The following is a 57,671-nucleotide window of genomic DNA, read 5'->3' as shown; positions in this document are numbered from 1 at the left end:
GGCGGTACGGGACCTGCTGACCGACCGCTGTGACCCGGCCGCGGTGATCGCGCGCACCGAGTCGGACGCCCCGCACGACATCGCGCTGTGGAAGGCGCTCACCGACGGAATGGGCCTGGCCGGCCTGCTGGTTCCGGAAGAGCTGGACGGCCAGGGCGCCACGCACCGTGAAGCCGCCGTCGTCCTCGAGGAACTCGGGCGGGCGGTCGCGCCCGTGCCGTATTTGACGAGTGCCGTCGTCGCCACGGAGGCGCTGCTGGAGTGCGGTGCCGACGACCTGCTCGCGCAGCTGGCGTCCGCCACGTCGATCGGTGCGCTGGCCGTCGGGCTGCACACCGCTCCGGGCGCCGCCTTCACGACCGTACGACTCGAAAACGGCGCCCTGCACGGCAAGTTGACCGGCATCGCCGATGCGGCCGCCGCCGACCTGCTGCTCGTGCCCGCCGACGACGGCGGACTGTACGCGGTGGACGCGGAAGCCGTCACCGTCACTCCGCAGGTGTCCCTGGACCTGACCCGGCCGGTCGCCACCGTGACCCTCGACGGGGCGCCGGCGCGTCGGCTGGGTGACGCCGAACCCGCCGTACGACGGGCCCTGCGCGCCGGTGCCGGACTGCTCGCCTCCGAGCAGCTCGGTGTCGCCGAATGGACGTTGACGGAGACGGTCCGCTACCTCAAGGAGCGCAAGCAGTTCAACCGGCCTGTCGGCGGGTTCCAGGCGCTCAAGCACCGGCTCGCGCAGCTGTGGCTGGAGGTCGTCGGCCTCCGCGCCGCCGCCCGGAACGCCGCGGACGCGCTCGCGACCGGCCCGGACGCCGACGTGGCGGTCGCCGTCGCCCAGGCGTATGCGGCGTCCGTCGCCGTCCACGCCGCCGAGGAGGCGCTGCAACTGCACGCCGGTATCGGCATGACCTGGGAGCACCCGATCCACCTATACCTGAAGCGGGCCAAGGCCGACTCGATCGCGTACGGCACCGCCGGCGCCCACCGCGCGGCGCTGGCCGAACTGGTCGACCTCCAGGCCCCCTGAGATACACCCGGAGAAGTCCCGGAGAAATCCCCGGAAAGCCCGCCCCACCTGGGGCGGGCTTTTTCGTGTGCGCTGCTCCGGCGAAGTGAACGGAGGACGGCAGTACAGCCAACTCCCTTTCTGGACATGCCAATGGGGCGGCGGGCGAACGCATACTCGCTTCGGTCCCGTACGGCCCATCCAGGGAGGCAGAGCATGGCCCTCACCACCCGTCGCAGAGCCCTCACCACCCTCGGCGCCGCCCTCGCGGGCTCGGTCGCCCTGCCCGCCGCGCGCGCCGTCGCCGGTGAGCGCAAGCACGGCCCGCGCCCGCTGTGGCACGCCCACGCCCACAACGACTACGAGCACTCCCGCCCCCTCCTCGACGCCCTCGGCCACCGCTTCGGCAGCGTCGAGGCCGACATCTACCTCGTGGGCGACCAGCTCCTCGTCGCCCACGACCCGGAGGACCTCGACCCGTCCCGCACCCTCGAATCCCTCTACCTCGACCCGCTTGCAGCCCGCGTCCGGGCCAACCAGGGCGCCGTGTACCGCGGATACCGCACGCCCCTGCAACTCCTCATCGACATCAAGACGGAGGGCTCGTCGACGTACCTCGAACTCGACCGCCATCTCCAGTGCTACCCACACCTGTTCACGACGTACGCCCACGGCCGCGTCCACTCCGGTCCCGTCACCGCCGTCATCTCCGGTGACCGCGCGGCCCGTACGCCCATGGAGGCGCAGACCGTGCGCCGGGCCTTCTACGACGGCCGGCTCACCGACCTCGGCAGCTCCGCGCCCGCCTCCTTCGTCTCGCTGATCAGCGACAACTGGACGCTCAACTTCAGCTGGCTCGGTGCCGGCGCCTTCCCCGAAGCCGAGCGGCAGAAGCTGACGGGCATCGTCCGGGCAGCGCACGCGCGCGGCCAGAAGGTGCGGTTCTGGGCCACCCCGGACACGGCCGGACCCGCCCGCGACGCCCTGTGGACCGAACTGCTCGCCGCCGGGGTCGACTACCTCAACACCGACGATCTGGCGGGGCTCGAAGCGTTCCTGGACGCATACCGCCCGGCGTAAGACCACACGTTCGGGGGACACGTCAGCCGCCCGAACGAACCCTCCGCTACGCCACACTTACGGCCGAACGCCGCGAAGTGGACGTGGCGGAGGAGGTTGACGATGGCCATTTCCATCTCTGTGGTGCTGCTGCTCCTGATCCTGGCAGTGATCTTCCTGCGCAACGGCGGGCTGAAGATCTCCCATGCGCTGGTCTGCGCGCTGTTCGGCTTCTCCCTGGCCAGCACGAGCATCGCGCCCACCATCGCGGGCGGGATCACGGCGACGGCGGCCGTCGTGAGCAGCCTGAAGCCGTGATCCCGCGGTCGGGGTCATTTGATCGTGAAGACTCCGATCCCGTTGGCCACGGCGCGTTCCGCACCGTCCGAAGGGTGGTTGCGCACGGAGACCTTGGTCGCGCCCGGCGCCCGGGCCACCAGGGTCGACGACCCGCCGCCGTCCAGGCTGAAGCCGTCGACCGCCCCCAGGTCCCGCAGGGCGTCCGCCACTTCGGCGATCGTCAGCCCGCTGCGGTACGCGGGCGCGCCGTCCAGCGCGAGCAGGACCATGCGCCGCCCGCCGTCCGAGATGCCCACGGCGGTGCGTACGGCCGAGACCGAGTCGTCGAGGCCTGCCAGCGGCGTTCCCTTGCGCAGGACCGGATAGCCGCCCAGGGCGAAGCGGTACGGGATGCGGCTCCCGGAGGCCACCAGCTTGTGCGTCACCGTCACCGCCTCGCCCTTGAAGAACTTGCGCAGTTGCTGCGCGCCCGCCTCACGGCCGACGAGGACGATGGTGCCCGGGGCGATGGCGCCACTGCCGGGGGTGTCGGCGAGCGACACGACCTTGCCGTTCCTGACCGCCACCTCGTAGGTGTCCGTGCTGCACGCCGCGGCCCGGTCGGTGTCCGTCCCGCAGGTGGCCCGCACCCGGGAGACGCTGCCCCAGTCCGAGGTGAAGGCGCCGACGGAACCCACCGGCAGCGCGTACTGGTTGAGCCCGCCGAGCGGGAGCGTTTCCGTGGGCGTGCGGATGGATCCGTCGAGGGTCAGCCGGTCGAGCCGGGCCCGCCAGTCGGAACCGACGCCCAGCACCTCCCTGGTGTTCGTGCCCGGCGGCAGCCCGGGGCCGAACCGCTGCCCGTCCGGCACCGCCCCCTTGAGTATCCGGCCGGCCGCGATCGCCGGTCCCACGCTCGCGCCGGTCGCCTGCACGCCCGGGTGCTGGGTCTCGGTGATGTTGAAGAAGTCCCCGTTGACGCCCGCGACGGCACCCTGGGCGTTGGCCAGCCCTGAGATCGTGCCCCGCGCCGCCACCGCCCCGGGGTACAGCAGGCCGAGGCGTACGCGCTTGCGCAGGTCGATGCTCAACACATGGGCGTGCGTCACCCCCTTGGCCCCCTGGATGTCGAACTGCCGGTACGCCACGCCCGGTGCGACCGCGACGCTCTGCGCGGCGTCGGCCGGTGCGGCCCCCACCAGAGCGGCACCGGCCAACGCACTGAACGCCGTGAGAACCGTCAGTACCGATCTGCCTGCCTCGCACCATGTCTGACGTCGTGTCACATGGCCCCCCTGAAGTCGCGGCAACTCTCCCAGCTCTCAGGGGAAGTTCACCAGAGGGTGTCTCACGCCGCGGTGTCGGAGGGCCGACTGCACGAGAACGAGTGAGGGAACGGCCGCCTTCGGGTGATTCCGGCGTGGTTCCGGCTTATTTCGTGCGTTCCCGTACCGCGCCGGGGAGTGCGGCTGGAGTCATACCTGAGACGTAGTCGGCGGATGTACGCGGGATCGGCCGGCGGAAGGATGCCGGCGGACGCAGGCGTTCACGACAATGAGGCGGTGACGAGCATGCCGGTGGGCCCTGCACGCGGGGATCCAGGCCCGCCTGCGGCCGGGCGCCGAAGCCCTCCACATCGACGTACCACCCCTGATCCCCCTGGAGAACCTGTGAACCCCTCGCTGCGCGTCGTGGTCGCCGACGACCAGGCCCTGGTGCGCACCGGTTTCGGGCTGATCCTCGGCGCCGACGGCATCGAGGTGACCGCCGAGGCCAAGGACGGTGCCGAGGCCGTGGAGGCGGTCCGGCGCACTCGGCCCGACGTCGTGCTGATGGACATCCGGATGCCCGAGATGGACGGCCTGGAGGCGACCCGGCGCATTCTCGGCAGCGGCGCACAGGACACCCCTCGCGTGGTCATGCTGACCACCTTCGACCTCGACCACTACGTCTACGCGGCGCTGTCCGCGGGAGCAAGCGGCTTCCTCCTCAAGGACGTCACGCCCGAGCACCTGGTCGCCGCCATCCGCACGGTCCGCGCGGGCGACGCGCTCCTCGCCCCCGCCATCACCCGCCGCCTCGTCGAACGCTTCGCCCGCACCGGCGCCGAGACGGCCGCTCTCCACCGCGACCTGGCCGGCCTGACACCCCGCGAGCTCGACGTGCTGCGCCTGCTCGCCGAGGGGCTGAGCAACGCCGAACTCGCCGCCCGCCTCCACCTGTCCGAGGCGACCGTCAAGACCCACGTATCCCGCATCCTCACCAAGCTGTCGTTGCGCGACCGCGCCCAGGCCGTGGTGGTGGCCTACGAGACGGGGCTGGTCAGCCCGAGCGCGGCCCCGGGGAGCAGCCCGGTGTGACCGGCGGTCATTGCGCGTACGGCGTGAAGCGGGCGGGCAGATGGTCGATCGGCAGACCGGGCCGCCAAGCCGTGAGGGCCTGGGCGCTGCACACGAACAGGGCCGGTGGCAGGTGTTCCAGGTCGTACCAGCGCCAGTCGCCGACGCGCTCGTCCGGCTGGTCGGCGGGTTCGCCGCGCCAGGCGGTGACGACGGACGCCACCGTCATCCGCACGACGCCGCCCACGTGGTCGACGAGGGTGCCCAGCAGCCGCACGTCGGACGGGGCCGTCACGAGCCCGGTCTCTTCCGCGAGTTCACGGACGACCGCCTCCTGGAGCGACTCCCCGGGCTCCACCGTCCCGCCGGGCAGCTCCCACGTGCCCCGGCGGTGCCGGCCCAGCAGCAGACCGTGCGGCCCGTACAGGATCGCGCCGACGCCGAGTGCCGCGTGCGCGACCGGCGGCAGGCCGGTGCGGGGGCGGGAGGAGACGCGCGCCGGCCGTCGGGCCCGGAAGATGCGGTAGGAGGCCTGGTTGCCGGGCTCCGGCGGGTCGAGGACGTCGACGCCCTCGACCCGCAGTCCGTGCTCGGCGAGCAGCTCTTCCCACACCTGCGGGGCGAGCACCCACATCCGTACCGTGTGCTCGCCACCGCCGGCGAACCGCAGGGGCTCGGGCCGCGACTCCAGGACCGAAGAGGGCCCGTCACCGAGCGAGTTGGTGTGCAGCGCCGAGAAGCACAGCGTTCCACCGGGCGCGAGCGCGGTGGCGAGGGCGGGCAACAGCCGGCGGGGATCCAGGTACGGGACGGCGTTGACCGAGTAGACGACGTCGTACGGACCTGCCGTGCGCAGGTGCTCGACCGCGTCGGCCCTGACGAGACGCAGCCCGGGCAGCGAGCCGTAGCGGGCCCGGGCCCGCTCGTACTGGGTCGCTGACGCCTCGACCGCGTCCACCACCGCTCCGTGCGCCCGTACGAGGTGCGCGGCGTGCCGTGCCGTACCGCAGCCGAGATCCAGGACCCGCCGGCCGGCCAGCTCGCCGAGAATCTCGGCCCCGGGTCCCACTCCCGGCAGTCCCCAGTCGAGTCGCTCAGCCTCCTCCAGGACGGTGCCGCGCCGGAGGTGATGAGCTCCGTAGGCCTGCCAGACGCCGGCGTTGACGGACTCCGGGTCAGAGGAACCGGTGTGGGGATGCGGCATCGACGTACCTCCGGGACAGGGTGATTCGCTTCGTCGCCCCATGATCGGCGGACGTCGAGGCGTCGGGGAAGCGGCGTCACGCCGCTCTCAGCGAATGCTGAGAGCCAGGCAGAAGTCCACCCGGTCGCGCAGCGTCGTCAGGCTGTGGCCGGTGAGCTGTTCGATTCGATGGAGGCGGTAGCGCAGGGTGTTGACGTGGACGTGGAGCTGATCGGCGCAGCGGTTCCAGGATCCGGAGGCGTCCAGGAACGTGGTGAGGGTGCCGATCAGGTCGCTCCTGTGCTGCTTGTCGTACCGCTCCAGTACGCCGATGAGCCGGTCGCGATAGAGCTGCCGTACCTCGTCGGGCACGGAGGCAAGCAGCAGCAGGTAGGAGGAGAGCGCGGCGTCGTCGGCGGTGCGGTAGGTGCCGCTGCCCAGCCTGGCGATGCGCAGCAGGTGGCCCGCCTCCTCCAGCGACCTGCGCAGCCCGGCCGCTCCGGTGCCGGGCTTGCCCGTGCCCACGGCGGCCCAGCCGTGTACGAGGAGCGGGCCGAGCCCACGGATCGCCTCCTCGACCTGCGCGGCGGGCGTACGGATCTCCTCGCCGGCCCCGGTGGCCGGTACGAGCATCAGGCAGGCGTCGGTGTCCGCTTCGGCGATGGCGGCCGAGCAGCCGGGGATCCGTGCGGCCACGTCGTCGAGGACGACGGCGGCCAGTTCGCCACCGTACGGGCCCCCGGACGTGCCGACGTACACGGCACGCATCGGCGAGCCGGGGTCGAGGCCGAGGCCGCGCAGCCGGCTCTCGGCCCCGTCCGCCTCGCCTTCCCGCAGGAGGTCGACCGCTTCACGCAGCAGTCGCTCTTCGATCCGACGGCTCTCCTGCCGCGCGACCCGGTCCATGGCGAGCAGCGTGCACACCTCTGCGGCGGCGTCCGCGACGCCCGGCGCCCAGTCGCGGAAGTCGCCGGCCGCGGCGAGGTAGGCGGCGGGCGGCCGGCGCGCGACGGGGGACTGGACCGGAAAGAAGGTGAGGCTTCCGCCCTTGCCCGGGACGGGTTGTACGCAGGGGAAGGAACCGCTCGCGAGAGCCTCCCGGTGCGCCCGGCCGAGGTGGTCGTTCCCGTCCGCTGCTCCGGCCGTTCCGCCGCGGGTGAGGGGCCGGCCGGTCGCGGAGAGCACCGCACACCCGATGCCGGTGGCACGCGTGAAGACCTCCGCGAGCCCTTCGGGCCCGGCGCCGGAGGCCATGCTCGCGATCAGTTCTCGGTGCAGACCGGCGTGCGGCGGACGGCGGGCGAGGGCGGCCAGGACGGTCTCGGTCAGGGTCGCGAAGGACACGTCGTCGTCGACCGTGAAGAGCGCGAGTCCGTGCCGTTCGCAGGACCGGGGCAGCGCGTTGGGGAGTTCGCCGAGCATCGCGGTGCCCGCGACCAGCCCGGCGGCGCCCGCCGAGGCGAGGGCCGCGACGAAGACGTCGGCGTCGTGTGCCCTCCGATACCAGGTGCTGCTGGTGAGGACCAGCTCGCCGCCTTCGAGATAGCGGCCCGGGTCGGGCAGGTCGGTGGTATAGACGCCGCGTATCCGCAGGTCGGCGGCGGCCGGGGCGACCACGGGGACGAGGCCCAGGTGGGGCAGGTCGAGCAGATCGGACAGCAGCACCGGTCGTCCTCCTTCTCGCCGGACGGACGGCGCGTGTTACGGACATGCGCACCGGCGCGCACGGGGACTGGAGCATAGTACGAGGCCGAAGCGCCGATCAGGCCCGTGGTCTGTACGAGTGCGCAGTCCCGGCGAGGACGCGCCGCGGGTTCACTGATGTCCACCCGCCCGAGCCGCACGCCCCACCATCCCTCCCTTCTGCGAGCCTGCGAGGAGACCGCCATGCGTGCTGACTCATCCCCTGCCGCTCCACCACCGTTCGAGAAGGCCCTCGACGTCGAACTGGCCGGTGTCGAACCGGTGCCCGCCGATCGGCGCCACGGCCGCCCCTGGTCCCTGTTCACCCTGTGGTTCGGCGCGAACGTGCAGTTCGCGACGCTCAGCGTGGGTGCCCTGTCCACCTCGGTGTTCGGCCTGGACCTCCTGCCGGCTGCCCTCGCCGTCACCCTCGGCACGCTGCTGAGTTCGGCCCTGGTCGGCCTGTTCTCCACCCGGGGCCCGCTCACCGGCGCTCTGCAACTCATCCAGTCGCGTGGCCCGTTCGGGCGCCTCGGCAATCTGCCCTCGGCGGCCTTCACTGTGGTCAACGGCGTCGGCTGGTGCGTGGTGGACACCCTGCTCGGCGTCTTCATCCTGCGAGACCTGACCGGCATGGGTCTCGCACCCGCGCTGCTGCTCATGGCGGCCGGCCAGCTGCTGATCGCCGTCATCGGCTACCGGCTGATCCATTACATGGAGCGCGGACTCGCCGTCCTCCTCGTGATCGTCTTCGCGGTGGTCTCGGTGTACGGCTTCAAAGAGGCCGGGGCCGAGGCGCCGGGCGAGCCGGCCGCCGGTCCGACGGCCGCGTTCCTGCTGGTCGTCGCGGTCTCCGCGGCCCGGGTGATCGGCTGGTCGGCGTACGCCTCCGACTACAGCCGCTATCTGCCCGCCACCGCACGCCCCGGTCGGGTTTTCCTGGCCGCGGGCGGCGGCAGCGCGGTGGCCGGGGTGTGGATCGGCGTCCTGGGCGCGGCGCTCGGGACGGCCGGTGCGGTCGCCGACCCCAGCTCGACGGTGAGCCGTCTGCTGCCCGACATGCTGGGCACCGTCGTCCTGCTGTCCCTGCTGCTGTCCACGCTCGCCTCGACCGTCATCGACCTGTACTCGGGCGCGATGGCCGCGCTCGTCGCCGGCTTCACCATCCCGCGCTGGGTGTCGGTGCTGGTGGTCGGCGGACTCGGCACGGCCCTGTCCTGGTACGCCGCCCACGGTGACTTCGCCCGGCATCTCCAGGACTTCCTGCTGATGACCGGGTACTGGCTGGCGCCCTGGGCCGCGGTGATCGTCACGGCCTGCTGGTGGCGCGAGCGCGGTCGCCCCGCCATGTCCAAGCTGTACGACCCTGGTCACCGCTTCGGCTGGGGACTGCCCGCGGTGCTGCTCGCCGTGACCGTCGAAATCCCCTTCATGAACCAGTCCCTGTACACCGGCCCGATAGCCACGGCCCACCCGGCCGTCGGATCCCTGGGGCTGCTTGTCGGCTTCGCCGTCGCGGCTCTGTCGTACGCCGCCCTGACGGCCTGGAAGCCGACGCCCGCCACCGTGCCGGCGGGCGCGGCGGCAGTCGCCGCCGAGTAGCCCGTGCCGAATGATCCATCACTTCACTCAAGGAGAGCCCATGCCGGAGACCCTCACGGCCGAGGACGAGAAGTTCCTCCTGACCGCGATCGAACTCGCCGCCCGCGCACGCCAGGACGGCAACCATCCCTTCGGCTCCCTGCTGGTGCTCGGCGGTGCGGCGGTGCTCGAGGCCGGCAACACGGTGGTGACCGGACGGGACGCCACCGGGCACGCCGAGACCAATCTCGTACGGCTCGCCTCCCGGGCGTACAGCCGCGCGGAACTGGCCCGGGCCACGCTCTACACCAGCACCGAGCCCTGCGCGATGTGCGCGGGAGCCGTGTACTGGAGCGGTATCGGGCGGGTCGTGTACGCGCTCGGGGAGGACGAACTCCTCGCGCTCACCGGCGCGAACGCGGAGAACCCGACGATGGCACTGCCCTGCCGGGAGGTGTTCGCCGCCGGGCAGCGGCTGGTCGACGTCCTCGGCCCGTGCCTGCACGAGCAGGCGGCCGCCGTGCACGCCGACTTCTGGAACTGACCCCCACCGCACAAGGAGCTGCGCCATGACCCGCACCCTGATCCGCAACGGCATCGTCATCCCCTGTGAGGGCGGCAAGGCGGTGTACGACCCGGGTTCGGTCCTGATCGAGGACGGCAGGATCGTCGCCGTGGGAACGGTCGAGGACCTCGACGCGGCCGCCGCCGACGCCGAGGTGGTCGACGCGACCGGGCGAGCGGTGATCCCCGGACTGCACAACACCCACCTGCACTCGGGCCTCCTGCGCGGCACGGCGGAGTCCAAGTCCCTGTGGGACTGGCTACGGGACTATGTCGACCCCGCCCACAAGGCGCTCACCCCGGAGATCGCCGAGGCCGCCTCACTGCTCTGCTACACCGAGTCGCTGCGGGCGGGCACCACCTCCGTGATGGACATGTGGCGCCATATGGAGGGCTCCGCGCACGCGGCCGAGCGGACCGGAATCCGCGCCACCCTTGTCCCGTACGTCGCGGACCTGCCCGGATACGACTACTTCGAGACCCTGGAGAGCAACCGGCGGCTCCTGGAGAAGTACCGGACCTACGCGGACGACCGGGTGCGTTCGTGGGTGGGCCTGGAGCACCTGTTCTACTGCAGCGTCGAGGCATTCAGGGCGGCGGCCGCGCTCGCCGACGAATTCGACACCGGGCTGCACACGCACTCCTCCGAGACGATCTGGGAAGTCGAGGAGTGCCTGCGGCGGTTCGGGCGCCGCCCGATCGAGGAGTTTTACAACAGGGGCATTCTCGGCCCCCGTACGGTGGTCGCGCACTGTGTCTGGCTCGACGACCGCGAGATCGAACTCCTCGCCCGGACCGGCACGAGCGTGGCCCACTGTCCCTGCTCCAACATGAAGCTGTCCTCCGGTCCGGCCCGCGTCATCGACATGCGCCGCAAGGGCATCGCGGTCGGCCTCGGCAGCGACGGCGAGAAGGAGAACAACAACCTGGACCTGCTGGAGGAGATGAAGTTCGCCTCGCTCCTCCAGAAGGTGTCCACCCTCGACCCCACCACTGGCGACCCCTGGGACATCCTCGCCATGGCCACGCTGGACGGCGCCCGCGCCCTGGGCCTGGACGCGGTGACCGGATCCCTGGAGCCGGGCAAGAAGGCGGACGTCGTCACCGTCGACCTCCGCGCCCTGCACACCACCCCCCTGCTGCACGGCGCCGACTTCAACGCCGTCGCCCACCTGGTCTTCTCCGCCGGCGCCGCCGACGTCGACCGGGTCTGGGTCGACGGCAGACTCCTCGTCGACGGCGGCCGGGTACTCACCGTCGACACCGAACAGGTCCGGCTGCATGCCCAGACCGCCGCCGAGGAACTCTTCCGCCGCCGTGCGGCACTGACCGGCTGACCGGCTGACCGCGGTCCGCTGCGCCTGCGACAGGACGGCACCGCATGACTAATCTGACTGTCGCACGAAGATGATCAAGGTGTCGCATGGGGCATGGAGTGGGGAAGGGTGGGCGGATGACGGACATGTGCGGCGTCGAGGGAGGCCGAGCTGTCGGAGTCCGGGCCGGGCTGCTGGAGTTCCGTACGTCCTGCACGCGACGGAACGAGGCGCGCCGTTGACCCTCGAACCTGCCGCCGCCCCCGCTGAGGTGTCCCTGCTGACGCTGCTCGGCCTGGGCCCGGACGAGGACACGGTCTACCGGCTGCTGGTGGACCGGCCCAACAGCGAACCGGCCGACCTGGCCGGTCTGTTGGGCGAGGCCGTGGTGAACCGTGCGTTGGACGCTCTGGTCGAGCAGGGACTCGCCCACTGCCGCCAGGCCGACGACGGTGGCGCTCCCCGGTACCGCGCCGCGTCTCCGGTCCTCGCGCTGGGACCCCTGCTCGAGTCGCACCGATCCGCCCTGCACCGGGTGGAGTTCCTGGTCGCGGATCTCGCCGAGCGCCATCGCGCCGCGCAAGGGCGTGCGGCGGGCGCACCGGTCGAGGTGCTCTCGGGCGGTGTGGCGATACGGCGCCGGCTGATCGCCATGCAGCGCCAGGCCGAGCACGAGGCGTGCTCCCTGGTCCCGGTGACACAACCGGTCGCCATCACCATCGCGGACAACGCCGACGAGGCGGAGCGCGAGTCGATGCGCCGTGGTGTGGTACTGCGCTCGGTGGTGGAGCGGGACCTGCTCGAGCACCCGGACTCGGCGGCCATGCTCGGGCAGCTCGCCGCCGAGGGACAGCAGATCGCCGTCGTGCGGCAGCTGCCGATCAAAATGCTCATCGTGGACCGGCGGGTGGCGTTGCTGCCCCTCGACCCGGAACGCGACGAGACCGAACCGGTCGCGCTGGTCGTGCACCGCAGCGGGCTGCTGACCGCCCTGACGGCGCTGTTCGAGCAGTACTTCAGCCAGGGAAGGCGGCTCGGCGGCGCAGGGGAGACATCGAGCCCGGCCCGTCCGGACTCCTCGGTCGAGCCGCTCGACCGGCAGATCCTCGGGCTGCTGCGCATCGGCCTCACCGACGCGGCGATCGCCCGCCAGTTGGGCATCGGGCGCCGCACCGTGCAGCGCCGACTGCACAACCTGATGGAACGAGCGGACGCGTCGACCCGCTTCCAACTGGGATGGCACGCGGCACAGTCCGGATGGGCGGACTGAACGGACCTGAGCGGGGCGCGCCGCACGGCGCATTGTCGCCACGGCGCTTTTGCGCCACCGGGATTGCTTGTACTGCGCAGGGACCGTGCCGAAACATCAAGGCACTTCACGCGCTGGGGTCGTCGAGGCCCACGCGCTTCCATGCGATGGAAAGAGTGCTGTGAGAACGAGACGTATATGGCGCACCGTCACAGCGACGGTTGTCACGGCGGTCACTGGTTCCGCGCTCCTGACCGGACCCGCCTGGGCGCAGGACACCCCGGTCACCGGCGCGACGGCCGAGGCGACGTCACCCGTGCCGGTCGCCCCGTCGATGACGCAGGACCTGGGCGACGCACCGATCGAGGGCACCCCCGCAGAGGCGGCGCGCGCACACCTGAAGAAGCATCAGGACATCTATCAGGTACCCGTCTCGGACCTGAAGACCTTGAAGACCACCAAGGACGGCAAGCAGTCCTCGGTCCGGTTCCAGCAGCTCCACGACGGTGTCCCCGTGTTCGGCGCCGAGTACGCCGTACAGACCGAGTCGGCTGGTGAGGCGCAACAGGTCACCTCCGCCACCGGCACGCTCTACACCGACCTGACGGTCTCCACCACCCCGAAGGTCGACGAGTCCACCGCCGAGAAGCGCCTGTTCAGCCTCGACAGCCACCTCGCCGGAATCGAGGGCGCCAAGACCACCAGTCACGGTCTGACCGTGCTGCCCAACGCCCAGGGCGGACGGCTCGCCTGGCACTTCACCGTCACCGGGGCCGAACGCGACGGCAGCCTGGTCCGCCAGGAGGCCTACGTCGACGCCCGTGTCGGCGGTCTGGCGCTGTCGTACAACAACATCGACGCCGCAGACGCCACACCCGTCGTGGCGACCGGTGTCCGCGTCGACGGCACCGAGGTCGAGCTGAACGCGGACAGTCAAGCGGACGGTTCGTACGCGCTGGTCGACTCCACGCGCACCATGTACGCGACGACCGGCGGTCAGATCCGCACCTACGACGCGCAGCGCCAGAACTACGCGGACGTGGCGGGCGGCGCCGTCGGCGACGACGTGCCGCTGGTCACCTCGGCGACCAGCCGCTTCGACGGCGCGAACACCACGTCGGGGGCGGTGGACGCCCACGTCAACGCCGCGAAGGTCTACGAGTTCTACAAGAACGAGATCGGCCGTGACGGCATCGACGGCAAGGGCGGCAGCGTCTACTCGGTCGTGAACGTCTCCAGCAACGGCAAGGACTACGCCAACGCCTTCTGGGACGGCTCCAAGATGGTCTACGGCCACATGGACGGCGTACCGCTCTCGGTCGGCCTCGACGTGGTCGGCCACGAGATGACGCACGGCGTCACCGAGCACAGCGCGGGTCTCGTCTACCTCAACCAGTCCGGTGCCCTGAACGAGGCGATATCCGACTACTTCGGCAACGCCATGGAGACCGCCGACAAGGGCATCGCCATGGACGACCCGACGTCGGGGCTGATCGGCGAGTACCTGTGCAACGGCACCAAGCCGCTCGCGGACTGCGCACTGCGCGACCTCAACGACGGCCGGAACGCGCAGCAGGACTACGAGCCGATCACGCTCGACATCGACAACGGCGGTGTGCACTACAACTCCACCATCGTCGGCGGCGCCCTGTGGGACATGCGCAAGCACCTCGACACCAAGCTCGCGGACCAGATCGTCTACCGGGCCGCGCAGAACTACCTCACCCCGCTGTCCGGCTTCACGGACATGCGTAACGCCGTCACCCTCGCGGCCAAGTCGCTGAAGGTCTCCGCGGCCGACCAGGCCGCCATCGCCCAGGCCTTCGACGACCACGGCATCGAGGAGGGCTGGGAGCAGAAGGGCGGCACCCACGACGGCACCACCATCGGCGCCGACATCCTGCCCGCGTACGAGGTGTACGGCGGCATCGACGAGCAGGCCGCGCAGATCTCCGGTGACGTCTACGCCATCGGCCACGGCGACGCCGTCGCCTGGGGCGAGGGCTCCGCAGCCTTCGGCATCACCGTCGGCCGCTTCAGCAAGCAGCACGGCGTGTCCGACCACGAACTCGCCGAGGACGACGCCTACCTGATCGACCCCTCGATCGACGACGACCGAATCGTCTTCACGCGCGTCGCGGCCGACGGTGTCGGTATCTACGAGGCCGGTGACAAGGGCCAGGGCGCGATCAAGAAGCTTGTCGACACCCCGGAGGCCGACGAGACCGAACCTGTCACGGAAGACGGTGCCCTCGCCTACATCAGCACCACGTCCGACGGCGAGCAGGACGTCATGCTGCGCAAGGCGGACGGCACGACCGTGAACCTGACACCCGAGGCCGGCACCAGGGCGGCGCGACTCGCCATGAAGAACGGCACGGTCGCATGGGCGGGCGGCACGGACGGCACATACCTGTACGTGTACGACCTCGCCACCGGCACCACTCAGAGCAAGCGGATCTCCGGGTGGCTGTTCAACGAGCTCTCCGACATCCAGCTCACCTCGGACCGTGTCTTCTACCGCGTCAGCGGCGGCTTCCTGATCCCGAGCACGTCCATCGGCTCCGCACCGGTCTCCGACCTGACGCAGATGAAGAACCTCAAGTTCCCGACGAGCCTGTACGTCGCACAGTTCTCGGTCACCGACGACTACCTCGCGTACTCGACGTACGACCTCTGGGGAGCACTCGGTTCCTGGACCGGCCCCACCCGGGTGAAGGTCGCCGGGACCGCCGACCTGGTCGCCGGGCAGGGTCAGTTCACCCGGGTGTCGTGCTCGTCCGGCGCGCAGCTCGCCCCGTCCCTCGGTGACGGACAGCGCATCGCCTGGCTGGACACGACATCGGCGGCGACGGACGTGGTGACCCGGGCGACGTTCGCCGGGACCTGCGAGTAGCAGCAGACACCGACAAGAAACCATCCAGGGCGCCTGACGGGTACTTCCCTCGTCAGGCGCCCTTCTGTTGCGGAGTCACGACGGACGGTGCGGAGCGGTGACGGACTGTGCGCGCCTTGCCTGCGCCAGGGAACCGGGCGCACGCTGGTCGTATGGCTGCTCAGGACGGTCCGACGCTCATCACGTCCGTGCAGCGGGCTTTCCGCCTGCTGGAGGCGGCGAGCGCGCACGAGAACGGCGCGCCGGCGAAGCAGCTGGCGCGTGAGGCGGGCCTGCCCCTGGCCACCGCCTACCACCTGCTGCGGACGCTGGTGCACGACGGATACGTGCGGAAGCTGGACGACGGCGGGTTCATCCTCGGCGACAAGCTGCAGACACTGCGCACCACGGGCCGCGGGCAGGCGATGCTGAGCCGGGTCCGTCCCACGCTCGCCGCGCTGCGGGACGAGTTCGCGATCGCCACCTACCTCACCTTCTACGAGGGGGGCGAGATCCGGATCGCCGAGATCGTCGACGGCCCCCGGGCGCCCCGGGCGGACCTCTGGGTGGGATTCGAGGACGCCGGGCACGCCACCGCTCTGGGCAAGTGCGTGCTGCGCGAACTGGACGACGACTCGCGCAAGGACTACCTCTCCCGGCACTCCCTCGCCGACCTCACGCCACGCACCATCACCAGCCCTCCGGAACTGCTCAGGCGGCTCGACTCCTCACCCGTGGCCCCGGCCGTCACGGACCTGGAGGAGTACGCCCTCGGCACCGTCTGCGTCGCCGTGCCCGTCTACAGCGGGGACACCCTCGGCTCGCTCGGCGTCTCACTGCCGGCGGACCGGGTTTCCCGGCTCGAGGAGATCCTGGCGCGGCTGATCCCGACCGCGAACCGCGTGACCAGGAGCCTGTCGCTCACTATCTGAAATCCCAGTCCTTGTGGCGCCTGAGTCGAACACCGTTTCCTGGATGAAACGGACATTCCGGGAGTGCATCCCCCACACAGGTGAGGACTGCGGACGAAACATGACTCAGGCCCGAGACCACGGTGGCGCCCACTGGCCGATGCGGCCGTTCCGGAACCCGGTGCGCTGTCTCGGAGCATTCGCCCGGACACGCCCCGCCGCACAGTTGGCCGCCGGCACGCCCGTACTGCCCGTACTGCCCGTGCTGATCGTCTCCGTCGTCGTGCTCGTCGATGCCTTCGGCGGAGCAGGGATGATCTGGCTGCCACTGCTCGCGGCCGGGCCCGCGCTGGCCGCCACCACCAACGGCCCGTGCGGGGTCCTCTGTGTCGGTCTGCTCGCCGCGGTCCTGGGCGCGACGCTCGGAGCCCAGGATGGTGTTCCGGCTTCCGAGCTGGCGGCCGTACTGTCCGCCCTGGTGGCCGTCACTCTGGCGAGTGGCCTGGCCAGCGCGTTGCGCGGACGTCGTGAACGGGTGCTCGCGGCCGTTCGCTCGGTCGCGGAGGCCGCTCAGCACGCGCTGCTCAAGCCGGTACCCGAGACCGTCGGCCCGTTCCGGGTGGCCGTCCGCTACAGCGCCGCGGCGGCGGAGGCTCGTATCGGCGGGGACCTCTACGCGCTGATACCCACCCCGTACGGGGTCAGGATGATCGTCGGCGATGTGCGTGGCAAAGGGCTGACGGCCGTGGGGACCGCCGCGCTCGTGCTCGGCATCTTCCGTGAGGCCGCCTACGACGAGCCCGATCTCCTCGCCGTCGTCGGCAGGATCGAGCGGAGCCTGGCGCGCAATCTGGCCAGTGACGACGACTTCGTGACCGCTGTGGTCGCCGGATACCCGCGGGAAGGGCATCTGGAGGTTGTCAACTGCGGACACGCGCCTCCGCTGCTGGTACGCGCGTCCGGAAGCGTCGTGGCGGTGGATCCCACCCATCCGGCCCCGCCCCTGGGGCTGCGCGCCCTGTCGGGCGAGGTTCCCAGCCTCCAGGTGCTGCCCTTCGCCGACGGAGATCAACTGCTGCTCTACACCGACGGGGTCACCGAGGCCCGCGACCACGGCCGTGAGTTCTACCCGCTGGCCGAAGGGCTGGAGCGCCATGTGTGCGACGAGCCGGCCCGCACCCTCACCGCGCTCCATGACGAGTTGCTGGGGCACGTGGGAGGCCGACTGCACGATGACGCGGCGCTGCTCCTGCTTCGCAAACCGGCCAGGTCCGAAGCAGTCGGCGCCGTCAGCCGCTACCCGGCTGCTCGGAGCAGCGCCCTGATGTGAGGGCGGCGTGGGGACACCTGGAGCCGCCGCTCATGCTGCCCTGATGTCAAGGCGTCGTGGGGGCACCCGGAGCCGGGCCGCCGCTCATGCTCACGCCGCGACGAGATCGGCCCACCGGGTCACCCCGCCGGAGTGGATGCGTATGCCGTGCCGAGTCGCCAGCGCGTGGACGATCTGCTCGCCCCGGCCGTGCTCGTCGGGGTCGATCCCGTCGGGCGACTGCCCCGCACGCGCGGGTCCCGCGTCGGTGACCTCGACCCGCAGGGTGCCGGGCCCGTCGCCCCGCACCCAGGACAGCCGCAGCTCCGCCGGGGGCAGGGCGTGGACGACCGCGTTGGTGAGCAGCTCCGACACGACCAGGAGCGAGTCCTCGACGATCTCCGGGGACACGTTCCAGGCGGCGAGGACCGCCCCCACCCGCCGGCGTACGGCCGAGACGGCCCCGGGGACGGGTGGCAGCGGGCAGACATGTTCGACTGCGTGCCGAAGCACCGCATTCAGCTGTGCCGCCATCTGCTCTCCTCCGGGTGATCGCTGCCTGGACACCGGGCCTCAGCGCCGGTTGCCGGGCCTCAGAGCAAAGTAGGGAGCGCGGCGAGGCCGGTCAATGAATGGCGGTCGGCATTACCGAACGAGCCACCTCAACCAGGGGCGAACCGTCCACCTGCACGTAAAGCGGACCCTCCAGGGCGGTAATACGCTCGCACTATGGCCGGCCCAGTCCAGTCGATCGAACGGGCGGCGGCGATCCTGCGTCTGCTCGCCGGTGGGCCCCGCCGCCTCGGGCTCGGCGAGGTGGCGGCCTCGCTAGGGCTGGCGAAGGGCACCGCCCACGGCATTCTGCGCACGCTCCAGCATGTCGATTTCGTGGAACAGGACGCGGCGACCGGGAAGTACCAGCTCGGGGCCGCCCTGCTGCACCTCGGCACCAGTTACCTGGACGTCAACGAGCTGCGGTCGCGCTCCATCAACTGGGCTGACGCCCTGGCCGCCCGCAGTGGGGAATCGGTCCGCCTGGGCACTCCCCTGGAGGGCAAGGTCCTCGTCGTCCACCACGTGTTCCGGCCGGACGACACGCTCCAGACCCTGGACGTGGGCTCGCTGCTGCCGCTGCACGCCTCCTCGCTCGGCAAGGTTCTGCTGGCCTTCGGGGCCGCGTCCCTCGAGCCGGCGCTGGAATCCGGGCTGGAGGCGTACACCCGGCACACCCTGGTCTCCCGGGAGCAGCTCACCCGGGCGCTCGCCGAGGTACGGGAGCTGGACTGGGCCGCCGAGGTCCAGGAAATGAGCATGGGCGAAGCCGGCGTCGCCTCGCCGATCCGAGGGCACGGCGGCCTCGTGGTCGGCGCGATCGGACTGTCGGGCCCGGTCGAGAGGATCTGTGACGGCCAAGGCCGTCCCCGGCCGAGTCTGATCACCCTGCTCCGCGAGGCGGCACGGGCGATCTCCAGAGACCTGGGGGCAGCTCGCTGGTGATCCCCCGCCTCCTCGACACATCGGAAGGCAGACCCGATCATGGTTGAACGGTATGTGATGTCCATTGATCAGGGCACCAACTCCACCCGATGCATTCTGTTCGACCACCACGGGCGGCTCGTGGCGGTCGCCCAGCGGGAGCACCAGCAGCACTTTCCCAGGCCCGGATGGGTCGAGCACGACGCCGTCGAGATCTGGCGCAATCTGCTGCGCATCGTGCCCGAAGCCTTGTCCGGAGCCGGTGTCGGCGCGGCAGAGGTCGCCGCCATCGGCATCGCCAACCAGCGGGAGACGACGGTGCTCTGGGACCGGCGGACGGGTGCCCCGTTGGGCCGGGCGGTCGTCTGGCAGGACACCCGTACGGCACCGCTCGTCGAGGACCTCAGACACGAACCCGGAGACGAGTTCTTCCTCGAGCGGTGCGGCCTGCCTCCCTCGACCTACTTCTCGGCGCTGCGGATCCGCTGGCTGTTCGACCATGTCAATGGGCTGGAACAGCGCGCCAAGGACGGCGAGGTGCTGTTCGGCACGATGGAGAGCTGGCTGATCTGGAACCTCACCGGGGGCGCGGACGGCGGCCTGCACATCACGGACGCCACCAACGCCAGCCGCACCATGCTGATGAACATCCGCTCGCTCACCTGGGACGAGGAGCTTCTGGCGTTCTTCGGGGTGCCCCGCCCCATGCTGCCCGAGATCCGTTCGTCCGCCGAGATCTACGGCGATGCCCGCTCGGTCCTCCCGGGGGTCCGTATCACGGCTGCCCTCGGTGACCAGCAGGCCGCCCTGTTCGGACAGACCTGCTTCTCCCCGGGCGAGGCGAAGTGCACGTACGGAACGGGCAGCTTCCTGCTGCTCAACACCGGTACCGATGTCGTGCGGTCCCGGCACGGACTCCTCACGACCGTCGCCTACAAGATCGACGACCAGCCCACCGTCTACGCCCTGGAAGGTTCGATAGCCGTCACCGGTTCGCTGGTCCAGTGGTTCCGCGACCGTCTGGGACTGATCAGCAGCGCGCCGGAGATCGAGACCCTCGCGCGGACCGTCGAGGACAATGGCGGTTGCTACATCGTCCCCGCCTTCTCCGGTCTGTTCGCACCCCGCTGGCGCAGCGACGCGCGCGGTGTCGTCGTCGGCCTCACCTCGTACATCACCAAGGGACACCTGGCCCGAGCCGTCCTGGAGGCCACCGGCTGGCAGACGCGGGAGGTCGTCGACGCCATGAACGCCGACTCCTCGGTCGCCCTGAAGGAGCTCAAGGTGGACGGCGGCATGACAGCGGACAACCTGCTCATGCAGTTCGTGGCCGACGTACTCGACGTGCCCGTCGTGCGGCCCATGGTCGCCGAGACGGTCTCCCTCGGTGCCGCCTACGCCGCCGGGCTCGCCGCCGGCTACTGGACGGACCTGCAAGTCCTGCGTCGCAACTGGCACCGGGCCGCTCAATGGCTGCCGGACATGGCCCCCGAGCGGCGGGAGTCGGAATACGACAACTGGCAGCGAGCCGTCGAGCGGTCGCTGGGGTGGATCAAACCGCCGAGGTCCCCTTGATGCCGGCGCCGAACAGCAGAAGGCGCCTGCCGGCCGCAGCCCGGGTCAGGCGCCCTCTCCGCTGCGTCTGCCCGCTGAGTCCCGAAGAAGCCCAGCTTCTTCGGGCTCGGCCGCCCTTGCCGGTGCGCCGTGTCAGACGATCATGTTCCTCAGCTCGCCGACGCCCTTGACCGTGGCGACCAGTTCCTGTCCGGTCTCGAGGGTCACCCTGGGGCCCCGGCCGGTGCCTGTCGGCCCCGGTATTCCCGTGGCGATCAGGTCACCGGGCTGGAGCGTGACGGCGGAGCTCACGTGGGCGATGATCGTGGCGACGTCGAACAGCAGGTCCGAGGTGTTGCCCTTCCGCCTGACCCATCCATCGACGAGACAGCTGACCGCCAGGCCGCGGCCGGCCATGGGTGTGTCGTCGGTGGTGACCATGGTGGGTCCCACAGCGATCCCGACGTCGGGGCGATCGTTGACTCCGCTCGTAAGGGTTCGGTCCCGGCCGTCGCGGACGGCGACAGCGTTGATCACGGTGTAGCCGGCCACATGGCCGAGGGCTTTCTCGGCCGCCACTGCGTGGGCGCGACGTCCGACGACCACGCCCAGTTGCGCACCCCAGTCCATGTCGTCGCCGGTGGCCGGCAGGCGGATGTCGTCGTGGGCGCCGACGGGACGGCAACTGTGGAGGACGGAGAATCCGGGGACGGCGGGGCTCGGCCCACCGGTCTCCCGCAGGCGGGCGGCGTAGTTGGGTTCGACGCGAACGACGTTTGCCGGTCGCGGGATCAGGGAGGTGTGGGAGATCTCCGTCAGTCGACAGCGTTCCCCCGTGTCGGCGGCGGCCCGTTCCTGCCAGTCGGTGCCCGAGGAGATCAGGGCGCCGACATCGCTGTAGGGCAGGAGTACGCAGTGCTGCTTCTGCAGCCGGGCAGCAGCCGTGTGGCCGCGGCCCAGTCTCACGGTGCCGAGCTTCACCTGAGGCCTCCTAGGAAGTGGAATGTGTCGGACAGGGGCGCAGGTGCGGCGAGGGGGAGTGGTGGCTCCTCCTGTCCCGCGGCAACGGCAACTGCCTTGCACGGAAGGAGGAGTCGGAACGTACACCCCTGCTGGAGCCGGGTGTCGAGTTCCAGGCGCCCCTCGTGTGTGGCGGCGATGGCCGAGGCGATGGCCAGTCCCAGACCCGTGCCGGGTTCGGATCCGGAGCTGCGCGTCGATTCGGCCCGGTAGAAGCGTTCGAACACCCTCTGCGCGTCCGGTGCTGCGAGCCCGGCGCCGTTGTCGGCGACCTCGATGACGCAGACTTCGGTCCCCGGGCGCAGCGGCAGGCCGGCACTCGTCCGGCCGGGACGGTCCGTGCCCGCGCCGCCGGGGCGGACACGCAGGGTGCCGACACGCACTTGGATCCGACTCCCGGAAGGGGTGTGGACGCAGGCGTTGACGAGCAGATTGGTGATGATCTGACCCAGTTGATGAGGGTCGCCGTACGTTTCGACGGCGTCGAGCTCCGACGTGGCGGGACCGCCGTCCTGAGTGGCGAGCGCGCCGAGTCCGATGTGCTGGTCGGGGTGGCGCAGGGCGACGGCCGTGATGCTGTCGGCGGCCAGGGAGAGCAGGTCCATGTGTTCCCGTCGTACGACCGGCTCGTCACTGAGCTTGGCCAGCTGGAACAGGTCGTCGACCAGACGGCTCATGCGCTCGGCGTTCTGCACCATCAGTTGGTGCGCTTCGTGTCGCCGAGCCGGGCTCATCTCCGGTTCCCCCACCAGGAGTTGGGCGAAACCCTGGAGGGAGGTGAGCGGGGTGCGCAGTTCATGGCCGGCGTCCGCCAGGAAGCGGCGCAGCCGCTGTTCGGACGCCTCGGAACGGCGCAGTGCCGTCCGCAGCCGCTCCAGCATGGTGTCCAAGGCGCGGCCGAGATGCCCCACTTCCGTGACGGTCGGGCCGTCGGAGACGCTCAGCTCCAACTCGCCGTCGGCGATGCGCCGTGCCGTGCGCTCGACCCGGACCAGTGGGCGTAGCCCCACACGGACGGCGACATTGCCGAATACGACGAAACCCGCCGCCACGGCCAGCCCGACGATCAGGCTGAACCACAGCATGGTCGACGTTGCGTCGTCCACCGCTTTCAGGGGCAGAGCCACCACTACCCGGGCCCCCTCGGGACCCGCCCTCGCGATCACCCGCCAGTGGCTGCTCCCGTCGCTCGAAGCACCCGTCGCAGGGCGGCCGTCGGCCAGATTCAGCGATGTCTCGGACTGCGGCAGGAGTGGTCCGGAACTGTCTTCGTCGCCGCCCAACGACGCTGCGAGCCTGTTGCCGCTGCTGTCGTAGAAGTAGACCCGATAGTCCGAGGGAAGCGGGCTTCGGGCAGTCTCACCGCGCGTCGATGCCGCGTCGATCGCGTACTGGTAGAACTGCGGAACGACCTGGAACCGGGTGAGCCGAGCGTCGACCTGGGCCGTCAGCCGACTGTGCAGCATGGCGAGCCCCGCGGCCTGGCAGAGCAGAACCGCCGCGGTGGCCAGCAAGGTTGTACCGAGGACCAGTCGAACGCGCAGCGAGCGCGGTTTGCCGATCCGTAGCGGCCACCGTGTCACAGCGCCACCGCTCCCGGCTCGCCTTCGGCGGCTCGCAGACAGTAGCCCACACCCCGCACCGTCTGGATCAAGTACGGCGGAACACGGTCGATCTTGCGCCGCAGATTGCGTACGTAGGTGTCGACGATGCGGGCGTCGCCGGCGAAGTCGTAGTGCCAGACCCGCGACAGGATCTCCTTCTTGTCCAGCACGCGTTCCGGCTGTGCCAACAGGCAGGCCAGCAGCCGGAACTCGGTGGGTGACAGCCGGATGGGCAGGCCTGCCCGGCGCACCTCGTGCGTCTGCTCGTCGAGTACCAGGTCCGCGTACCGCAGTGGGGCCCGTCTGTTCTCGGCGGGGTGCATTTCGGTGCGCCGGAGGACGGCGCGGATCCGCAGCAGGACTTCCTGCACGTGGAAGGGCTTGGTGACGTAGTCGTCCCCACCGGAGCTGAGCCCGATGATGCGGTCTTCGACGTCGGTGCGGGCCGTGAGGAAGAGTACGGGTGTGTAGACGCCCTCGGCTCGGAGATGACGGGTCACGGCGAAGCCGTCGGTGTCGGGCAGGCCCACGTCCAGCACGATCAGGTCGGGTTGGCTGCTGCCCACCTCGAACATGGCCGCCTGACCGGTCTCGGCGGTGACCACCCCGTAGCCGGCGGCCTGAAGAGCGGAGGTGAGCAGGGCGCGGATGCTGGGATCGTCCTCGACGACGAGCACGGTGTGTCCGGCAGGCGCGTGAGTGGACGGGGCGGCAGGCATGGGTACCTCCTTCGCTGGGGGCGGGTTGCAGGGGCGCCGATGCCCGGACACGGCTCCTCCGAAGAATGCGGGGAACGCGTGTCCGGGCGTGGCAGGTCAGCCGGTCACCTCTTTGTCCTTCGCCAGCGCCTCGGTGCGTTCCGCGACGGTCTTTTCGAGCTTGGACACCGCGGTGTCCAGAGCCTTGGAGTCGGCGCCCGCTGAGCGCGCCTGCTCCGCGACGTCCTTCAGGTCCTTCGCCGCCGCGCCCGAGCCGTAGAACTTCTGGTAGAGCTCGCGGTACGCCTTCTTGTAGATGCCGTCGAAGGCGTCGGACTCGAGGAACTTGGTCTTCAGGACGTGCTCCATGGAGAACCCTTGGCCCCCCTTTGTGTCCGCACCACCTTCTTGACCGGGCATTGCCTGGCCGGCACCGCCGTCCTGGCCGCCGCCGGCCGCTCCGCCAGGCACACCTTCCGGCATCCCTGAAGGCATCCCTGAAGGCATCCCCTCGGGCATGCCCCCAGCGGCTGCGTCGCCGCCCTGGGTGCCGCCAGCGGCTGCGCCGCCGCCCGGCATGCCGCCGCCCATGCTGATCGAGTCGTCAGGGCCGGCCGTCGCGTCCCCGCTGAAGGTCAGGTTGTAGTCCCAGCCCAGTACGGAGAACTTCTTGGTGTCCAGGTCGTACCACAGCAGGTAGTTCTTGCCGGGGCCCGCCATGTCGTCGAAGTTCAGCAGCAGGTTCTGCGCGGCAAGGTAGGTGGCGAGCGAGTCGACGTCGACGTACTTGTCGAGGTCGCGGGCGAACTCCTCGTCGGAGGCGCTGTTGGCCCACTTGATGAGCTTCATCACCGGTTCGAGGTCCTGGCTGCCCTTCTTGTTGAGCTGCTTGAAGGAACTCTCGTAGTCGGTGGGGTCGTCACCGCGGTACTCGAAGCTGCCGCTCGCCTTCGCCTTGTAGAGCACCCCGTTGCCGTCGGCGACGTCGTTGGCGTAGTCCGTGTCGGGTGCCTCGACCATGAGGCGGGTGGCGGTGGGCCGGTTGTTCACCTTCACCTTGGTGAAGGCGTACCGCTCGGCCTTCTGCCCGCTCTCCGTGGTCAGCTTCAGCGACAGCGCCTCGTTGACCGGGACCTGGCTGTTGCTGCCGGGGCGCAGCGAGATCTCCCGCTCACCCTGGTAGGCGCGGCCCTCGACGTACTCGTCGATCTTGACGAGCCAGGGCAGTTCCTCGGGCTTCTTCGCGGAGAGGTTGAACTGCACTATGCCGCCCATGCCGCCCATGCCGCCGGCGGCGGCCGCGGCGCCGTCCGCCTTCTGACCTTGGCCGCCGGTGGCGCCGGCCGGAGCGCCCTGCGCGCCACCGGCGCCACCAGGGAAACCGCCGGATTTGCCGCGCAGGGACGACAGGGTGGAGTTGCCCTTGAGGCGGATCCCGACGTCATTGAGGTAGACCCCGTCGATGGTGAGGTCGGCCTCGATGTAGTCCTTGGTGCCGTCGTCCTTGAACTCCTTCATCATCTTGTTGAAGTCGGTCTGCTGATAGGTGAGTTGGATCGTGTGCGACACCGAGGTGTCGTACAGGTCCACCGTCCCCTGGACGTTGTCGGTGATGGCGTCCGCCTCGGCGCGCGAGGACGATGTGACGTACGGGGATATCCGCGCGTCGCCGAGGAAGGCGACCATCGCGGCGAGCCCGACGCCCAGCGCCGCGGCCGGCTTCCAGTGGTGACGCAGCCGTACGGGCAGCCGGTCCCGCAGCCGCCGCCTGCGCCGCGCGGGGGTCTCGCCGCTCATCACAGGTCCGTCGTGTCGTAACCGGTCAGGACGGTGACCCGCTGGCCGGACGTGCGCTCCTGCAGGGCACTGACCAGGTCGCCGGGCTCGGCGCCCTTCTTCAGGCGCACGGTGTAGAAGACCTCGCTGAGCGCGCCGCCGCGTATGGTCTCGGTGCTCACCAGTTCGAACTCGCTCGTGTACTTGATCAGCACGTCACGGATCTGCGGGGTGTAGTCGTCCCCGGCCGGGACCTGGACCTTGACGACCTGACGCGCCACATTGAGCGCGAACCAGTTGAACTTGAACATGATCAGGATGACGACGCAGATCACGACGGCGCTGACCGCGGCCAGCGTGTAGAAGCGGGCACCACAGGCCATACCGATCGCCATGGCCAGGAAGATGAAGCCGACGTCCCTGGTCTCCTTGACCGCGTTGCGGAAACGGACCACGGACAACGCGCCGACCAGGGAGAACGCGCGGGCCAGGTTGGACCCGACGATCAGCATGATCAGGGCGACGATCATGCCGACGATGATCAGCGTCTGCACGTAGGACTGGCTGTAGGAGACGTTGCGGTGCGTGTACCGGTACGTGTAGCCGATCAGCGTCGTCAGGATGAACGACAACGCCATCGCCGCCACGACATCGGCCACGCTGAACGTGCCGCTGAGTTCCTGTAGATCGAAGTTCACTGTGCTCCTGCCTTCAACGGCGCATCAAGCTGCGCCGACCGCTGCTCCAGCGGTTGCTTTTCAATGGGGGTGGGCGGGGGATAGTCCGCCTCATTGATGTGGAAGATCGAACGCGGTGCGAGTCCGAACGCCTCGATGGACTGCACGTACTTCGAGACCCGGATCAGGCTGAGATTGCGCCGCGCGGCCAGGTCGGTGATCCAGTACGGGGTGCGCTCGTTGACCTTGATCTCCATCACCGACAGGTGCGGCGGGATGGTGAACCGGTTCTCCGCCGTCTCGACGCCGAAGTGGAAGTCCCGGTCACGGCCGCGGATCCGCCGGTCGAAGGTGACCCGCAGGCCGGTGTCCTCGGCCCGGCCGACGAGTGCCTCACGCTGGTAGCCGGTGATGGCGGCAGGCCGCAGGTTGGTCCGTACGACGAGATCGAGCACCTCGTGGATGAAGGCGCGCTCCTTCGGCGAGTGGTCCACCATCTCGCGGTCGTCGCACAACTGCCGCGCCACGCCGTAGGGGAGCATGATGCGCCGCTTCTGCGTGACCCGGTTGACGCGCTGCTTGATCTCCACACAGACCATCGAGTCGTCGGTGACCCCGTCGAGGTTCCCGTAGTGCCGGATGCGCAGCTTGCGACGGAACTTCAGCCCCTCGATCTTCTCCCAGTAGAACTGGAGTTGAGGGCTGTCGTAGTACAGGCTCCACACGCCGTACCCGCCGACCGGACTGTGGTCGTCGGCGTCCATCCGCTCGGCCAGCTCGTCGCGGATCTCAGCCGCTTGATCGACCGGAACCAGGTACTTCAGCTCGAACCGATTGAACGAGTGCAGCCGACTGGCCACGTGCAGCGGCTCCTCTTCCGCTGGGGCCTGAGCTCCCTCCGCTGGATCCTCCTGGCTCTGGGACTTCCGCCATGTGGTCAACGGCAGTACCACCATGCGCCTCCTTCGTCGTACGGCCCGGTCGGGCGACACGGCACACGAAACAGATGGCATGTGAGAGGTCGCTGAGAATTGTGAGGTAATTCCCGGGGAACCTGAGGTGGCCAAAAGGTGAACTCGATGCTTCGGGGGGAGGGAACGCGCACACGGCACCGCCGAGATGACCTGTTGAGTGCCCTGCATGTGGCGGAGGAAAGGAGCCACGGGCGGAACCCTGCCGGGGCCGATCCGGCTGTCGCCCACCGGCTGAGCCCCCGCCCGCGGTTGTGCCTTCTGCCCCCTGCGTCAGGTGTCGGCCCGCTGGCCCGGAAGGACCAGGCGTACCGTGCACCCCTTGCCCGGTGCGGTGTCGAGTTCCAGGCGGCCGCCGTGGCCCTCGGCGATCGCGGCGGCGATGGAGAGGCCCAGCCCGCTTCCCCCGTGTGCGCGGGAGCGGGAGGGGTCGGCGCGGTAGAAGCGTTCGAAGACGTGCTGGGCGTCTTGAGCCGTGAGGCCCGGCCCCTCGTCGGCCACTTCCACGACGCCGACCGGCGTGCCGAGCGGCAGGGGAGGTGATGCGCTGGTGCGGCCCGGGCGGTCGGTTCCACAGGTGGCGGCGCTCACCCGGGTCGCGCCCACCCGTACGTGGACACGGGTACCGGCCGGAGTGTGGACGCGGGCGTTGGCGAGGAGGTTCTCGAGGATCTGTCCCAGCCGGTGGGCATCGCCCGTGGCTTCGACCACCTCCAGCTCGCTGCCCCCTGTCGGATCCGACAAAGGGCCGAGATCGACGGGATGGCTCGCCCCATGCAGGGCGGCGGTCCGTACGGCGTCCGCCGCCAGGGAGAGCAGGTCCACCGGTTCCCTGCGGTACGAGGGTTCCCGGTCCAGCCGGGCGAGGAGCTGAAGGTCGTCGACGAGCAGGCTCATGCGTGCCGCGTTCTGCGCGATCAGGTGGTTGGCCTTGTGCTGTTCCTCGGCTGGGCGGTGCTCGGGGCGCAGGGCCAGCTCCGCATAGCCCTGGATGGCGGTGAGTGGCGTGCGCAGCTCGTGGCCGGCGTCCGCGACGAACCTGCGCATGCGCGCCTCGGAGGCCTCGCGCTCCCCGAGCGCCTTGTGCAGCCGCTCGAGCATGCTGTTCAGGACCCGGCCGAGCCGGCCGATCTCGGTCCGTGGGTCGGTGTCGGACAGCCGGAGGTCGAGTTGCCCCGCGCTGATGCGCTCGGCGGTGTGCTCCATGCGGGTCAGCGGGAGAAGGCCGAGCCGGACGACCCAGCGGCCGAGTGCGAGCAGGGCGGCGACGGTGATGACGAGCAGGGTGACGTTGAGCCAGAGGAGCTTGGAGGTGGCGCCGTCGACCGTGTCCAGGGGCAGGGCCACGACGGAGTTCATGTCGTCCGGGCCGGAGCTCAACAGCACTCTCCAGCGGCCGTCGCCGCCGACGGCGTCCACCGTCTCGGGATGGCCGTCTCGCAGGCCGAGCTGTGACACCGAGTCCGCGAGCCGGGGACCTGGCTTGGTGCCGGAACCGAGCGAGTTGTCCATGCGGCGCCCCGAGGCGTCGTAGAAGTACACGCGGAAGTCCGAGGGCAGGGCACCGGGGGGCTTGTCGGTAGTGATCTTCTTCAGCGCGTCGAAATACGCGGGGTCCGGCGGGTGGAATTCGGTGAGCTGCTGGTCGACGCGGTCCATCAGCCAGGAGCGCAGGACCGTGTAACCGATGAACTGGGAGACCAGGACAGCGACCGTGGCCAGCACGGTCACGCCCAGGACGAGCCGTCGCCGCAGCGATCCCGGTGAACGCGGCAGCAGACGTTTCGGGTGGCGGAGCCGCTTCACTGCTCTCCCGCCCCGCCGGCCTCTCGGGGGAGCCGCAGGCAGTAGCCGACACCGCGCACGGTATGGATCAGCGGCGGGTCGAAACTGTCGATCTTCTTGCGCAGATATCTGACGTACGTATCGATGATGCGGGCGTCCCCGGAGAAGTCGTAGCTCCACACGTGGTCGAGGATCTGCGCCTTGCTCAGCACCTGGCCCGGGTTGGCCAGCAGATAGGCCAGCAGCTTGAACTCGGTCGGCGACAGCGAGACGTAGTGCCCGGCGCGGTGCACTTCGTGCGCGCTCTCGTCGAGTTCGAGATCGGCGTAACGCAGCACGGACTCCGGAACGAGCGACTCGATCCCGGGGGCCGTGCGGCGCAGGATGGCCTCGATGCGCAGCAGCACCTCCTCTATGCTGAACGGCTTCGTCACGTAGTCGTCACCACCGGACTTCAGTCCCTTGAGGCGGTCGTCGAGGTCGGTGCGGGCGGTCAGGAACAGGACGGGTACGTCGTTCCCGGCCGCCCGCAGCCGCTGGGTGACCTCGAAGCCGTCCAGGTCGGGGAGCATCACGTCGAGCAGGACCAGGTGCGGTGCCGAGCGTTCGATCTCCACGAGCGCGGACTGGCCGTTCTCCGCGCTGCTCACCTCGTATCCGGTCAGCCGGAGGGCGGATTCGAGCAGGGTGCGGATGCTGGGTTCGTCCTCGACCACGAGGAGCCTGTGCTGCGGCTTGTCCGCGGGCTGCTCGGTCATCGTGCTGTGTGGTCCGTTCTGTCGCTGTTCAGCGGGCGGCGCAGTCGTAGAGCACCGTGCCACCTCCGATAGGCATCGCAGTGCCATTGTCCTGCTGGGACGACGTGCTGCCGCCATACGTCGACGCGGGGACCTTGGCGCAGTTCTCGGAGATCCACTTGGAGCGTTTCTCGGCCGCGCTGCCCGTCGTGCCCGGCGCTCCCATGCCTGCGCCGCGGGAATCGTCCGAGCCGAGGATGTACCGCAGCTCCCCGTTCTTGGTCCACTTCTCCAGCTGGGCGATCGACGGCGTGTCGTCCATATTGGTGAAGCCGCCCGAGCCCTGCTGACCGCCGGGGATCTCAGGCATGCCGGGCGGCTGCTCGTCGTCGGACAGCCCGGTCGTACCCGGCGCCCTCTGGCCGCCGGAGCCCGTGCGCGACATGCCGCCGCCGAAGCCGCCGAAGCCCGAGGGCCCGGCCGTCGGATTCGACCCGCCATCGCGTTCGACGACCCGGTCGGCACGCTCACCGCCCACACCCCGGGCGCCAGCAGCAGTGATACGACCGCGGCGCTGGCCCCGGCCCTGAGGAGCCGCGCGTTGCGGCGGGAGAGCAGCAGGGCGAGCGCGGCGCAGCAAGACTGCGCCCGCACCGACCGCCGGCGCCCAGCTCAGCCCGGCCCGTTGCGCCCGGATCAGCGCGGCGAGCATGCCACCGACCAGGCTGGGGACCGCCGGAGCCGGCAGGGTGGTGTAGTACGGGTGGAAGATGCCCTCCTGGGTCGAGAACACGGCCGCGCACACGATCAGCCACGTCCCCCACAGCAGCCACCCGGAAGTCGGCAGCACCGCGTCGGACGCCAGCCGGCGGTCCGGCCGGAGACGTCGATGGTGAGAGCCGTACGGTGGGGGTGGGCGACATGGCTTCCTTCAGTCGGGAAGGGGCAGGGGTTGTGGCACCCGGGCCCTGATCTCGAACAGGTCACGACTGTCACGCACCGGACTGGGAGAGCTGAGAGAGAAATGCGAGAACTGACAGAGAGTCAGATGTTTATGCGCTGCGCACAGCGCTGCGGCCGTCGACCGCGACACGGCTCTTGCTTTGCTTGTTGGGCGCAATGTCATTCCACTGAGTAGATTGCTCGTCCAGGTCAGGCCTGTATGCCGTTGCCGCGAGCCGGTCCAACGGCTGCTGGAGTCCGCCCAACGCCGACTATCAGGCCGTCCGCGCCGTACAGATGGCGGGAATCCCCTCGGTCGCGGGCCGTCCAGCTCGACCGCCCCGCCATCCTCACGAACATCCGTGACAAGGTGACCGGCCTCGTGGCGCACTTCGGCCTGTCCGACGAGGCCCTCCTGGACGCCCTGACCGGCAGGGCCCACCTCGAGGGTCGACTCCCCTTCGACCTGCCCGCCACACCAGCGTCGGTGGTCGCGGAGAAGCCCGACCTGTCGAACGATGGCTCCGGTTGCGTCCTGGCCGTGTGCGCCGCAGGCTGCCGCTATGGACCGCCCCCAGGGAGCCAGTACGCTGCCCGTCCTGGTGACCGGCGCCGCGGGCAGTGTCGGCGCCGTCGGACGTTCCGTCGTCGAGGGCCTTCGGCGACGCGGCCTGCCCGTCCGAGCCGCCGTACGTCGTGAGGACGATCGCGCACAGGCGCTGCGGGCGACCGGCGCCGAGGTCGTGGTCGCAGACCTGACGCGTGCAGGCGAGGTCGCCGGCGCCCTGGACGGCTGCGGGCGGATGTACTTCGGCATGGGCGTGTCGGCGCAGTACCTGGAGGCGGCCCTGACGGCGGCGGCCGTCGCGCGCGCGTACGGACGCCTGGAGGTGTTCGTGAACATGTCGCAGCTGACCGTCGCCGAGATGGACTTCACCCACACCTCCGAGTCGGGCCAGCAGCGGCAGCAGTGGCTGGTCGAGCAGGTCCTCGACTGGTCGGGCCTGCCCGTTGTCCAGATCAGGCCCACCGTGTTCCTGGAGAACCCGCTCTTCCGCGTCGGCTTCTCCTCGATCGCGAAGACGGGCACCATCAGGCTGCCCTTCGGTGAGGCGAAGACCTCCCCGGTGCAGGCCGGCGACGTCGCTGCGGTCGTGGAGGAGGTCCTGGCCGACCCGGCTCCGCATATCGGGCGGATCTATGAGCTGACCGGTCCCCGTTCGGAGGGCATCACCGCCATGGCGGCGCAGGTCTCGGCAGTCCTGGGCCGACCGGTCGGCTACCGTGACGTCCCCCTGCAGGAGTGGATCGACCACGATCTCAGGCCGCTGGGGCTGCCGGAGCACGTCTTCCAGCACATCTCCACCATGGCCCGCCTTCATGCGGAGAACCGGTACGACCGCAGGGCGGACGGTGTGGAGCGGGTCACCGGGCGGCCCCCCTCGGAATTGGCGGACTACGTCCGGACGCACGCCGACCTGTTCACCGGCCCATGAGCGGCGAACTCCTCGACCTGGCCGTCGCCACGACTGGCCGTCGAGAACTGTGGAGCACTCTTGGCGGAAAGCACCTGCTGCTGCAGGACCCCGGGCTGACGCCCCGGCCAAGCCCCCCACACCAGCGCGCAGGAGCAGAATCATGAACCGTCGTGTCGTCCACACCCGTGGCGGGTTGCCCGCCGACGTCCTGACCGTCATCGAGGAGCCGGAGCCGGCAGCGCCCGAGCGCGGCCAGGTCCTCATCCGCACCACGGCCTTCACGGTGCACCCTGGTGATCTCCAGGCCATCGAGGCCTACCCGGGGAAGGCTGCACAGCCGGTTCCGGCCGGCGTGGAAGCCACCGGCGTGGTGGAGGCGATCGGCCCGGGAACGCGCGTGGCGCCGGGTGTCAAGGTCGGCGGCCGTGTAACGGTCTTCCCCCAGCCGGGGGCGTGGTCCCAGTGGATCGTGGCGGACGCCGAAGTGGTTGTCGCCGTACCGGACGAGCTGCCGGACGAGATCGCCGCGCAACTGCTGGCGAACCCGCTCACCACGGTGATGCTGCGCCGTGAGGCGCAGGAGCACCTGGCCTTCGGATACGACGGTTGTCTGGTGCAGACCGCCGCAGGCTCGTCGGTCGGGCGGCTGGTGACGGGCGTGTCCCGGTTCCACAACCTGGCGCTCGTCAACGTCGTCCGCAGCGAGCGCGGTGCCGCCGAGCTGCGCAAGCGGTTCCCGGACGTGCCGGTCGTGTCGACAGAGCATCCGGGCTGGGCCGACGAGGTCCGCGAGGCAGCCGGTGGCCGTCCGGTGAGTGTGGCCCTCGACCCGATCGGCGGGAAGCTGGCGGAGAGCCTTCTGGACCTGTTGACGCCGGGCGGGAAACTGGTCAGTTACGGGCTGATCGCCGAGGAGCCGATCTCGGTGCATGCGTCGACGCTGCTGAACAAGTCACTGACGCTGCGGGGCAAGAACATCGGCCGGTGGCTGTCCGAGGCCTCCGCCGAGAGGCGGGCATCCGACATCGCCACCGCACAGCAGATCGCGCTGGGGCTCAAGGACCAGTTCGACGTGGCCGCCGCATACGGCCTTGGCGAGCTGGCCGACGCCGTGGAACACGCGGTGCGACCCGGCAAGGTCGGCCTCGTCCTCGTCCGCCCCTGACAGCCGCCGCTACCTCCTTGAGACGGCGGCGTTGAGCTGCTGCAGGGTGCGCCTGCGGCAGCTGACCGCGTCCGCCGGCACCGTCAGTCGTCCTGTTCTGGCCCGGGGATCTTCCTCCGCCTCGGCGCCCGCGGGTCGCGCAGGTGCCGCAGGGTGCCGCCTGCCGGGGGCCGATGTGCTGGTGACCGACTTCCCGCCGCGGACACGCGAGAAGCTGGGCCTGGAATACGACGCTCTGGCCCCCCTCGATCCCCGGCTGATCTACGCCGATGTCACCGGCTTCGGCGAGGAGGGTCCGGATTGGACACAGGTCGCCGCGTCTGACGCACCTCGGAGCAGCGCGCCGTCCGCGTCGCGGATCAGGGCACAGCCCCGGCCGGCCATGTCAGGCGGACACGGCGGCCGTGGACAGCTCCCACAGCCGCTCCGCGGCCACCGGGTCGAGCGCGTACTCGGCGACGCCCACCGGCTCGATGTCCGTCTCCAGCTCCTTCGGGTCGATGACCGGGGCCTCGGCGCTGTTCTGGAAGTACCGACCGGTCACCCCCTCGACCAGCGGCGAGCCGGCCACCAGCACCGAGGTGGCGGCGCCCTGGGCGGCGGTGCGCCAGGGGTAGGCGTCGTAGACGGCCCGCGCCTCGTCCGACATGTCCTCGCCGAAGGCATACTGCTGCAAGGGGGTACGGATGCCGCCGGGCATCACCGCGTTGGCGGTGATGCCGTCCGCCGCCCAGCGCCGGCCGGCCTCCACGGCGAACAGCACGATCGCCGTCTTGGACTGGCCGTAGGCCTCCAGCGGGACATAGGGCCGATGGGCGAAGCTGATGTCGTCGAAGACGACCGGCGAGTACAGATGCGCGGTGGAGCTGAGCGCGGTGATCCGGCCGCCCTCGGCGGCGAGCGCCTGGTGCAGCCCGGTCGCCAGGGCGAAGTGGCCGAGGTGGTTCGTGGCGAACTGGGCCTCCCACCCCTGCGGCGTGAGCTGCAGTTCCGGCAGGGCCATGATGCCGGCGTTGTTGACGAGGATGTGCAGCGGGCCTTGCCAGGAAGCGGCGAAGGCGCGCGCCGAGTCCAGGTCGGTGAGCTCCAGCGGCGCGACCAGTACGGACTGGTTGCCGGTGTCCGCGGTGATCTCCGCGGCGACCTTGGCCCCCTTGGCGGTGTTGCGTACCGCCAGGGTCACCTCGGCGCCGGCTCGTGCCAGTGCCCGTGCGGTCTCCACGCCGACCCCGGAGGAGCCGCCGGTGACCACCGCTCGCCGGCCGGTGAGATCCACACCGCGGAGCACTTCGTCGGCGGTGGTGTCGCGATTGAAGGGAGTGCTGAGAAGAGTCATTGCCGTCCTTGCTGGTGTTGCCGAGGGTCTGGATCATTTCGATTCGAGTCGACCCGTATCGAAATGTACGTCCGGTGGGTCCCAGAAGCAAGACGCGACCGCTCTGTGGGCCCGGTGGGCGACCTATACTCGCCGGGTGAGCCAGCCCAGCAACCGCCCCTCAGCCAGCGAGGATCCCCGTCCCACCCCGGGCCGCAAGCGCAGCGAGGCATCGCGGCTCGCCATCCTCGCCGCGACCCGCGAGCTCATCGGCGAGCAGGGCTACGAGAGGTTGTCGATCGGCGGGATCGCGGCGCGCGCGGGTGTGGGCAAGGACACCATCTACCGCTGGTGGCCCTCGAAGGGGATGGTCGTGGCGGACGCGGTGATGGAGGAGGCGCAGCCCTTCCACCTCGCCCCGCCTGCGCGCACCGGATCGGTGGACAAGGACGTCCGCAAGTGGGCGCACGCCCTCGCCCGGGACTTCGTCGACCCGATCCGGGCCGGCCGGATCCGGGCCGTCACCTCTGCGGCGAGCGAGGACCCCGCCACCGCCGAGCGGCTCTACGAGCGCTTCACCCAGGTGCAGCGCAAGGGGCTCATCGACCGCCTCCGCATCGCGGCCGAGGCCGGAGAGGTGCGCCCGGAAGCGGACTTCGGCTCGGTCGCGGACGCTGTCCTCGGCTCCCTCATGTACTGGGTGACCGCCCGTCGCACCGATCTGAGCATCGAGTCGGTGGACTCGCTCCTCGATGTGCTGCTGCGCGGCCTGCGGGCGGAACCGGCCACCGGTTCATAGCCGGTCCGTGGCCGGTCCGTGATCGGTCAGTAGCCCCGGTGCTCGGTCGCCGGAGGAGCGTCGACGTTCATCGATGCGGTCCGGCGAACTCTGGCAGCCAGGGGGTGCCGTATCAGGCGGCCTTGAGCAGCTCGGCCAGCTGGGCCGTGTCGATCAGGTGGGCGCGGGACGGGAACACCTCGTCGACCAGGATCCGGTTGACGTCCGGGTTGTGGTCGGCGACGCCGTCGGTCAGGACGTAGACGCGGTAGTCGCGGTCGGCGACGTCGATGAGCGTGGACAGGACGACGCCGCTGGTGCTGATGCCGGAGAGGATCACGGTGTCGATGCCACGGTCGCGCAGCTGCTCATCGAGGTCGGTGGTGGAGACCGAGCCGAAGCGGATCTTACGGACGACGATGTCGCCGTCCTCGGGGGCGATCCGCTCGTCGATCTGCGTGACGTCGTCCTCGTGGTGCATCATCTTCGCCGCGGCGACCCCGCTGAAGGTCTTGTTGGTCTCCGGGATCTTGGCCCAGTCGTCCTCGGTGAAGGCGACGCGGACGTAGCCGATGGTGCCGCCGGCGGCACGGACGTCGGCTATCGCGCCCTTGACTCGCTCGACGAGCGCATCGGGCTCGGAGACGGACGCGACGATCCCGTTCTGGAAGTCCATCGCCAGCAGGGCGGTCCGCTTGGGGTCGATCTCGGGGAGGGCGGGGGTGGTCATGCGTGGTTCTCCTTGCGGGGGTTTGTCGCTGCGTTCGCAGTGTTCGTAGGGGTGTGGCTGTGATGTGAGACGCCGGAGTCGCGGTCCGCTTTGCGGGCCATCAGCCGGCGGTCGAGGACGGTCAGCAGGAGGACGGCGACGCCCGCCGCGACCAGTACGAGGCCGAGGGTGTGCAGGCCGTGGTCGCTCGCACCGTCGCGGAAGACGATGCTGCCGATCACGGCGGAGGTGATGCTTCCGAGGTATCCGAAGGTCCGGAAGAGACCGGAGGCGGTACCGATCCGGTCGGGGGGCGCCGCGAGGTAGAGCGCGGTCTGGTTGCCGACCGTGGTGGCGGCCGATATGACGCCGAAGATCAGGGAGACGAGGACGATCGCGATCGCCGGGCTGTGCGAGCTGAGCAGCATGATGCCGCCCGAGCCGATCACCATGGCCACAGCCGAGGCGAGCAACGGTCCACGCACCAGGTTGCGGCTGGCGAGCGGGCGCGAGAGCAGTGCGGAGACGGTGCCCATCGGCAGCAGCAGGAGTCCCGCCGTCACGGTGGAGAACCCGTGTGCGGCCTCCATCCACTGGGTCATGCCGTACATCACGGTGTAGATGCCGAGCAGGGTGAGGGCCTGCCGCAGGTAGGTGCGGGCAAGGGCGCCGTTGGCGGCGAGTTCGCGAAAGTCGAAGAACGGCGCGGTTTTCCGCAGCTCCCATGCGACCGTGGGTATCGCGGCCACGACGAAGACGATGAGCGCGACCCACTTGACGTGGGGGAGGCTCATCAGGAAGACGACCAGTGCGGTCATCGACACGGCGAAGCCGAGGATGCCGGTCAGGTCGATCCGGTCGGCGACTTTGCGGAAGCCGCTGTTCGCGCGGTCGAGTGCGGGGTCCTGGGGCAGCCAGCGTACGGCCATCACCAGCGCGATCGCGGTAACCGGGATGTTGATGAAGAAGGCCCAGCGCCAGCCTGCGGCGCCGACCAGCAGTCCGCCGATCGGCGGGCCGACGGCGGTCGTGGCCATGCCCGCGATCGCCAGGCCGCCGAGCACCCCGCCCGGCGGCGCGTCCATGCCGGCCTGCTCGGCGCGGCGTCGGATCAGCACCATCGCGCAGGGGAAGGCGGCCGAGGTGCCGATGCCGATCAGGACCCGGGCGACGGTCAGCATCGCCAGGTTCTGGCCGAGGCCGCCGACCAGGCCGCCGAGCAGCACCAGCACGATGCCGGACAGGAAGATCCGGCGCGGGCCGAGCACCTCGGCCAGCTTGCCCGCGGTGGGCTGGGCGACGGCACTGGCCAAGTACAGAGAGGAGACCAGTACGGCGGTGGTGCCCACCGCGACGTGCAGCTGTGTGGCGATGGGCACCAGGGCGGTCGCGATGATGGAGCTGTTGATCGGGTTGAGGGCGGAGCCCACGTAGAGCGGGGTGGTGAAGGGCCAGGCGAAGGACTTGCGCTTCGGATCGCTCGCCGAAGCGTCGACCTGACCGACGGCGGCACTCATATGCCGCCGCCGCTCAGGTCCGCTTCGGCGAGCCGCTCCAGGAGCTCGATGGCCTTCTCCACGTCTTCGCGTTCGTCGGGGGCGACCACCTGGTCGATGGCGCGCGCCAAGAACGAGGCACGACCCGCCACGACCCGGTCGACCAGCTCGGTCGCGGAGGCGTCGGCGCTGATCAGCTTCTTGCGCCCGTCCTGTGGGTCGGGCTCGCTGTGGACGAGGCCGGCGGCCTTGAGCACCGTCAGGCTCTGTGCGATGGCCTGCGCGCTGACGTGCTCCAGCGCGGCGAGCCGGGCCGCGGTGACGGGGCCCTCCCGTATGACGCTCACCAGTACGCCGAGCTGCGTGACGGTCAGGCCGGTCGCGTTCTGCCCCGACTCCGCGCGCAGGCGTGCGCGCAGCCGTTTCATCGCGTCCTGGAGACGCTGTGCGGTCGCGGCAGGCACGGTGGGCTGCTGCGGCCGGGGTTTTGTGTTCATGTCCCCACCCTAAAAGTCCACAAGTAACTTTGTAAAGTTACTTGTGTAGTTGTCCGCCACGGCACGGCCGGCGCGCGCCAGGAAATGCGGCAGGAACATGCTCCGGCCGCCGGCATCCTCGTGCCCGTGCAGTTCGTGGGGGAGGCTGCCGTCGAGCCAGGCGATCCACGCCAGCGCGAAGACCGCGGCGAACTCACCGAGCCCGCGCCAGGTCAGCTGCCCGGCGAAGCGGTGGGCGGCCCGGGCGACCACGACCAGGTCGTAGAACAGTTCGAGCGGGCCGACCGCCCGCTCGCCATGGGCGCGCGGGGGCTGCCACAGCCGACGGCGCAGCCGGGCCCACCGCTCGTGTCGCGAGGTCGTGCCCGCAGCGTGGATTGCTAACGGACGAGCCCCTCGGACACGGCCCAGAGTCGGGCCGCGTTGTCCCGATCCAGGGCGTACGGCGCGACGCCGGCGACGGCACCCCCTCGCTCGGTGACCGTCTCGGCCTGCGCACAGTCCTCGAAATAGCGGCCGGTGATGCCCTCCACCGTCGGCGAGGCGGCCAACAGCACCGAGGTCGCGGCGCCCTGCTCCACAGTCTTCTGCGGTGGCAGTGCGAGTTCGCCCGAGGCGATGAAGTCGGCCACCTGCTGCATGTCCATGTGCCGGGCCAGGGACGTGTCCGCGATGTTGCCCGGCATCAGCGCGTTGGCGGTGATGCCGTCGTCGGCCCATCGCTCGGCGGCACCGACGGCGAACAGGGCGTTGGCGGTCTTCGACTGCCCGTAGGAGGTCCAGGGGTCGTAGGGGCGGAAGCGGTAGTCGAGGTCGTCGAAGACGACCGGTGAGAAGAGGTGCCCGATGGAACTCACCGAGACGATCCGTGCGCCGTCCGCCTCCGCGAGTGCCGGGTGGAGGTCGACGGCGAGAGCGAAGTGGCCCAGGTGGTTGACGGCGAACTGCAATTCCCGGCCGTCAGGTGTACGGGTGAGTTCCGGTGGGGCCATCACTCCGGCATTGTTGACCAGGATGTGCAACGGGCCGTGCCAGGCGGCCACGAACGCCGCGACCGTCGACCGGTCGGCCAGGTCGAGCCGCCCCACGGTCAACTGTCCCGCTTCGGGCGGCAGTTCTGCCTTCAGGCGCGCCGCCACGCGGGCACCCGCGTCGGTGTCCCGCACGGCCAGGGTGACGTCGGCGCCTGCCCCGGCGAGCGCCCTGGCCGTCTCCACCCCGATTCCGGAACTGGCTCCGGTCACCACGGCCCGGCGGCCGTGCAGATCGACGCCGTCGATCACCTCCGCGGCGGTCGTGCTTGCCCCGAACGTGGGGGGCGTCTGAGGTACGGACATGAGGTGAGGCTCCTGACTTGAGTGACTTGAGTGACTTGAGTGACTTGAGAAAACCCAGGGCCGGCCACTCGTTCTACGTGGCCGGGCGCGGCGCCTGGGCCGCACGGCGGGGCCGGTCAGCCCTGCGCGGTCCGGGAGACGTGCTCCCAGTCGGCCCAGGTCTGAAGGCGCTGGGCGTAGAGGGGCTCGATGATCTCGATGGGTTCCGTACCGAACAGCACCCGCAGCGGCGGGTTCTCGGCGTCGACGATCTGCAGCAGGGCGGCGCCGGCGTCGGCGGGGTCGCCGTACCTGGCGTCGCCGAGGCGGGCCGCAATGGCCTCGCGGACCTGGTCGTAGGCGGGGTTCGGCTCGGCGTGCGCGGAGGAGGAGCCGGCCCAGTCGGTGGTGAAGCCACCCGGCTCGACAATGGTGACCTTGATCCCCTTGCCCGCGACTTCCTGAGCAAGGGCCTCGCTGAAGCCCTCAAGCGCCCACTTGGACGCGTGGTACGCGCCCAGTGACGGGAACGCGGCGACGCCGCCGACGGACGAGATCTGCACGATGTGGCCACTGCTCTGTGCGCGCAGGATCGGCAGCACGGCCTGGGTGACCCAGAACGCGCCGAAGAGGTTCGTCTCCATCTGGTCGCGCAGCTGCTGCTCGGTGATCTCCTCGACCATGCCGAACATTCCGTAGCCGGCGTTGTTGACCACGACGTCGAGGCGGCCGAACTTCTCGCTCGCGGCGGCCACCGCGGCGGCGACGGCCGCCTTGTCGGTGACGTCCAGCGCCAGCGGCAGGACCGCGTCGTTGCCGTACTTGGCGACCAGATCGTCCAGTGCGGCCACGTTCCTGGCGGTCGCGGCGACCTTGTCCCCACGCTCCAGCGCGGACTCGGCGAACGCGCGGCCGAAGCCGCGGGACGTACCGGTGATGAACCAGACCTTGCTCATGACTTCTCCTTTGGGGTCGGCCTGCCGGAACTGACCTCCGGGGCCGACTTCACCGTACCCCACGAATTAGACTCGTCTAAAAATATACCCGTCCAGGAATCGAAATGTAGGATGGCCGCATGGGCGGAACCATGAACCTGCGGGAGCGCAAGAAGCTGGCGACCTGGCGCGCCATCCGGGCCACCGCGCTGCGGCTCTTCGACGAGCAGGGTTACGAGGCCACGACCGTCGAGCAGATCGCGGCCGCGGCGAACGTCTCGCGCGCCACCTTCTTCAACTACTTCGCCAGCAAAGAGGCCGTCGTCTTCGACCAGGACCCCGAGGAGCGGGGCAACTGGCAGGCCCTGATGAACGACCGCCCCGCGGACGAGCCGCTCTGGGACTCGCTGACCACGATCATGACGGGGTTCAGCGAGAGCCTGCGGGACCGCATGCCGCTGCAGCGCCGCCTCAAGGCGCAGTCGCCCGCCCTCGCCCAGTCGGCCCAGAGCTTCGGTGAGCAGTTCTTCACCGACCTGAGGAACTGGGTGGCGAGCCGCACCACCGAGTCTGACGACTTGACCGCGACCTTGCAGCTGAACCTCGCGCTGGCCGCCACCGGCACCGCCTATCAGACCTGGCCCGCCGACGAGCCCTTCGACGGATATCTACAACGCCTCGAACGCTGCCTCCGCCAGGCGGGTGCCGGCGCGGCCACCGACTGACTCGACAACTGCGCCACCCCTTCCGCGCCGGCACCGCGTTTCAGGGCTGCACGACATGGGCGTCCAGGGCGACGTTTCGGCCACTGCTCGCGGCGTAGTTGTCGATCGTCACCGGCGGCGGCGAGTGCGGCGACAGCAGGCCCTCACGCTGGTGATCTTCACCTGGTGCTTGCGGGCATCGTCACCGCTGTCCCCGTGATGGCATCACCTGGCGGCGGTGAGCGCGGGCTGCCCGGGGGCGCGGGTCGGCCGGGGTCGGTACGCGCAGGAGCTTGGCGAGCCGGGGCACCTTTGTGAAGCGGCCGGTGTGGTAGGTGCCGGCGACCGCTCCGGAACGCGAGCGGCACGGTGATCCGGGTTGGGCCGAGCAGCGCGGGCACGGGTTTGTGAGAGGCGCCGGGCTTGGGATCATTCGTGTCCGGGAGGGCAAGGGGGAGCGGTGGGAACGGTGAAGGTGGCTTGCAGTCCGCCGGTGGGGGCGGCGCCTAGGTGGAGGGTGCCGTGGTGGAGGTGGGCCTGTTGTTCGACGAGTGCGAGGCCGAGGCCGGAGCCGGTTGAGCGGGGGCGGGGGCCGCGGGTGAAGCGTTCTTTCATCGTCTGGCGCAGTTCGGGTGGGATGCCGGGTCCGTCGTCGCCGACGGTGATCCGGGCGGTGTCGTCGGCGGTGGTGAGGCGGACATCGACGGTTCCGCCGGGGTGGCCGTGGAGAGCGGCGTTGTCGAGGAGGTTGTCCACGGCCAGGCGCAGTCCGGCGGGCCAGCCTTGTGCCATCGCCGATTCGGCTGCTGCCAGCCGGTAGGTGATGGAGGGGTGGCGGCGGGCAGCGTGGGCGGTGGCTTCGGTGACGAGTTCAGTGAGGTCGATGGAGGTGCGGTCGGGCAGGGCGTGGGCGTCGCCGCGGGCCAGGGCCTGAAGCCCGGTGAGGAGGGTGGCGATGCGCTGGTGTTCCGCGCTCATCGTTTCCAGGGCGCGAGTTCGCTGTGGTTCGGGGAGATGGGGGTTGCGCTGGAGGGTTTCGATGGTGACGCCGAGGCTGGTGAGCGGGGTGCGCAGTTCGTGGCCGGCGTCGGCGGTGAAGCGGCGGGTGGACTCCATGCTGGTGCGCAGCTGGTCCAGCATGCCGGTCAGGGCGCGGGAGAGGTCGGCTACTTCCTGGGGTCGGGTGACGGCCGGCAGGTGCGGGCCGGTGGTGTCGGCGCTGATGGTGAGTGCACCGGTGCGCAGGCGCTGGAGGGGTTGGAGGAGGAGGCGGGTGAGCAGCCAGACTCCGGCGGCCGCGGTCAGGGCGGCGGTGAGTGTTACGGCGGCGACGATCGTGGTGTTGTCGGCGAGGCGGCGTTCGATGGGGTCGATGTCCTGGAGGACTTCGAGGCGGTCGCCGGAGGGGTTGAGGGGCTGGGTCAGGGAGCGCCAGGTCTGTCCGTCGGCTTCGATGGTGGTGTAGCCGTCGCGGGTGGGGATGGGCAGAGGGATGGGGGGCGTCTCGCCGCGCTGGGCGGTGATGTGGCCGTCAGTGATGAGGCGGACCAGGCTTTGGCTGCCGGCCAGCAACCCGCCGTAGTCGTCGTCGCGCTGGTCGTCGTCGCCGGTGTGCTCGCCCTGCCCGAGGAGTTTGTCGGCGTCCTGGTGGACCTTCTCGGCGCGGGCGGCGAGCTGACGGTCGACGTCGGTGCGGTCGCGGTGGTCGATCCGGGCGACGATCACCAGTCCGGCCAGCGCGACCACGACGGTCACCAGCACGGCGACCGCGGCGGTGATCTGGGAGCGCAGGCTCCGCGGCAGGAGCTTCACGGGCCGGTCCGCAGGACGAAGCCGATGCCGCGGACGGTCTGCAGGACGCGGGGGCTGCCGTCGGCTTCGAGTTTCTTGCGGAGGTAGCCGATGAAGACGTCCACGACGTTGGTGTCGACGTCCCAGGTGTAGCCCCAGACCTGTTCCAGGAGCTGGGAGCGGGAGAGGACCTGACCGGGCCGGTGGGCGAGGGCGAGCAGGAGATCGAACTCGCGGGTGGTCAGCTCCAGGTCCCGCCCCGCGCGGAAGGCCCTTCGCCCGGCCGGTTCGATCGCCACATCGCCAAGTATCAGGGACCGCTCGGCGGTGGATTCGTGGAGGCGGACCATGGCGTGCAGGCGGGCGGAGAGCTCACCGACGGAGAACGGCTTGACGACGTAGTCGTCCGCGCCGGCCGCGAGCCCGGCGACCCGGTCGTCGACCTCGTCGCGGGCGGAGAGCATGCACACCGGCAGGGTCCGGCCCTCGGCCCGCAGTCTCTGCACGACCTCGACTCCGGACAGTCCAGGCATCGTCACGTCCAGGACGATCACCGACGGCAGCCGCTTGGCGATCTGCTCCAGTGCGACCCCGCCGTCCTCGGCGAGACGGACGGTGAAGCCCTCCAGCCCGAGTCCCAGCTCCAGGGCTCCGCGTACGCCGGGGTCGTCATCGACCACGAGCACTTCAGGCTTCCGGCCCACCGCCGCCATCGTGTACCTCACTCCTCACCGTCGTCCCACAGCAGGGACGGCTTCCTTCCAGGATGGGCGGAAAACGACAAAGGAGTCTAAGAACCAGGCGGATCAGCAGGCCCTGCTTCCGCCATCGTTTCCGGGTATCAGCGCAGGTCAGGAACGCATGCCGTCCGCTCGAAGACTGCGGCCAGGGCCGGTTGCTCTTAATCGGGCCACAAGAAGCCCGGCCAGGGTGAACTCATGCCCCGAAGCGCGGGGCGCCCCGTGACCCGTGCAGAAGGAAGCCCACCGATGACCTTGTCCAGCGTGCTGCCCCGCGGACACCGCAAGCCGCCCTCCCGCCGGAGCGCCCGGCGGTTCACTCTGGCCGATCCGCTCGGCGCGCTCGCGATCCTGTCCGCGGTGGCGGTCGTCGCCCTGTGGGTGATGAACCAGGGCGGCCCGCTCAGCCTCACCACCCCCGACCGCGCGATGGGCTCGCTCGGCCTGCTCACCGGCCTGCTGGCCTCCGACCTGATGATCCTCCAGGTCGTCCTGCTCGCCCGGATCCCCTGGGTCGAACGCTCCTGGGGCCACGACCTGCTCACCCGACGGCACCGCTGGATCGGCTTCGCCTCGTTCTGGCTGATGATCGCCCACGTCGTCCTGTTCGCTGTCGAACGCGCGGTACGCGAACCGGCGGCGACGCTCGACGCACTGGTGCGGGTGTTCATATCCGACTCGTGGATGCTGTTCGCCACCGTCGGCACCATCCTGCTGATCTTGGTGGTCGTCACCTCGATCCGCGCCGCCCGCCGCCGACTGCGCTACGAGTCCTGGCACCTGATCCACCTGTACTCCTACGTCGGCATTGCCGCGACGTTCCCGCACACGTTCGTCGACGGCGCCGACTTCCATGAGACCTGGACCCGCATCTACTGGTGGTCCTTGTACGGCTTCGCTTTCGCTGTCACCCTCCTGTACCGCATCGCCCTGCCCGCCTGGCGTTCCCTCCACCACCGCCTGCGCGTCGAATCCGTGATCACCGAGGCCCCCGGCGTCGTCTCGATCACCGTGAAGGGCCACCGCCTGGACAAGATGAAGACTGCCTCCGGCCAGTTCTTCATCTGGCGCTTCCTCGACGGCCCCGGCTGGTCCCGCGGCAACCCCTACACCCTCTCCGCCGCCCCCACCCCCGACCGGCTGCGCATCACCATCAAGGCCGCCGGCGACGGCAGCGAACGCGCCGCCCGCCTCGCCCCCGGTACTCGCGCCCTGATCGAAGGCCCCTACGGCACCCTCACCGCCCGTCGGCGCACCCAGCCCCGCATGCTCCTGATCGCAGCCGGCATCGGCATCACCCCGATGCGTGCCCTCCTCGAAGACACCCCCTACGCCCCCGGCGAGGCCACCCTCATCTACCGCTACAGCGAAGACCAGCACGCCGTCTTCGCCGACGAACTCCGCACCATCGCCGCCCGCCGCGGCATCGAACTGATCTTCCTCCCCGGGCCCCGCCGCGCCGACACCTCCTGGCAGGCAGCAGGCCCCGCGCACCTCGACGACGACGCCCAAGTCCTCAGGAACCTCGTGCCCGACATCGCTACCTGCGACATCTACGTCTGCGGCCCGCCCGCGTGGCTCACCGCCATCCGCAAGGCCGTCCGCGGCACCGGTGCCCACCGCGACCACCTCCACACCGAGGAGTTCGGCTGGTGAGCCGCGACTTCAGCCCATATCGCACCCCGCACTCACTCACTGGAGCAACCATGCGACGCATCACCATCTGGATCACCGCCACCTTCGCCGTGGCCGCCCTCCTACTCGCCTTCCAGCTCAACCTCTCCGGCACCACCGGCAAATCCGGCGACGACGGCAACCACACCGAACCCGGCTCCACCGCCCCCGCCAAGCCCGGCGACGACACCCCCGGCGACGGCGAACACGTCGGCAAGCCCGGCGAGAACAAGTAGGACGCTTCCCCCGGCCGGGCCCGGGCCCCGGTGTCACGCCGGGCTCGGACGTCGTGCACCTCGAAGAACCGAACGGGCGGGCCCGGTCCGTGTCGGCGCCGAACCCGCCCCTTACGACGGCTTCCTACTTGGACTGCCTCATGATCCAGTCCCGGATACCCGGGATGGTGTACGCGATATGCCACGTGCCCATGTGCGCGCTGGTGCCGGAGTCGGAGGTGACAGTCGTCCCGGTGAGGAAGGAGGCGTAGTTGACCGGCGCCTTCTGGGCCTTCAGGTTGCGGACGTCGGCGGCGAACTGGGCGGCGGTGGACTGGCCGTCCCACACCGCGGTGGCGACCTGGGTGCCCGCGTCCTCGATGGCCTCGGTGATGGCGTTCTCACCGGGGTAGGCCTTGTCGTCGTCCTGGGAGACGACGATCCACAGCTTCTTGTCGGCCAGCGGTGCGACCTGCTCGGCGGGCCACTGTCCGGCGACGATGAACGCGGCCGCGAACAGGTCCGGGTACTTGATGTTCAGACCCAGCGACATCATCGCGCCCATCGACTGGCCGGTCGTGTAGCGGCGGTTCTCGTCGATGGAGTACTGCTCGGTCACGGCCTGGACGAGGTTGGCCGTGGCGTCGAACAGCGTCGAGGGTTCGTAGTCGTCGTCGATGACCACGGAGCCGTACTCGGGGGCGAGGACGAAGCTCTCGTGCTTCGCCTGGTCCTCGGCACTGGCCCAGCACACGGCTCCCAGGCCCTGGACCAGTGGGCCCTCGGTGGCGACGTTGACGACGCTCGCGTCGTGCATGAACAGCACGAGCGGGTAGCGCTTGTGGGGGCTGTAACCCTTCGGGATGAAGAGGTTGTACTTCAGGGTTTGGCCGGTGGCGGGGTCGTCGAAGGTGAACTGCTTGAAGTCGTCCACGATCAGATTTGTCACGGCACTGGTCGTCACCGTGGTGCCGGTGGCCGGGAAACTGGCGCCGTGCGTCGTGGTGACGGTGTCCTTCTGGACGATCGAGGCCGACGCCGCCACGATCGTGCCGCCCGGCGTGCTGTCGCCGACCTTCGGCCCGCCGGCCCCCGGGGCGCCGCCGGAGCCGCCGGACTCGCTCGGGCTCGGGCTCGGCGAGCCCGTCGAAGCGCCGCCACCACCGCCCTGCTGTGTCACCCACAGTGCCGCCGCGTCGTCGTCGGGCGAGAGCTCGACGACGACGAACCGGCCGTCCCTTCCCCGCTCGGCCAGTTCGGCCGCCCGGTTCGCGTAGACCTTGGTGACCGTCCGGCCGGTGACGGCGAACGTGGACGTCGAGAGAGTGGAGCCGTCGATCTCACGGTCGTACTCGACAGCCACGGCGATGAGCTTCTGACCGTCTCCGAACACCTTCGTGATCGCGGTCGCGCCTCGGACGTGGTTGGTCGTGGAAGCCGTTTCGTTCGGTTCGGCCGCAGCGCTGAGAGTCGCCCCACCCACAATGGCCACGGCCCCGGCCGCTGCGGCTCCCGCGATGAACGTACGCCTCTCCACCAAAGCAGACTCCTTTGTCAGTGGCGACTGACCGCCACAATTCATCGGCCCGTGCAGACCGCCCGGACAACGGCCGCAACGCTAAGAAGTCCTGCTCGGAAAACGCTGTGTAAGTTTCAGCCACACGGGCTCGGCGCCGCCCATTTTTCACAGGTTACGCAGATATTTCGTGGTCATGCCGTCACTTCGTGGCGCGCAAACTCATCTTTCACGAGGCGTACTTGGCAGCCCTCGCCATTCGCCGCACCATCTGGTTCACTCCTGCCACCGAAATGCGGGGTGGGCAGCGCGTCGGTGATCGCTCCTGAAGGGCTCCCTCGCCGCCGCGGTGGCCAACGGATCCCCAACAAGCGCGGCAGCCAACAGCCGACCTCAATCGGCCTGCCGGTCTCGCCCCCTGGGCGGCTTGTCCACCGTTCATGACGACCTCTTCTTCGTGCGGAGCATTCATCTGCGGGGGTGTTCGGCGACGCAATCGACACGGCGCGAGACACCTCTTGTTTCAGTACGCAATGGTCTGAGAATCCGATGGGCCTGGTTCGAGGTCACGACCCGGAAGGCGAACCCGCGGCCAGGCCTCCAGGACAGCCCGCCGCCCTGGACCCGGCAGACGAGGGCAAAGCACAGGCGACAGCGGGAAGGGGGCGCCTTCCGTTGATCCGCTGCCCGACCGGCCAACGGAATGTCGACTGGTGTGCCTCCGATCTCGGCTGGCTGCGGTGCTGACGCCCCGCCGCGGCCGGCACGGTACAGCTCTACCGGAGGGAGCTTCTGTGGCCGCACCTCTGCCCGAAAGTGTTTCGTAACCAAGGAATTTCCCCTCCTTGTCCTGGCTGTGAACTCCGTGTCAGTGTCCTGGTCCAGCAGGCAGGCCGTCCGCAGTGATGGCATCCGAAAGGGTTTCGTACCAGCCGCTCAACTGCCTGGCGCGTGAACACGGCATGCCGAGAGATGAGAGGCAGACAATGCGCAGATTCCCTGGACCCGGAACGAGGTGCGCGAGCACACCGAGACCGCGGCGCGCTATCGGTGTCGCGGTCACCCTGACGGCGGCCCTGAGCCTTGCCGCGTGCGGGACCTCGGGGCCTGCCGGATCGTCCGGGGGCTCGTCGTCGAAGGGCCTGACGATGTGGGCGCTCAACGACCAGACGATCCTCAAGGAGTCGGTGGACGCCTACAACAAGGACCACCCGGACGAGAAGATCACGCTGCGGCTGTTCGCCAACGACGACTACAAGCAGAAGCTGCGCGTGGCCTTCGGCGCGAACCAGGCCCCCGACATCTTCTTCAGCTGGGGCGGCGGCGCGCTGGACGACTACGTCAAGGCCGGCAAGGTCGACACCGTCACCGACGCCCAGGTGAACCTGCTGCGGTTCACGCCGAGCGTCCTGAAGAGCGCCACCTTCGACGGCCAGGTCTACGGCGTGCCCGCCAACGGCCTCGCCCCGGTGGTCCTCTACTACAACAAGAAGGTCCTCAAGGACGCGGGCGTCGAGCCCCCGAAGACGTACGACGACCTGCTGACGGACGTCAAGAAGCTCAAGGGCGCCGGCGTCACCCCGATCTCGCTCGCGGCGAACTCCAAGTGGCCGACGCTGATGTACATGGAGTACCTGCTCGACCGCGAGGGCGGACCCCAGGTGTTCGACGGGATCGCCGCCGGTACCGCCTCCGGCTGGAAGGACGCCTCGGTCACCGCGGCCAGCACCCGCCTCCAGGAACTCGCCAAGGCCGGCGCCTTCGGCGACAACGCCTCCTCCGTCAACTACGACCAGGGCGCCTCCACGGCCCTGCTCTACACCGGCAAGGCCGGCATGGAGCTGATGGGCACCTGGGAGTACGCCAATCTGGTCAAGGCCGCGCCGGACTTCGTGAAGAAGGACCTCGGCTATGTCGCCTTCCCCGCCCTGTCCGGCGGCAAGGGCGATGCGAAGGACATCGTCGGCAACCCGTCGAACTTCCTGTCGCTGAACTCGAAGAGCAAGAACAAGTCCGCGGCCCTCACCTACTTCAAGAACTACGTTCTCAACGACTCCCAGATCGACGCCTACCTGTCGTCCGGCAGCGTGCCCCCGGTCAACGGGCTCGACTCCAAGCTGGCGGCGGTGAAGTCGGCCGACGACAAGAAGTGGCTGACCTTCGTGTACGACCTGGTGCAGAACTCGCCGAACTTCCAGCTGTCCTGGGACCAGGCCCTGCCCTCGGACCAGGCCGACCCGCTGCTGACGAACGTGGACAAGTCGTTCCTGCGGCAGATCAAGCCGGAGGAGTTCGGAACGAACATGAGCAAGGCGGCGCAGTAATGACCACCGTCGTTCGTACGTCGCGTCCGGCCGCGTCCCACAGGGCGCGGCCGGGCACGGCCCGTGGTGGGCGCCGCCGCCGTTTCAGCGGTCTGCTGATGGCCGCGCCCGCCCTGCTCCTGTTCGGCCTGTTCGCCCTGATCCCGCTGGTCGGCGCGGTGGGGCTCAGCCTCGCCCACTGGGACGGTCTGGGCTCCCTGGGATGGGCCGGATTCGCCAACTGGACGGCGGTCCTGACGGACGGCACCACCTGGCAGGCGGTGTGGCTCACCCTCAAGGTGATGGTGGTGAGCTGGCTGGTGCAGACCCCGCTGGCCCTGGCACTCGGTGTCTTCCAGGCCCCACGGGGATGGCTGCGCGCACTGTTCGCCGTCCTCTGGTTCCTGCCCCTGCTGCTGTCCGCCGTGGCGATCGGCCTGACCTGGCAGGCCCTGCTGGACCCGTCCTTCGGTATCGGCGCCACGCCCGGACTGCACTGGCTGGCCCGGCCCCTGCTCGGTTCGCCCGACCTCGCCCTGTACACCTTCATCTTCGTGATCGCCTGGCAGTTCACGCCGTTCCACGCGCTGCTCTACCAGGCCGGGATACGGCAGATCCCGGTCTCCCTGTACGAGGCGGCCGCGATCGACGGCGCCGGGCCCGTGACCCGCTTCCTCCGCATCACCCTCCCGCAGCTCAAGTACACCTTCGTCACGTCGAGCACGCTCATGCTGGTCGGCTCGCTCACCTACTTCGATCTGGTCTACGTCCTCTCCGGAGGCACCGGCGGCCCCGGCACCGCGACCCGCGTGCTGCCGCTGGCCATGTACATCACGGGCTTCCAGGAGCACGACATGGGCCGGGCCAGCGCGATCGCCACGCTTCTGGTGGTCTTCGGCCTCGCGCTGTCGCTGCTCACCACCCGACTGTCCGGCTTCACCCGGATGGACAGCCAGCAGGAGGGCCTGTGAGCACCGCCGTCACCACCCTGCGCCGCACCGTCACCGGCGGTGCCACGCTCCTGTGGACCGCGCTCGTCGTCGTACCTTTCTACTGGCTGGTCGTGACCAGCCTCCGGGGCCGCGGTGACTTCACCACCGACAGCCCGCTCGCCCTTCCCGGCCATCCGACCCTGGACAACTACCGGACCGTCCTGGCCGGCGACTTCACGACCTTCCTGATCAACAGCGTCGTGGTCACCGCGGCGGCGGTCGCGATCACCGTGGTCGTCGCGCTGATGGCGGCCTTCTCCATCGTCCGCTACACCAATCCCTGGTCCCGCCTCTCCTTCCGCCTGTACCTCCTGGGCCTGGCGATCCCCCTGCAAGCGGTGATCATCCCGGTCTATCTGCTGATCATCCGGCTCAACATGTACGACAGCCTGCTCGCGATCGTGCTGCCGTCGGCGGCGTTCGCGCTGCCGGTCACCGTGATGATCCTGGTCAGCTTCCTGCGCGACGTGCCGCGTTCGCTGTTCGAGGCGATGGTCGTCGACGGCGCGGGCGACTGGCGCATGCTGTTCTCCCTCGCGGCACCGATGGCCCGCCCCGCGCTGGTGACGGTCGCGGTCTACGACGGCCTCCAGGTCTGGAACGGCTTCCTCTTCCCGCTGATCCTCACCCAGAGCGGCGACAAGGCCGTCCTGCCCCTCGCCCTCACGCTCTACCGCGGCCAGTTCGGCATCAACGTGCCCGCGACCATGGCCGCCGTCGTCCTCTCCACCCTTCCCATGCTGGTCGTGTTCGTCCTCGCCAGGCGCCAGCTGGTCGCCGGACTCACCGCCGGATTCTCCAAGTAGCAGACGCCGAAAGGGAATCGGCCGGGGCGACGAGGCCGCCGGCCTCCCTCGGCATGCCCTGAACAACCCCCACGAGGAGTCGTGAATGACGACCACCACGCCGGACCACGCCGATCTCTCCCCGGCGGACGACGACCGCCCCTGGTCCGACCCCGCCCGCCCGGTCGAGGAACGCGTCGAGGCACTGTTGGCGAGGCTCACCCTGGAGGAGAAGGTCGCCCAGCTCGGCAGCGCCTGGGAGGACGTCGAACCGGCCGGCCCCGAGGTCGCCCCCGGCACCAGCCTGTTCGGCCGGGTCGGCGACCTCGACGAGACCGCCCGGCACGGTCTCGGCCAGCTCACCCGCCCCTACGGGACGCTGCCCCGCCCCGCCCTGGAACACGCCCGTCTGCTGGCCGAGCGCCAGCGGCAGATCATGGCGCAGAGCCGCTTCGCCATCCCGGCGATGACCCACGACGAGTGCCTCACCGGCTTCACCGCCTACGGTGCCACCATCTACCCCACCTCGCTCGGTATGGCGGCCACCTTCGACCCCGCCCTGATCCGCCGGGTCGGCGCCGCCATCGGCGCTGACATGGCCGCGGCCGGTGTCCACCAGGGCCTCGCCCCGGTCGTCGACGTCATCCGCGACTACCGCTGGGGCCGCTGCGAGGAGACGTACGGCGAAGACCCGTACCTGGCCGGTGAGATGGGCGAGGCGTACGTCCTGGGCCTGCAGAGTGCCGGGGTGTACGCCACCCTCAAGCACTTCGCCGGCTACTCGTCCTCCATGGGAGGCCGTAACCATGCCCCCGTCGGCATGGGCCACCGCGAGCTCACCGATGTCATCCTGCCGCCCTTCGAGAGGGCCGTCGCCGCGGGCGTGGGCTCGGTGATGAACTCCTACGCCGAGATCGACGGCGAGGCCCCCGTCGCGAGCCGTCGGCTGCTGACCGGCGTGCTGCGCGACCAGTGGGGCTTCGAGGGAACCGTCGTCTCCGACTACTGGTCGCTGCCGTTCCTGGTGACAGCGCACCGGGTGGCCGCCGACCTGTCGGCCGCCGGAGCGCTGGGCCTGGCGGCGGGACTGGACGTCGAACTCCCGGACCAGCGCGGCTTCGGCCCGGCCCTGGTCGAGGCGGTACGGCGCTCCGAGGTCACCGAGGCCGAGGTCGACCGGGCTGTGCGCCGGGTGCTGCGGCAGAAGGTCACGCTCGGGCTCCTCGACCCCGACTGGAACCCCGAACCGCCTGCTTTGCGCGCCGGCGAACTGGAGCTGGACAAGCTGCAGAACCGTCAACTCGCCCACGCCGTCGCTCAGTCGAGCGCAGTCCTGCTGTCCAACTCCGGCGGCCTGCCCCTTCCCTCAGCCGGCCGGATCGCCCTGATCGGTCCGTGCGCCGACGACGTCCGCACGATGTTCGGCTGCTACAGCTTCCCCAACCACGTCCTCGCCGAGCGCGACGACCTCGGCAACGGAGTGGAGGCGCTGTCGCTGCGCGATGCGCTGGCCGCCGAACTGCCCGGCGTGGACTGGGTGTTCGAGCAAGGCTGCCCGATCCGTGAGGAGGACCGTTCCGCCGTTCCGGCCGCGGTGGCGGCGAGTCGCGCCGCCGACATGACCGTCCTGGTCGTCGGCGACAAGGCCGGCATGTTCGGCATCGGTACCTCCGGCGAGGGCTGTGACGTGGAGGATCTGCGGCTGCCAGGGGTGCAGGAGGAGCTCGTCGAGGCGGTGCTCGCGACGGGCAGGCCGGTCGTGCTGGTGGTCAGCAGCGGGCGGCCGTACGCCGTGGGGCGGTTCGCGGCCGATGCGGCGGCCATGGTGCAGGTCTTCCTGCCGGGCGAGGAGGGCGGTCGCGCGGTCGCCGGACTCCTCTCCGGCTCCGCGAACTTCAGCGGCAGGCTGCCGGTCCAGATCCCCAACTCGCCCGCCGGACAGCCGTACACCTACCTCCACCCGCCACTGGGCGACCGGCAGAGCTGGCTGTCCAACCTGGATCCGACGCCCGCGTTCCCCTTCGGCCACGGACTGTCGTACACGACGTTCGAGATCGACGGGCTGGCGGCCGATCGTGAACTGGTGCCCACGGACGGCCGGTTCACGGTCTCGGTGCGGGTGCGGAACACCGGTGCCGTGCCCGGTGCCGAGACGGTCCAGCTGTACTTCACCGACCCGGTCGCCCAGGTCACCCGGCCGGTGCGGGCACTGCTGGCGTACGCCAAGGTGCCGCTGGAACCAGGGGAGGAGACGACCGTCCGCTTCGACGTCCACACCGACCGCCTGGCCTTCACCGGACTGGACGGCCACCGCATCGTCGAGCCGGGCGAGATCCTGCTGTACGCGGGTTCCTCCAGCTGTGCCACACCGAACGTGCTGAGCGTTCAACTGGTCGGTGAGCAGCGTGATGCGACGGTCATCAGGCATCACGGTGTGCCGGTGGCGCGGACGTAGAGGTCCGCAGGACCAGCTCCGTGGCGAGTTCGATGCGCGGGGAGGCGGGCGGGCGGCCCTCGGCCACCGCCAGCAGCACCCGGGTCGCCTCGCGCCCCAGCTCCTCGAACGGCTGGCGCACCGCGCTGAGCGGCGGGGACGCCATCGCCGCCACCAGGGTGTCGTCGAAGGACATCACCGCCAGGCCGTCCGGCACACGCAGTCCGTGCTGCCGGGCGGCCTCCAGCACGCCCAGCGCCTGCGCGTCGCTGGCCGCGAAGATCGCCGTTGGGGGGCGCTCGCCGCGCAGGATGTGCCGGCTCGCGCTGAGCGCCTCGTCGTAGTCGAAGTCGGTGGAGCGCACGATCGCCGGGTCGTAGTCGATCCCGGCCTCCTCCAGCGCGGCCCGGTAGCCGTGCAGCCGCGCAGAGCCGGCCAGTGAGTGGGAGCGGCCCGCGACCATGCCGATGCGGGTGTGGCCGAGGCCGAGGAGGTGCTGCACGGCCTCTCGGGCGCCGCTCCAGTTCGTGACACCGATGCTCGGGATGTCGGTCGACGGCGCGCTCAGCGGGTCCACCAGCACTACGGGCAGCCGCTGCTCGACGACCCGCCGCTGGTCGTCCTCGGAGAGCATCGAGATCACGATGACGAGTCCGGCGGCGCCGAGCGCCACGCACTCCTCCAGCCACTGGGCGATGGACCGCCGGTTCGTGGTCCCGGTCACCACGTTGACGCCGAGTTCGCCGGCAGCGTCCACGATCCCGCGCACCACCTCCAGCGTGTACGGGCCCGACAGGTCCCGAAAGACGGCGATGATCTGCCGTGACGCCGGGGACTCCTGGTCCCACGAGCGGACGTAACCGTACTGCTCCAGCAGCTCCTCGATCCGGGTCCGGGTCTTCGCGCCCACGTCGCGGCGCCGATGTACCACCTTGGACACCGTGCTGAGCGACACGCCCGCCTCCTGGGCGATGCTCGTCAGCACGCCGTACTGCGCGTCCAGCTGTTCCTTGTCCTGAACGGTCACTGCCCTCGTTCTCCCACTGGCCCCTGACCTGGCACTCCTTCGCAAGCCAACAGCAGCGGGTGCCGGCAGACAAGCCTCCGGCACCCGCTGATGCGACTCCTAGCCTCTGCTCCACTGCTGGGTGGCAGTGCCGAGGCCGGTCCACAGCTCGACCTTCGAGCCGTTCGCCGTGCCCCAGTTGGTGACGTCGATGACCAGTCCGTTCGATCGGTTGACGATGGTCTTGTCCAGGCGGAACGACCACTTCTGGCTGCTCTTGCCGTTGCAGGCCCACAGGATCAGCTGGGTGCCCGCCGTGGTGCCGTCGCCGTTCGCGGCCAGGCACTTCCCGGAGATCCGCAGCTCGCCCGCGGTGGTCTGGGTGATGGTCTGGTTGGCGTTGCCTGAGCAGTCGTAGATCTGCACCTGGACACCGGTCGCGCCGTTCGGGACGTCGAGGCAGCGGCCGGAGTAGCCGCCCTTCAGCGTGAACGTCGAGTCCGTGGGGAGCGGGTCCTGGACCAGTTGCCAGTCCTGCGAGCCGTCGGTGGTCGACGCGGCCACGGTGACGGAGCCGCCCGCGGTCGCGCCCGTCATGTAGAGGCCCGTGTTGAGCACCGAGCGGAGCTTGTAGTAGCCGCTGGTCGAAGAGGCGACCAGGGTCCACTGCTTGTCGGTGGCGCCGTCGTCGACCCACTGGGTCAGCTTCTGTCCGGCCGTCGCACTGCCGGTCCAGATGGCGACCGCGCGGCCGCCGGCCTTGTTGAGCAGGGTGATGCCGGAGCCCTTGGCCGTGGTGTGCCAGCGCTGGGTGTCGTCCGAGGCGCTTACGGCGCTCGTGACCAGGTCGGGGACGTTGCCGGTGAGGTTGGCGTCCTGCGTCTTGCCGGAAGCGGGGGCGAGTGCCTGACCGGTCAGCCGGTTGACGGGGGTGTAGTAGGCGCCGTCGGACCGGCCGAGATCGACCTCGGCGTACTTCACGGGGCCGACGCTCGTGCCGCTCCAGGACGCCTGCAGGATCAGCACGCGTCCAGTTCCGTCGACGTACTGGAGGTCGCGGCTGTACCCGGCGGCGATCGGCGTCTGGTACTGCTTCCAGGTGCCGGTGCTCAGCCCCGACTCGTTCACCCATACGCTCCCGCTGCCGGCCGCGTTGTAGACGATCCGTCCGTCGGGCATCGGGAGGAGTACCGGACTGCCGCCCGTCGACAGCGTGCTGCCCCCTGAGGGCACCGGCAACGAGGTGATCGCCGCGTCCGTGCCCGCGTAGAACTTCAGCGGGTCGTCCGCGATCCGGTACCGGACGTTCGTCCCGCCGCCCCAGTACTCGTACGTCATGATCCACTTGCCGTCGGTGGTGGGCGCGACGGTCGTCATACCGGGGCGTCCGCCGCCGATCTCCGTCTTGCCGTTGCCCATGTCCACGGTCGAGCCGGGAACGTCGACGACCGGACTGCTCCAGGACGACGTGCTGGTGCCGTCCCAGGTCCGGTGCATGAGGACCTGGCCGCCGGAGTCCGTCGCCGTGTCGTTGGCGGGGTCGAGGGTAAGTGCTCCGGTGCTGGTGTCGTAGCCCGTGTAGTCGTTCTCGTCGGAGTAGTAGGCGATCAGCTGCCCGTTGTGGGCCAGCAGATGCGGCTCCCACACCGGGTCGACCTGCTTGTACGTATTGGCGGTCGAGGTACGGCCGAGGCTGCCCGCGCTACCGCCCTGCCAGCCACCGGCGGCGATGATGTTCTGGAAACTCCAGGTCGCCCCGTCATCGGTGCTGGAGTACAGGGCCAGCGCCACGTTCTTGCGGTCGCCGTCGCTGGTCGGCGTCCAGCTGGAGTTCGCCGCCTTCTGCTCCGCGTAGTAGTAGTCGTCCCCCGAGACGATGCTCGCGAGAAGGAGCGTGCCCGCGCTTAGATTCCCGACGTTCTGCGGAAGAACATACAGATACGGGTTCGTCCAGTTGCTCGTGTATTTCGCGTACGTGGAGTCGGTGGACAGATAGGCGGGCGCTTTGACATCGGCGAGCTTCGCCCAGGTCGTGCCGTCGTCGTCGCTCTTGTAGATGGGCATCGTCTGGCCCACCGGAGCGCTCTCGCTGTCCTCGAAGGTCGCCACGATGCGCCCGCTGGGCAACTGGGCCGACTTCGGGTAGAGCACGCAGGGACTCTTGTTGCAGGCGGCAGAATTCGTCGCCGTATAGAGGTTCGCGGGGCTCGGCTGATATGCCGACGCGCCCGTCGCGGCGACGATGGTGAATGCAACACCGATGCCTGCGGCGGCTGCTGCCCCGAACACCTTTTGCATCAAAGTACGCATCAAATCGGTTCCTTTGGGCGGTTCCTCTGGCAGGAATGGGCGGGACACAAATGTGAGGACAGTATTGGGATGCGGCAGCGGCGTGTCACGGGCAGGTTTCCGAAAGTGTTTCGTGTACGGGCCGTGACCGGGTCTTGACGCGGCAACCGCGGCAACCGCGGCAATCGCGTCTGCCGCGGCGTGCCGTGGGCCGGCGTCGGCTGCCGAGGGTGCACACGAGATCTCCGTGCAGACCGAGGCCGGTGCGCGCCGGACACGCCCGGCGGGGCCCGGGACAGCTCCGGGAGGGCCGTGAGTATCCCGGCCGAGACGAGACAACCCGGTGGTCGTGGGCGCAGCGCGCGGCGGACGCGACCTGGTGTCGCCGGCGAGCATGTTCGTCGTGCTGCGGCGACCGCGTGCCGTGACGCAGGGGCGGCGTCAGCGTGCTGACCGACCGTCGAGCGGGCCCGAGCGGAAACGCGTCGTCCTCCCAGGCGACCTGTCGAGCCCGGCGAATCCGTCTCCGATTGCCGCGTCCTTTCCCGCGCGCGATCGGTCCACTGGTGCGTCCATTCCCGTGCGCGATCGGTCCACTGGCGCGTCCGTAGCGGACGATTTACACGGAAAGCGATCCGCGGCTCGCCCTCAGCCCGGCCGGGCAGCACGGCGCCTGCCACTTCGTCGGCGAACTCGTCATGGTTCGGCCGACTTCCGGACCACGAGGACCGATAGAGCACGAGACGAACCCGTGGCCTTCCTTTTCTTGGCCATGGAGTTCGCTCCGGTTTCCAGGCTATGGGCTTCGCTCCGGGGCGGCGCCCTCTCGGCCACGGCCGGCCTGATCCGGCCCACCGTCCGCCCGCCGGGACCATCCACTCCTGGTGCGAATTCCAGACTGCCTGACGGACTGTGTGCTTCATGGGAGGCAACCTG

48 protein-coding genes and 1 pseudogene (1 of these 49 only partly in view) are annotated in these 57,671 nt (G+C 69.9%); 24 read left to right on the top strand and 25 right to left on the bottom strand.

Annotation, left to right across the window (positions count from 1 at the left end; translation table 11 throughout):
• The 3 genes from ABT114_RS30090 to ABT114_RS30080 form a co-directional block, all read left to right on the top strand.
• Positions 1-1,030 carry the 3' portion of an acyl-CoA dehydrogenase family protein gene (locus ABT114_RS30090; protein WP_351146023.1) on the top strand. The gene continues 44 nt to the left of window position 1, outside the view, so only the last 1,030 of its 1,074 coding nucleotides appear in the window; its start codon lies off the left edge, out of view; the stop codon is at positions 1,028-1,030.
• A gap of 195 nt (positions 1,031-1,225) precedes the next feature.
• Complete coding sequence (locus ABT114_RS30085) at positions 1,226-2,089, top strand: phosphatidylinositol-specific phospholipase C/glycerophosphodiester phosphodiesterase family protein (RefSeq protein WP_351146022.1); 864 nt, start codon at positions 1,226-1,228, stop codon at positions 2,087-2,089.
• A 102-nt stretch (positions 2,090-2,191) separates the two neighbouring features.
• A complete protein-coding gene (locus ABT114_RS30080; RefSeq protein ID WP_351146021.1) occupies positions 2,192-2,386 on the top strand; it encodes a hypothetical protein in 195 nt (64 codons plus the stop codon).
• Positions 2,387-2,400: 14 nt separating this feature from the next.
• Here the strand turns inward: ABT114_RS30080 and ABT114_RS30075 are convergent, their stop codons facing one another.
• The gene (locus tag ABT114_RS30075; RefSeq protein ID WP_502988419.1) at positions 2,401-3,591 is read right to left on the bottom strand and encodes a phosphodiester glycosidase family protein; all 1,191 of its coding nucleotides are present in this window, start codon (positions 3,589-3,591) and stop codon (positions 2,401-2,403) included.
• 426 nt (positions 3,592-4,017) lie between these two features.
• On the opposite strand from ABT114_RS30075, the gene ABT114_RS30070 reads away from it, so the two are divergent.
• Complete coding sequence (locus ABT114_RS30070) at positions 4,018-4,707, top strand: response regulator (protein ID WP_351146019.1); 690 nt, start codon at positions 4,018-4,020, stop codon at positions 4,705-4,707.
• A gap of 7 nt (positions 4,708-4,714) precedes the next feature.
• On the opposite strand, the gene ABT114_RS30065 is transcribed toward ABT114_RS30070, so the two are convergent.
• Together ABT114_RS30065 and ABT114_RS30060 are read right to left on the bottom strand one after the other, a co-directional pair.
• Complete coding sequence (locus ABT114_RS30065; protein ID WP_351146018.1) at positions 4,715-5,890, bottom strand: bifunctional class I SAM-dependent methyltransferase/NUDIX hydrolase; 1,176 nt, start codon at positions 5,888-5,890, stop codon at positions 4,715-4,717.
• A gap of 87 nt (positions 5,891-5,977) precedes the next feature.
• A complete protein-coding gene (locus ABT114_RS30060) occupies positions 5,978-7,534 on the bottom strand; it encodes a helix-turn-helix domain-containing protein (protein ID WP_351146017.1) in 1,557 nt (518 codons plus the stop codon).
• A gap of 222 nt (positions 7,535-7,756) precedes the next feature.
• Between ABT114_RS30060 and ABT114_RS30055 the strand changes: the two genes are divergently transcribed.
• The 7 genes from ABT114_RS30055 to ABT114_RS30025 all read left to right on the top strand — a co-directional run bounded on the left by ABT114_RS30055 (position 7,757) and on the right by ABT114_RS30025 (position 17,378).
• Positions 7,757-9,154 carry a purine-cytosine permease family protein gene (locus tag ABT114_RS30055; RefSeq protein WP_351146016.1) on the top strand — a complete coding sequence of 466 codons (1,398 nt, stop codon included), beginning with the start codon at positions 7,757-7,759 and terminating at the stop codon, positions 9,152-9,154.
• Positions 9,155-9,194: 40 nt separating this feature from the next.
• The gene (locus ABT114_RS30050; RefSeq protein ID WP_351146015.1) at positions 9,195-9,677 is read left to right on the top strand and encodes a nucleoside deaminase; all 483 of its coding nucleotides are present in this window, start codon (positions 9,195-9,197) and stop codon (positions 9,675-9,677) included.
• A 25-nt stretch (positions 9,678-9,702) separates the two neighbouring features.
• A complete protein-coding gene (locus ABT114_RS30045; protein WP_351146014.1) occupies positions 9,703-11,034 on the top strand; it encodes an amidohydrolase family protein in 1,332 nt (443 codons plus the stop codon).
• Positions 11,035-11,251: 217 nt separating this feature from the next.
• Complete coding sequence (locus ABT114_RS30040; RefSeq protein ID WP_351146013.1) at positions 11,252-12,283, top strand: helix-turn-helix domain-containing protein; 1,032 nt, start codon at positions 11,252-11,254, stop codon at positions 12,281-12,283.
• A gap of 160 nt (positions 12,284-12,443) precedes the next feature.
• On the top strand, positions 12,444-15,158 hold the full coding sequence (locus ABT114_RS30035) for a M4 family metallopeptidase (protein WP_351146012.1): 2,715 nt from the start codon (positions 12,444-12,446) through the stop codon (positions 15,156-15,158).
• Positions 15,159-15,310: 152 nt separating this feature from the next.
• Positions 15,311-16,069 carry an IclR family transcriptional regulator gene (locus ABT114_RS30030; RefSeq protein WP_351146011.1) on the top strand — a complete coding sequence of 253 codons (759 nt, stop codon included), beginning with the start codon at positions 15,311-15,313 and terminating at the stop codon, positions 16,067-16,069.
• 100 nt (positions 16,070-16,169) lie between these two features.
• Entirely contained in the window at positions 16,170-17,378 is a 1,209-nt protein-coding gene (locus tag ABT114_RS30025) for a PP2C family protein-serine/threonine phosphatase (RefSeq protein ID WP_502988417.1), read from the top strand.
• Positions 17,379-17,468: 90 nt separating this feature from the next.
• Here the strand turns inward: ABT114_RS30025 and ABT114_RS30020 are convergent, their stop codons facing one another.
• Entirely contained in the window at positions 17,469-17,891 is a 423-nt protein-coding gene (locus tag ABT114_RS30020) for an ATP-binding protein (protein WP_351146010.1), read from the bottom strand.
• Between the two features lie 195 nt (positions 17,892-18,086).
• Between ABT114_RS30020 and ABT114_RS30015 the strand changes: the two genes are divergently transcribed.
• Together ABT114_RS30015 and glpK are read left to right on the top strand one after the other, a co-directional pair.
• Positions 18,087-18,854 (top strand): IclR family transcriptional regulator, encoded by a 768-nt coding sequence (locus ABT114_RS30015; RefSeq protein ID WP_351146009.1) that lies wholly within the window; start codon positions 18,087-18,089, stop codon positions 18,852-18,854.
• A 39-nt stretch (positions 18,855-18,893) separates the two neighbouring features.
• A complete protein-coding gene (gene glpK, locus ABT114_RS30010) occupies positions 18,894-20,408 on the top strand; it encodes a glycerol kinase GlpK (RefSeq protein WP_351146008.1) in 1,515 nt (504 codons plus the stop codon).
• A gap of 132 nt (positions 20,409-20,540) precedes the next feature.
• Here glpK and ABT114_RS30005 read toward each other — a convergent pair whose 3' ends face one another.
• From ABT114_RS30005 to ABT114_RS29965, 9 genes are all read right to left on the bottom strand, one after another.
• Positions 20,541-21,368 (bottom strand): fumarylacetoacetate hydrolase family protein, encoded by an 828-nt coding sequence (locus tag ABT114_RS30005; protein WP_351146007.1) that lies wholly within the window; start codon positions 21,366-21,368, stop codon positions 20,541-20,543.
• Positions 21,365-22,921: a sensor histidine kinase gene (locus tag ABT114_RS30000; RefSeq protein WP_351146006.1), complete on the bottom strand. Its 1,557-nt coding sequence runs from the start codon at positions 22,919-22,921 to the stop codon at positions 21,365-21,367. Before ABT114_RS30000 ends, ABT114_RS30005 begins: the two co-directional genes overlap by 4 nt.
• Before the next feature lie 65 nt (positions 22,922-22,986).
• A complete protein-coding gene (locus ABT114_RS29995; protein WP_351146005.1) occupies positions 22,987-23,730 on the bottom strand; it encodes a response regulator transcription factor in 744 nt (247 codons plus the stop codon).
• Between the two features lie 96 nt (positions 23,731-23,826).
• Positions 23,827-25,506: a CotH kinase family protein gene (locus tag ABT114_RS29990; protein ID WP_351146004.1), complete on the bottom strand. Its 1,680-nt coding sequence runs from the start codon at positions 25,504-25,506 to the stop codon at positions 23,827-23,829.
• Positions 25,506-26,183: a DUF4956 domain-containing protein gene (locus ABT114_RS29985; RefSeq protein ID WP_351146003.1), complete on the bottom strand. Its 678-nt coding sequence runs from the start codon at positions 26,181-26,183 to the stop codon at positions 25,506-25,508. The genes ABT114_RS29990 and ABT114_RS29985 overlap by 1 nt, the downstream gene beginning before the upstream one ends.
• Positions 26,180-27,022, bottom strand: a complete 843-nt coding sequence (locus ABT114_RS29980; protein ID WP_351146002.1) for a polyphosphate polymerase domain-containing protein — start codon at positions 27,020-27,022, stop codon at positions 26,180-26,182. The genes ABT114_RS29985 and ABT114_RS29980 overlap by 4 nt, the downstream gene beginning before the upstream one ends.
• A 384-nt stretch (positions 27,023-27,406) precedes the next feature.
• Positions 27,407-28,939 carry a sensor histidine kinase gene (locus tag ABT114_RS29975; protein ID WP_351146001.1) on the bottom strand — a complete coding sequence of 511 codons (1,533 nt, stop codon included), beginning with the start codon at positions 28,937-28,939 and terminating at the stop codon, positions 27,407-27,409.
• Positions 28,936-29,676 carry a response regulator transcription factor gene (locus ABT114_RS29970; RefSeq protein ID WP_351146000.1) on the bottom strand — a complete coding sequence of 247 codons (741 nt, stop codon included), beginning with the start codon at positions 29,674-29,676 and terminating at the stop codon, positions 28,936-28,938. Before ABT114_RS29970 ends, ABT114_RS29975 begins: the two co-directional genes overlap by 4 nt.
• Before the next feature lie 28 nt (positions 29,677-29,704).
• Positions 29,705-30,505, bottom strand: coding sequence for a mannosyltransferase YkcB-related protein (locus ABT114_RS29965; protein ID WP_351145999.1), 801 nt, complete (start codon positions 30,503-30,505; stop codon positions 29,705-29,707).
• A 655-nt stretch (positions 30,506-31,160) separates the two neighbouring features.
• Here ABT114_RS29965 and ABT114_RS29960 point away from each other — a divergent pair.
• The 3 genes and pseudogenes from ABT114_RS29960 to ABT114_RS29950 form a co-directional block, all read left to right on the top strand.
• Positions 31,161-32,093 carry an NmrA family NAD(P)-binding protein gene (locus tag ABT114_RS29960; RefSeq protein WP_351145998.1) on the top strand — a complete coding sequence of 311 codons (933 nt, stop codon included), beginning with the start codon at positions 31,161-31,163 and terminating at the stop codon, positions 32,091-32,093.
• A 142-nt stretch (positions 32,094-32,235) separates the two neighbouring features.
• Positions 32,236-33,240 carry a zinc-binding dehydrogenase gene (locus ABT114_RS29955; protein ID WP_351145997.1) on the top strand — a complete coding sequence of 335 codons (1,005 nt, stop codon included), beginning with the start codon at positions 32,236-32,238 and terminating at the stop codon, positions 33,238-33,240.
• Positions 33,241-33,286: 46 nt separating this feature from the next.
• Positions 33,287-33,550 (top strand): annotated as a pseudogene (locus tag ABT114_RS29950) (CoA transferase); the annotation flags it as partial.
• Positions 33,551-33,625: 75 nt separating this feature from the next.
• Here ABT114_RS29950 and ABT114_RS29945 read toward each other — a convergent pair.
• Positions 33,626-34,576 carry an SDR family NAD(P)-dependent oxidoreductase gene (locus ABT114_RS29945; protein ID WP_351145996.1) on the bottom strand — a complete coding sequence of 317 codons (951 nt, stop codon included), beginning with the start codon at positions 34,574-34,576 and terminating at the stop codon, positions 33,626-33,628.
• Between the two features lie 136 nt (positions 34,577-34,712).
• Between ABT114_RS29945 and ABT114_RS29940 the strand changes: the two genes are divergently transcribed.
• On the top strand, positions 34,713-35,354 hold the full coding sequence (locus ABT114_RS29940) for a TetR/AcrR family transcriptional regulator C-terminal ligand-binding domain-containing protein (protein WP_351145995.1): 642 nt from the start codon (positions 34,713-34,715) through the stop codon (positions 35,352-35,354).
• Between the two features lie 112 nt (positions 35,355-35,466).
• On the opposite strand, the gene ABT114_RS29935 is transcribed toward ABT114_RS29940, so the two are convergent.
• The 6 genes from ABT114_RS29935 to ABT114_RS29910 form a co-directional block, all read right to left on the bottom strand.
• A complete protein-coding gene (locus tag ABT114_RS29935) occupies positions 35,467-36,063 on the bottom strand; it encodes a cysteine hydrolase family protein (protein ID WP_351145994.1) in 597 nt (198 codons plus the stop codon).
• The gene (locus tag ABT114_RS29930) at positions 36,060-37,559 is read right to left on the bottom strand and encodes an MFS transporter (protein WP_351145993.1); all 1,500 of its coding nucleotides are present in this window, start codon (positions 37,557-37,559) and stop codon (positions 36,060-36,062) included. The genes ABT114_RS29935 and ABT114_RS29930 overlap by 4 nt, the downstream gene beginning before the upstream one ends.
• Positions 37,556-38,035, bottom strand: coding sequence for a MarR family winged helix-turn-helix transcriptional regulator (locus tag ABT114_RS29925; RefSeq protein ID WP_351145991.1), 480 nt, complete (start codon positions 38,033-38,035; stop codon positions 37,556-37,558). The genes ABT114_RS29930 and ABT114_RS29925 overlap by 4 nt, the downstream gene beginning before the upstream one ends.
• A gap of 9 nt (positions 38,036-38,044) precedes the next feature.
• Positions 38,045-38,356, bottom strand: coding sequence for a low temperature requirement protein A (locus ABT114_RS29920; protein WP_351146125.1), 312 nt, complete (start codon positions 38,354-38,356; stop codon positions 38,045-38,047).
• Between the two features lie 59 nt (positions 38,357-38,415).
• Entirely contained in the window at positions 38,416-39,372 is a 957-nt protein-coding gene (locus tag ABT114_RS29915; RefSeq protein WP_351145990.1) for an SDR family NAD(P)-dependent oxidoreductase, read from the bottom strand.
• A 116-nt stretch (positions 39,373-39,488) separates the two neighbouring features.
• On the bottom strand, positions 39,489-40,307 hold the full coding sequence (locus tag ABT114_RS29910; protein WP_351145989.1) for an SDR family oxidoreductase: 819 nt from the start codon (positions 40,305-40,307) through the stop codon (positions 39,489-39,491).
• 119 nt (positions 40,308-40,426) lie between these two features.
• On the opposite strand from ABT114_RS29910, the gene ABT114_RS29905 reads away from it, so the two are divergent.
• Complete coding sequence (locus ABT114_RS29905) at positions 40,427-41,011, top strand: TetR/AcrR family transcriptional regulator (protein ID WP_351145988.1); 585 nt, start codon at positions 40,427-40,429, stop codon at positions 41,009-41,011.
• Between the two features lie 408 nt (positions 41,012-41,419).
• On the opposite strand, the gene ABT114_RS29900 is transcribed toward ABT114_RS29905, so the two are convergent.
• Entirely contained in the window at positions 41,420-42,802 is a 1,383-nt protein-coding gene (locus ABT114_RS29900; protein ID WP_351145987.1) for a sensor histidine kinase, read from the bottom strand.
• A complete protein-coding gene (locus ABT114_RS29895) occupies positions 42,799-43,494 on the bottom strand; it encodes a response regulator transcription factor (RefSeq protein ID WP_351145986.1) in 696 nt (231 codons plus the stop codon). Before ABT114_RS29895 ends, ABT114_RS29900 begins: the two co-directional genes overlap by 4 nt.
• A gap of 276 nt (positions 43,495-43,770) precedes the next feature.
• On the opposite strand from ABT114_RS29895, the gene ABT114_RS29890 reads away from it, so the two are divergent.
• Together ABT114_RS29890 and ABT114_RS29885 are read left to right on the top strand one after the other, a co-directional pair.
• Positions 43,771-45,177, top strand: coding sequence for a ferredoxin reductase family protein (locus ABT114_RS29890; RefSeq protein ID WP_351145985.1), 1,407 nt, complete (start codon positions 43,771-43,773; stop codon positions 45,175-45,177).
• A 50-nt stretch (positions 45,178-45,227) separates the two neighbouring features.
• Complete coding sequence (locus ABT114_RS29885; protein ID WP_351145984.1) at positions 45,228-45,431, top strand: hypothetical protein; 204 nt, start codon at positions 45,228-45,230, stop codon at positions 45,429-45,431.
• A gap of 124 nt (positions 45,432-45,555) precedes the next feature.
• Here the strand turns inward: ABT114_RS29885 and ABT114_RS29880 are convergent, their stop codons facing one another.
• Entirely contained in the window at positions 45,556-46,947 is a 1,392-nt protein-coding gene (locus ABT114_RS29880) for an alpha/beta hydrolase-fold protein (RefSeq protein ID WP_351145983.1), read from the bottom strand.
• Between the two features lie 1,127 nt (positions 46,948-48,074).
• On the opposite strand from ABT114_RS29880, the gene ABT114_RS29875 reads away from it, so the two are divergent.
• The 4 genes from ABT114_RS29875 (at position 48,075) to ABT114_RS29860 (ending at position 53,461) form a co-directional block, all read left to right on the top strand.
• Positions 48,075-49,250: an extracellular solute-binding protein gene (locus ABT114_RS29875; protein WP_351145982.1), complete on the top strand. Its 1,176-nt coding sequence runs from the start codon at positions 48,075-48,077 to the stop codon at positions 49,248-49,250.
• Positions 49,251-49,348: 98 nt separating this feature from the next.
• On the top strand, positions 49,349-50,200 hold the full coding sequence (locus tag ABT114_RS29870; protein WP_351146124.1) for a carbohydrate ABC transporter permease: 852 nt from the start codon (positions 49,349-49,351) through the stop codon (positions 50,198-50,200).
• Complete coding sequence (locus tag ABT114_RS29865) at positions 50,197-51,027, top strand: carbohydrate ABC transporter permease (RefSeq protein WP_351145981.1); 831 nt, start codon at positions 50,197-50,199, stop codon at positions 51,025-51,027. Before ABT114_RS29870 ends, ABT114_RS29865 begins: the two co-directional genes overlap by 4 nt.
• A gap of 85 nt (positions 51,028-51,112) precedes the next feature.
• Positions 51,113-53,461 carry a glycoside hydrolase family 3 N-terminal domain-containing protein gene (locus tag ABT114_RS29860; protein WP_351145980.1) on the top strand — a complete coding sequence of 783 codons (2,349 nt, stop codon included), beginning with the start codon at positions 51,113-51,115 and terminating at the stop codon, positions 53,459-53,461.
• Here the strand turns inward: ABT114_RS29860 and ABT114_RS29855 are convergent.
• On the bottom strand, positions 53,427-54,467 hold the full coding sequence (locus ABT114_RS29855; protein ID WP_351145979.1) for a LacI family DNA-binding transcriptional regulator: 1,041 nt from the start codon (positions 54,465-54,467) through the stop codon (positions 53,427-53,429). The two genes, ABT114_RS29860 and ABT114_RS29855, sit on opposite strands and share 35 nt — an antisense overlap.
• Before the next feature lie 99 nt (positions 54,468-54,566).
• Positions 54,567-56,756 (bottom strand): RICIN domain-containing protein, encoded by a 2,190-nt coding sequence (locus ABT114_RS29850; RefSeq protein WP_351145978.1) that lies wholly within the window; start codon positions 56,754-56,756, stop codon positions 54,567-54,569.
• Positions 56,757-57,671 lie beyond the last annotated feature (915 nt).

Origin of the sequence: Streptomyces sp. NPDC002088 (assembly GCF_040296605.1) — a bacterium.
Classification (GTDB): domain Bacteria; phylum Actinomycetota; class Actinomycetes; order Streptomycetales; family Streptomycetaceae; genus Streptomyces.
Note: the sequence above shows the minus strand (reverse complement) of the source record. Positions and strands in the feature narration are given on the sequence as shown.

Excerpts from the sequence above, each read along its gene's own strand:
- ABT114_RS30020 (WP_351146010.1), bottom strand. The coding sequence starts at position 17,891 with ATGGCGGCACAGCTGAATGCGGTGCTTCGGCACGCAGTCGAACATGTC.
- ABT114_RS29850 (WP_351145978.1), bottom strand. The coding sequence starts at position 56,756 with ATGCGTACTTTGATGCAAAAGGTGTTCGGGGCAGCAGCCGCCGCAGGC.
- ABT114_RS30080 (WP_351146021.1), top strand. The coding sequence starts at position 2,192 with ATGGCCATTTCCATCTCTGTGGTGCTGCTGCTCCTGATCCTGGCAGTG.
- ABT114_RS30065 (WP_351146018.1), bottom strand. The coding sequence starts at position 5,890 with ATGCCGCATCCCCACACCGGTTCCTCTGACCCGGAGTCCGTCAACGCC.
- ABT114_RS29970 (WP_351146000.1), bottom strand. The coding sequence starts at position 29,676 with ATGACCGAGCAGCCCGCGGACAAGCCGCAGCACAGGCTCCTCGTGGTC.
- ABT114_RS29990 (WP_351146004.1), bottom strand. The coding sequence starts at position 25,506 with ATGAGCGGCGAGACCCCCGCGCGGCGCAGGCGGCGGCTGCGGGACCGG.
- ABT114_RS29915 (WP_351145990.1), bottom strand. The coding sequence starts at position 39,372 with ATGTCCGTACCTCAGACGCCCCCCACGTTCGGGGCAAGCACGACCGCC.
- ABT114_RS30085 (WP_351146022.1), top strand. The coding sequence starts at position 1,226 with ATGGCCCTCACCACCCGTCGCAGAGCCCTCACCACCCTCGGCGCCGCC.
- ABT114_RS29905 (WP_351145988.1), top strand. The coding sequence starts at position 40,427 with ATGGGCGGAACCATGAACCTGCGGGAGCGCAAGAAGCTGGCGACCTGG.
- ABT114_RS29885 (WP_351145984.1), top strand. The coding sequence starts at position 45,228 with ATGCGACGCATCACCATCTGGATCACCGCCACCTTCGCCGTGGCCGCC.
- ABT114_RS29890 (WP_351145985.1), top strand. The coding sequence starts at position 43,771 with ATGACCTTGTCCAGCGTGCTGCCCCGCGGACACCGCAAGCCGCCCTCC.
- ABT114_RS29860 (WP_351145980.1), top strand. The coding sequence starts at position 51,113 with ATGACGACCACCACGCCGGACCACGCCGATCTCTCCCCGGCGGACGAC.
- ABT114_RS29945 (WP_351145996.1), bottom strand. The coding sequence starts at position 34,576 with ATGACTCTTCTCAGCACTCCCTTCAATCGCGACACCACCGCCGACGAA.
- glpK (WP_351146008.1), top strand. The coding sequence starts at position 18,894 with ATGGTTGAACGGTATGTGATGTCCATTGATCAGGGCACCAACTCCACC.
- ABT114_RS30055 (WP_351146016.1), top strand. The coding sequence starts at position 7,757 with ATGCGTGCTGACTCATCCCCTGCCGCTCCACCACCGTTCGAGAAGGCC.
- ABT114_RS30050 (WP_351146015.1), top strand. The coding sequence starts at position 9,195 with ATGCCGGAGACCCTCACGGCCGAGGACGAGAAGTTCCTCCTGACCGCG.
- ABT114_RS29910 (WP_351145989.1), bottom strand. The coding sequence starts at position 40,307 with ATGAGCAAGGTCTGGTTCATCACCGGTACGTCCCGCGGCTTCGGCCGC.
- ABT114_RS29895 (WP_351145986.1), bottom strand. The coding sequence starts at position 43,494 with ATGGCGGCGGTGGGCCGGAAGCCTGAAGTGCTCGTGGTCGATGACGAC.
- ABT114_RS29925 (WP_351145991.1), bottom strand. The coding sequence starts at position 38,035 with ATGAACACAAAACCCCGGCCGCAGCAGCCCACCGTGCCTGCCGCGACC.
- ABT114_RS29930 (WP_351145993.1), bottom strand. The coding sequence starts at position 37,559 with ATGAGTGCCGCCGTCGGTCAGGTCGACGCTTCGGCGAGCGATCCGAAG.
- ABT114_RS30030 (WP_351146011.1), top strand. The coding sequence starts at position 15,311 with ATGGCTGCTCAGGACGGTCCGACGCTCATCACGTCCGTGCAGCGGGCT.
- ABT114_RS29870 (WP_351146124.1), top strand. The coding sequence starts at position 49,349 with ATGGCCGCGCCCGCCCTGCTCCTGTTCGGCCTGTTCGCCCTGATCCCG.
- ABT114_RS30045 (WP_351146014.1), top strand. The coding sequence starts at position 9,703 with ATGACCCGCACCCTGATCCGCAACGGCATCGTCATCCCCTGTGAGGGC.
- ABT114_RS29935 (WP_351145994.1), bottom strand. The coding sequence starts at position 36,063 with ATGACCACCCCCGCCCTCCCCGAGATCGACCCCAAGCGGACCGCCCTG.
- ABT114_RS29955 (WP_351145997.1), top strand. The coding sequence starts at position 32,236 with ATGAACCGTCGTGTCGTCCACACCCGTGGCGGGTTGCCCGCCGACGTC.
- ABT114_RS29995 (WP_351146005.1), bottom strand. The coding sequence starts at position 23,730 with ATGCCTGCCGCCCCGTCCACTCACGCGCCTGCCGGACACACCGTGCTC.
- ABT114_RS29960 (WP_351145998.1), top strand. The coding sequence starts at position 31,161 with ATGGACCGCCCCCAGGGAGCCAGTACGCTGCCCGTCCTGGTGACCGGC.
- ABT114_RS29875 (WP_351145982.1), top strand. The coding sequence starts at position 48,075 with ATGTGGGCGCTCAACGACCAGACGATCCTCAAGGAGTCGGTGGACGCC.
- ABT114_RS30015 (WP_351146009.1), top strand. The coding sequence starts at position 18,087 with ATGGCCGGCCCAGTCCAGTCGATCGAACGGGCGGCGGCGATCCTGCGT.
- ABT114_RS30025 (WP_502988417.1), top strand. The coding sequence starts at position 16,170 with ATGACTCAGGCCCGAGACCACGGTGGCGCCCACTGGCCGATGCGGCCG.